The sequence below is a fragment of the Streptomyces sp. NPDC001450 genome (assembly GCF_053597295.1).
Map to the genome: position 1 here is coordinate 1 of NZ_JBSFHY010000059.1, position 45,251 is coordinate 45,251.

At 72.5% G+C, this 45,251-nt stretch carries 42 protein-coding genes, 6 pseudogenes and 1 riboswitch; of the genes and pseudogenes, 20 read left to right on the forward strand and 28 right to left on the reverse strand.

All coding sequences use genetic code 11. From position 1 onward, the window contains the following. Positions 1-99, reverse strand: a pseudogene (locus ACWC5O_RS40915) (rhomboid family intramembrane serine protease); the annotation flags it as partial. Positions 100-147: 48 nt separating this feature from the next. Here ACWC5O_RS40915 and ACWC5O_RS40920 point away from each other — a divergent pair. The 3 genes from ACWC5O_RS40920 to ACWC5O_RS40930 all read left to right on the forward strand — a co-directional run bounded on the left by ACWC5O_RS40920 (position 148) and on the right by ACWC5O_RS40930 (position 3,689). Beyond that, positions 148-1,854, forward strand: a complete 1,707-nt coding sequence (locus ACWC5O_RS40920; RefSeq protein WP_450582146.1) for a phospholipid carrier-dependent glycosyltransferase — start codon at positions 148-150, stop codon at positions 1,852-1,854. A gap of 82 nt (positions 1,855-1,936) precedes the next feature. Further along, the gene (locus tag ACWC5O_RS40925) at positions 1,937-2,854 is read left to right on the forward strand and encodes a MurR/RpiR family transcriptional regulator (protein WP_450582244.1); all 918 of its coding nucleotides are present in this window, start codon (positions 1,937-1,939) and stop codon (positions 2,852-2,854) included. 457 nt (positions 2,855-3,311) lie between these two features. Then, positions 3,312-3,689 carry a hypothetical protein gene (locus ACWC5O_RS40930; protein WP_450582148.1) on the forward strand — a complete coding sequence of 126 codons (378 nt, stop codon included), beginning with the start codon at positions 3,312-3,314 and terminating at the stop codon, positions 3,687-3,689. Between the two features lie 271 nt (positions 3,690-3,960). Here ACWC5O_RS40930 and ACWC5O_RS40935 read toward each other — a convergent pair whose 3' ends face one another. Next, on the reverse strand, positions 3,961-4,653 hold the full coding sequence (locus ACWC5O_RS40935; RefSeq protein ID WP_450582149.1) for a peptidoglycan-binding domain-containing protein: 693 nt from the start codon (positions 4,651-4,653) through the stop codon (positions 3,961-3,963). Between the two features lie 83 nt (positions 4,654-4,736). Here ACWC5O_RS40935 and ACWC5O_RS40940 point away from each other — a divergent pair. Both ACWC5O_RS40940 and ACWC5O_RS40945 read left to right on the forward strand, forming a co-directional pair. Continuing rightward, a pseudogene (locus ACWC5O_RS40940) lies at positions 4,737-4,862 on the forward strand (hypothetical protein); the annotation flags it as partial. A gap of 164 nt (positions 4,863-5,026) precedes the next feature. Next, positions 5,027-5,682: pseudogene (locus tag ACWC5O_RS40945) on the forward strand (polysaccharide lyase family 8 super-sandwich domain-containing protein); the annotation flags it as partial. Here ACWC5O_RS40945 and ACWC5O_RS40950 read toward each other — a convergent pair. Further along, complete coding sequence (locus ACWC5O_RS40950) at positions 5,669-6,511, reverse strand: hypothetical protein (protein ID WP_450582150.1); 843 nt, start codon at positions 6,509-6,511, stop codon at positions 5,669-5,671. The pseudogene ACWC5O_RS40945 and the gene ACWC5O_RS40950 sit on opposite strands and share 14 nt — an antisense overlap. Positions 6,512-6,666: 155 nt before the next feature. On the opposite strand from ACWC5O_RS40950, the gene ACWC5O_RS40955 reads away from it, so the two are divergent. Next, positions 6,667-7,239 (forward strand): MarR family winged helix-turn-helix transcriptional regulator, encoded by a 573-nt coding sequence (locus tag ACWC5O_RS40955; RefSeq protein WP_450582152.1) that lies wholly within the window; start codon positions 6,667-6,669, stop codon positions 7,237-7,239. Between the two features lie 7 nt (positions 7,240-7,246). Here ACWC5O_RS40955 and ACWC5O_RS40960 read toward each other — a convergent pair whose 3' ends face one another. The 10 genes from ACWC5O_RS40960 to ACWC5O_RS41005 all read right to left on the reverse strand — a co-directional run bounded on the left by ACWC5O_RS40960 (position 7,247) and on the right by ACWC5O_RS41005 (position 17,415). Beyond that, complete coding sequence (locus ACWC5O_RS40960; protein ID WP_450582153.1) at positions 7,247-7,951, reverse strand: gamma-glutamyl-gamma-aminobutyrate hydrolase family protein; 705 nt, start codon at positions 7,949-7,951, stop codon at positions 7,247-7,249. Then, positions 7,948-9,438: an aldehyde dehydrogenase gene (locus tag ACWC5O_RS40965; RefSeq protein ID WP_450582155.1), complete on the reverse strand. Its 1,491-nt coding sequence runs from the start codon at positions 9,436-9,438 to the stop codon at positions 7,948-7,950. Before ACWC5O_RS40965 ends, ACWC5O_RS40960 begins: the two co-directional genes overlap by 4 nt. 60 nt (positions 9,439-9,498) lie before the next feature. Further along, on the reverse strand, positions 9,499-10,959 hold the full coding sequence (locus ACWC5O_RS40970; RefSeq protein ID WP_450582157.1) for an APC family permease: 1,461 nt from the start codon (positions 10,957-10,959) through the stop codon (positions 9,499-9,501). Between the two features lie 186 nt (positions 10,960-11,145). After that, positions 11,146-11,769, reverse strand: coding sequence for a TetR/AcrR family transcriptional regulator (locus ACWC5O_RS40975; protein WP_450582159.1), 624 nt, complete (start codon positions 11,767-11,769; stop codon positions 11,146-11,148). A 44-nt stretch (positions 11,770-11,813) separates the two neighbouring features. After that, positions 11,814-12,659 (reverse strand): fumarylacetoacetate hydrolase family protein, encoded by an 846-nt coding sequence (locus tag ACWC5O_RS40980; protein WP_450582161.1) that lies wholly within the window; start codon positions 12,657-12,659, stop codon positions 11,814-11,816. A 10-nt stretch (positions 12,660-12,669) separates the two neighbouring features. Then, positions 12,670-13,614: a 3,4-dihydroxyphenylacetate 2,3-dioxygenase gene (locus tag ACWC5O_RS40985; protein ID WP_450582162.1), complete on the reverse strand. Its 945-nt coding sequence runs from the start codon at positions 13,612-13,614 to the stop codon at positions 12,670-12,672. Then, complete coding sequence (locus ACWC5O_RS40990) at positions 13,607-15,067, reverse strand: aldehyde dehydrogenase (RefSeq protein WP_450582164.1); 1,461 nt, start codon at positions 15,065-15,067, stop codon at positions 13,607-13,609. Before ACWC5O_RS40990 ends, ACWC5O_RS40985 begins: the two co-directional genes overlap by 8 nt. Positions 15,068-15,188: 121 nt before the next feature. Beyond that, positions 15,189-16,001: an acetoacetate decarboxylase family protein gene (locus tag ACWC5O_RS40995; RefSeq protein ID WP_450582165.1), complete on the reverse strand. Its 813-nt coding sequence runs from the start codon at positions 15,999-16,001 to the stop codon at positions 15,189-15,191. Between the two features lie 10 nt (positions 16,002-16,011). After that, entirely contained in the window at positions 16,012-17,223 is a 1,212-nt protein-coding gene (locus tag ACWC5O_RS41000) for an NAD(P)/FAD-dependent oxidoreductase (protein WP_450582167.1), read from the reverse strand. 3 nt (positions 17,224-17,226) lie between these two features. Then, complete coding sequence (locus ACWC5O_RS41005) at positions 17,227-17,415, reverse strand: ferredoxin (RefSeq protein ID WP_450582169.1); 189 nt, start codon at positions 17,413-17,415, stop codon at positions 17,227-17,229. 369 nt (positions 17,416-17,784) lie between these two features. Here ACWC5O_RS41005 and ACWC5O_RS41010 point away from each other — a divergent pair, with 369 nt between their 5' ends. Continuing rightward, the gene (locus ACWC5O_RS41010) at positions 17,785-19,134 is read left to right on the forward strand and encodes a glutamine synthetase family protein (protein ID WP_450582171.1); all 1,350 of its coding nucleotides are present in this window, start codon (positions 17,785-17,787) and stop codon (positions 19,132-19,134) included. Between the two features lie 16 nt (positions 19,135-19,150). Continuing rightward, on the forward strand, positions 19,151-20,437 hold the full coding sequence (locus ACWC5O_RS41015) for a cytochrome P450 (RefSeq protein ID WP_450582173.1): 1,287 nt from the start codon (positions 19,151-19,153) through the stop codon (positions 20,435-20,437). A gap of 12 nt (positions 20,438-20,449) precedes the next feature. On the opposite strand, the gene ACWC5O_RS41020 is transcribed toward ACWC5O_RS41015, so the two are convergent. From ACWC5O_RS41020 to ACWC5O_RS41030, 3 genes and pseudogenes are all read right to left on the reverse strand, one after another. Then, positions 20,450-21,913 carry an HAD-IA family hydrolase gene (locus ACWC5O_RS41020; protein WP_450582175.1) on the reverse strand — a complete coding sequence of 488 codons (1,464 nt, stop codon included), beginning with the start codon at positions 21,911-21,913 and terminating at the stop codon, positions 20,450-20,452. An 18-nt stretch (positions 21,914-21,931) separates the two neighbouring features. Beyond that, a pseudogene (locus ACWC5O_RS41025) lies at positions 21,932-22,597 on the reverse strand (NAD(P)-dependent oxidoreductase); the annotation flags it as partial. Positions 22,598-23,046: 449 nt separating this feature from the next. Next, complete coding sequence (locus ACWC5O_RS41030) at positions 23,047-24,147, reverse strand: substrate-binding domain-containing protein (protein WP_450582177.1); 1,101 nt, start codon at positions 24,145-24,147, stop codon at positions 23,047-23,049. Between the two features lie 185 nt (positions 24,148-24,332). On the opposite strand from ACWC5O_RS41030, the gene ACWC5O_RS41035 reads away from it, so the two are divergent. The 4 genes from ACWC5O_RS41035 to ACWC5O_RS41050 all read left to right on the forward strand — a co-directional run bounded on the left by ACWC5O_RS41035 (position 24,333) and on the right by ACWC5O_RS41050 (position 29,165). Then, on the forward strand, positions 24,333-25,124 hold the full coding sequence (locus ACWC5O_RS41035) for a TetR family transcriptional regulator (protein WP_450582179.1): 792 nt from the start codon (positions 24,333-24,335) through the stop codon (positions 25,122-25,124). A gap of 183 nt (positions 25,125-25,307) precedes the next feature. Next, entirely contained in the window at positions 25,308-25,727 is a 420-nt protein-coding gene (locus ACWC5O_RS41040) for a Zn-ribbon domain-containing OB-fold protein (RefSeq protein WP_450582181.1), read from the forward strand. A 50-nt stretch (positions 25,728-25,777) separates the two neighbouring features. Further along, positions 25,778-26,188 (forward strand): nuclear transport factor 2 family protein, encoded by a 411-nt coding sequence (locus tag ACWC5O_RS41045; protein ID WP_450582245.1) that lies wholly within the window; start codon positions 25,778-25,780, stop codon positions 26,186-26,188. 211 nt (positions 26,189-26,399) lie between these two features. After that, on the forward strand, positions 26,400-29,165 hold the full coding sequence (locus tag ACWC5O_RS41050; protein ID WP_450582182.1) for an alpha/beta hydrolase family protein: 2,766 nt from the start codon (positions 26,400-26,402) through the stop codon (positions 29,163-29,165). A 51-nt stretch (positions 29,166-29,216) separates the two neighbouring features. On the opposite strand, the gene ACWC5O_RS41055 is transcribed toward ACWC5O_RS41050, so the two are convergent. Both ACWC5O_RS41055 and ACWC5O_RS41060 read right to left on the reverse strand, forming a co-directional pair. Further along, positions 29,217-29,603: a PPOX class F420-dependent oxidoreductase gene (locus tag ACWC5O_RS41055; protein WP_450582184.1), complete on the reverse strand. Its 387-nt coding sequence runs from the start codon at positions 29,601-29,603 to the stop codon at positions 29,217-29,219. A 32-nt stretch (positions 29,604-29,635) separates the two neighbouring features. Next, on the reverse strand, positions 29,636-30,814 hold the full coding sequence (locus ACWC5O_RS41060; protein ID WP_450582185.1) for a MalY/PatB family protein: 1,179 nt from the start codon (positions 30,812-30,814) through the stop codon (positions 29,636-29,638). A 316-nt stretch (positions 30,815-31,130) separates the two neighbouring features. Between ACWC5O_RS41060 and ACWC5O_RS41065 the strand changes: the two genes are divergently transcribed. Further along, positions 31,131-31,961 carry an SAM-dependent methyltransferase gene (locus ACWC5O_RS41065; protein WP_450582186.1) on the forward strand — a complete coding sequence of 277 codons (831 nt, stop codon included), beginning with the start codon at positions 31,131-31,133 and terminating at the stop codon, positions 31,959-31,961. Positions 31,962-32,121: 160 nt separating this feature from the next. Continuing rightward, entirely contained in the window at positions 32,122-33,507 is a 1,386-nt protein-coding gene (locus tag ACWC5O_RS41070) for a S1 family peptidase (protein ID WP_450582188.1), read from the forward strand. Positions 33,508-33,517: 10 nt separating this feature from the next. On the opposite strand, the gene ACWC5O_RS41075 is transcribed toward ACWC5O_RS41070, so the two are convergent. Continuing rightward, positions 33,518-33,703, reverse strand: a complete 186-nt coding sequence (locus tag ACWC5O_RS41075; protein WP_450582189.1) for a hypothetical protein — start codon at positions 33,701-33,703, stop codon at positions 33,518-33,520. 107 nt (positions 33,704-33,810) lie between these two features. Between ACWC5O_RS41075 and ACWC5O_RS41080 the strand changes: the two are divergent. Continuing rightward, a pseudogene (locus ACWC5O_RS41080) lies at positions 33,811-33,951 on the forward strand (gfo/Idh/MocA family oxidoreductase); the annotation flags it as partial. A gap of 33 nt (positions 33,952-33,984) precedes the next feature. On the opposite strand, the gene ACWC5O_RS41085 reads toward ACWC5O_RS41080, so the two are convergent. Together ACWC5O_RS41085 and ACWC5O_RS41090 are read right to left on the reverse strand one after the other, a co-directional pair. Further along, a complete protein-coding gene (locus ACWC5O_RS41085) occupies positions 33,985-34,680 on the reverse strand; it encodes a L,D-transpeptidase family protein (protein ID WP_450582190.1) in 696 nt (231 codons plus the stop codon). A gap of 165 nt (positions 34,681-34,845) precedes the next feature. Next, complete coding sequence (locus ACWC5O_RS41090; RefSeq protein ID WP_450582191.1) at positions 34,846-36,243, reverse strand: aminotransferase-like domain-containing protein; 1,398 nt, start codon at positions 36,241-36,243, stop codon at positions 34,846-34,848. 61 nt (positions 36,244-36,304) lie between these two features. Between ACWC5O_RS41090 and ACWC5O_RS41095 the strand changes: the two genes are divergently transcribed. Beyond that, positions 36,305-37,696 (forward strand): pyridoxal phosphate-dependent decarboxylase family protein, encoded by a 1,392-nt coding sequence (locus tag ACWC5O_RS41095; RefSeq protein WP_450582193.1) that lies wholly within the window; start codon positions 36,305-36,307, stop codon positions 37,694-37,696. Between the two features lie 4 nt (positions 37,697-37,700). Here the strand turns inward: ACWC5O_RS41095 and ACWC5O_RS41100 are convergent. The 4 genes and pseudogenes from ACWC5O_RS41100 to ACWC5O_RS41115 form a co-directional block, all read right to left on the reverse strand. Further along, positions 37,701-38,133 (reverse strand): annotated as a pseudogene (locus tag ACWC5O_RS41100) (SDR family NAD(P)-dependent oxidoreductase); the annotation flags it as partial. A 42-nt stretch (positions 38,134-38,175) separates the two neighbouring features. Further along, complete coding sequence (locus ACWC5O_RS41105) at positions 38,176-38,805, reverse strand: MBL fold metallo-hydrolase (RefSeq protein WP_450582194.1); 630 nt, start codon at positions 38,803-38,805, stop codon at positions 38,176-38,178. Then, positions 38,805-39,893, reverse strand: coding sequence for an S-(hydroxymethyl)mycothiol dehydrogenase (locus ACWC5O_RS41110; protein ID WP_450582196.1), 1,089 nt, complete (start codon positions 39,891-39,893; stop codon positions 38,805-38,807). Before ACWC5O_RS41110 ends, ACWC5O_RS41105 begins: the two co-directional genes overlap by 1 nt. A 170-nt stretch (positions 39,894-40,063) precedes the next feature. Continuing rightward, positions 40,064-40,369 carry a hypothetical protein gene (locus tag ACWC5O_RS41115; protein WP_450582198.1) on the reverse strand — a complete coding sequence of 102 codons (306 nt, stop codon included), beginning with the start codon at positions 40,367-40,369 and terminating at the stop codon, positions 40,064-40,066. 170 nt (positions 40,370-40,539) lie between these two features. On the opposite strand from ACWC5O_RS41115, the gene ACWC5O_RS41120 reads away from it, so the two are divergent. After that, positions 40,540-40,905, forward strand: a complete 366-nt coding sequence (locus tag ACWC5O_RS41120) for a nuclear transport factor 2 family protein (protein WP_450582200.1) — start codon at positions 40,540-40,542, stop codon at positions 40,903-40,905. A gap of 24 nt (positions 40,906-40,929) precedes the next feature. Here the strand turns inward: ACWC5O_RS41120 and ACWC5O_RS41125 are convergent, their stop codons facing one another. Beyond that, positions 40,930-41,478 carry a MarR family winged helix-turn-helix transcriptional regulator gene (locus tag ACWC5O_RS41125; protein ID WP_450582202.1) on the reverse strand — a complete coding sequence of 183 codons (549 nt, stop codon included), beginning with the start codon at positions 41,476-41,478 and terminating at the stop codon, positions 40,930-40,932. A gap of 60 nt (positions 41,479-41,538) precedes the next feature. On the opposite strand from ACWC5O_RS41125, the gene ACWC5O_RS41130 reads away from it, so the two are divergent. Both ACWC5O_RS41130 and ACWC5O_RS41135 read left to right on the forward strand, forming a co-directional pair. Beyond that, positions 41,539-42,378, forward strand: a complete 840-nt coding sequence (locus tag ACWC5O_RS41130) for a hypothetical protein (RefSeq protein ID WP_450582204.1) — start codon at positions 41,539-41,541, stop codon at positions 42,376-42,378. A 27-nt stretch (positions 42,379-42,405) separates the two neighbouring features. Further along, a riboswitch (ZMP/ZTP riboswitch) is annotated at positions 42,406-42,486 on the forward strand. A gap of 22 nt (positions 42,487-42,508) precedes the next feature. Next, positions 42,509-43,357 carry a bifunctional 5,10-methylenetetrahydrofolate dehydrogenase/5,10-methenyltetrahydrofolate cyclohydrolase gene (locus ACWC5O_RS41135; RefSeq protein WP_450582206.1) on the forward strand — a complete coding sequence of 283 codons (849 nt, stop codon included), beginning with the start codon at positions 42,509-42,511 and terminating at the stop codon, positions 43,355-43,357. Here the strand turns inward: ACWC5O_RS41135 and ACWC5O_RS41140 are convergent, their stop codons facing one another. Both ACWC5O_RS41140 and ACWC5O_RS41145 read right to left on the reverse strand, forming a co-directional pair. Further along, entirely contained in the window at positions 43,358-44,380 is a 1,023-nt protein-coding gene (locus tag ACWC5O_RS41140) for a CU044_5270 family protein (protein WP_450582208.1), read from the reverse strand. After that, complete coding sequence (locus ACWC5O_RS41145; protein ID WP_450582210.1) at positions 44,373-44,936, reverse strand: RNA polymerase sigma factor; 564 nt, start codon at positions 44,934-44,936, stop codon at positions 44,373-44,375. The genes ACWC5O_RS41140 and ACWC5O_RS41145 overlap by 8 nt, the downstream gene beginning before the upstream one ends. A gap of 106 nt (positions 44,937-45,042) precedes the next feature. On the opposite strand from ACWC5O_RS41145, the gene ACWC5O_RS41150 reads away from it, so the two are divergent. Continuing rightward, positions 45,043-45,251 (forward strand): cbb3-type cytochrome c oxidase subunit I (locus tag ACWC5O_RS41150; protein ID WP_450781214.1); only part of this gene is annotated, 209 nt, incomplete at its 3' end.

Genomic DNA, 45,251 nt, shown 5'->3' on the forward strand with positions numbered 1-45,251 from the left:
CATCATCCCGAAGACGAAGAGGAAGAGCATGTTGCCGAGCAGATGCACCCAGCTGCCGTGCACGAACAGCGCGGTGACCGGGGTCAGGGCCGCCCTGGCGACAGGACCTGACTCCCGCCACCGCACGGCCGGTACACCGTGGGGCACATGATGGCGCGCGCACAGCACACGGCCCAGGTCCTCGAACCCGAGGCCCCCAAGGACGACGGCCCCCAGCGGAGTACGGCCCGGGACCGTCTGCACGCCGGGCTGCGCCGCCGACGGCGGTGGCTGGTGCCGCTCCTGGTGGCACTGCTGCTGGCCCAGATGGCCGCCGCGATGGTCACCACGGCCGTCCAGCAGACGCCCACCATCGACGAACCCGTGTACGTGGCCACGGCCACCGACTATGTGCGTGAGCACCGGCTGCGCTACAACCCCGAGCATCCGCCGCTCGGCAAGCTGCTGATCGCGGCCGGGGTGGCGGTGGCCGACCCGCACTACGACCCGTCGTACCAGGGCACCCAGGGCGAGGTGGGCCGGCATCTGCTGTACGAGTCGGGCAATGACCCGTGGCGGCTGATGCTGTGGGCACGGCTGCCGGTGATCGCGCTGACCCTCGTGTTCGGGCTGGTGGTGTTCGCGTTCGCGCGTGAGCTGGTGGGTACGGCGGGCGGTCTGGCGGCGCTCGCACTGTACGCCTTCTCGCCGGACGTGATCGCGCACGGCTCGCTGGCCACATTGGACGTGCCGGCGGCCGGGTTCGTGCTGACGTCCGCCTGGCTGGTGTGGCGGGCGCGGGACCGGCCTCGGTTGTATCTTCCTCTCGCGGGGGCGGCCCTGGGGGCGGCGGTGGCGACGAAGATGAGCGCACTGCCCGCGATCCCCGTGGTGATGCTGCTCGCGGTGGTGTCGGTGTGGGCCGCCCGGCGTTGTGCCGAGCGGCGCCGGAAGGTGCTCCTGGGGCTCGCGGGGTCGGCGGTCGTGGCGCTGGTGGCGGTCGCCGTCGTGTGGGCCGCCTATCTGGCGGTCGATCCCCGGCTGCGGTTCGCGCCCGCCGAACCGGTCCCGGCCGTGCACGGGCTGCGCGGGCGCGTGACGGACCTGCTGCCGCTGCCGGAGGCGTACCGGGCCGGAATGCGGGTGCAGTTCGGCCTGGAGGACTACCCCTGGCAGGGCTACCTGTTCGGGCACCTGTACACGGGCTCGCTCTGGTACTACCTGCCGGCCGCGCTGCTGGTGAAGACACCACTCGGGCTGCTCGCGCTGGGTGCGGCCGGTGCCGTGGCCGTGCCGGTGGTACGGCGGTTGCGGCCCGCGGCGCCGTATCTGCTGCTGCCGCCCGTGGCGCTGCTGGCGGCGGCGATGACGGGCTCGCGGGACTTCGGGACCCGGTACGCGCTGTTCGTGCCGGTGTTCCTCGCTGTGGCGGGAGCCTGTGTACTCACGCTGCGGTGGCGCTGGTCGGGTGTGCTGACGGGGCTGCTGGTGGTGTGGGTGGCGGTAAGTTCGCTGCGCACGTTCCCGTACTACCTGCCGTACGCCAACGAGGCGTTCGGCGGGCCGGCGCACACGCACCGGCTGCTGCACGACTCCAACGTGGACTGGGGCCAGGACCTCGGCCGGCTCGCCGACCGACTGCGGCAGCGGTACCCGGGCGAGCGGGTGTGGCTGGTCTACAAGGGCAGCGGTGTGCCGTCGTACTACGGCATCCGCGCCTCCGATCCGCGCACGGTGCCGCCCGGCCGAGTGCACGGACTGCTCGTCGTGTCGGACTCCGCGGCGGCCAAGGCACGTGGTCGACTGGCCGAATTGATCGACTCAAGCCGCCCGATCGATCAAGTGGGTCATTCGATCACCCTGTTCCGGCGATGAGCCCGCCTGCTCGTCACAGCCCCTGGTCATGACGGTCGGTGAGCTATGTTGAGTGGTCGTGGGAGACAATGGAGGCGAGTCGGTGCCCTCGCCGCAGCAGGCACGCGCCCAGGCATCAGCGATCACCTCGGGCAAGACCGCGTCGGAGGCCGGGGCCGCACCGACCTCCCAGCTCAGAGAACTCTTCGACGGCCCCCGGCTGTCCCCGGGCCAGCGCCGCGTCGCCCAGTACCTGATCGAGCACATCACCGAGGCGGCGTTCCTGTCGATCACCGAGCTGGCGGACCGCGTGGGCGTCAGCCAGCCCTCCGTCACCCGCTTCGCCGCCGCCGTCGGCTTCAGCGGCTACCCGGCGCTGCGGGAGAAGCTCCAGTCGATCGCGCTGAGCACGCTGGCCGGCGGGCCCGGTGAGGTGGACCGCGCCAACGAGCTCCAGGCGGCCGTCGACGCCGAGATCCAGAACCTGGAGAACATGCGCCGCGACTTCGCCGACCCCGACCGGGTGATCCAGGTCGGCCGCGCGCTGTCCCGCTCCACCCCGCTGACCGTGCTGGGGCTGCGCATCTCCGTGTCGCTGGCCGAGTACTTCGGCTATGCGGCCCGCCGCATCCATCCCGACGTACGGCTGGTGACGCGCGGCGGCAGCGTGGCCTACGACGCGCTGCTGCAGTCGCGCGAGGCCGGCGGCACCTGGGTGCTGGCGTTCGCCATGCCCCGGCACGCGCAGGAGACGCTCACCGCGCTCCGGGTCGCGCGCGAGGCGGGCCTGAAGGTTGCCCTGATCACCGACCTGGCGCTCGGTCCGCTGGCCGACGAGGCCGACGTCACCTTCGCCACCGGCACCGGCTCCCGCCTGGTCTTCGACTCCTACGCGGCGCCCGGAGTGATGGCCGCGGCCCTGCTGCAGGCCATGACCGACGCCGATCCGGAGCGCACGCAGGCGCGTCTGGAGAAGTACGAACAGGTCGCCGACCAGCAGCAGTTCTTTCTGAAGGACTGAACCTTCCGCCCGCGGGGGCCCCTCCCGCAGTTCTTCCTGTCCCACGCTCCCCGCACGGGGATCTTTCGCCGTCAGGGGATCATTCAACGCATATCCCGCATGAATGTTTTCATACGTCTTGCAAACCCGACGGTATATATAAATACTGCTCACGGATCGCGCCCGGTCGACTCCGGGCACCTTCCGCACCCGCGGGACTCACCGCTCGCACACCGCCCCGAGAAAGCCGACGGACCGCCCATGCGCACGCAAGCACTCCAGCCGCGCAGGTCCTCCGCCCCCGGGGCCCCCGCACGGACACCCTCAGCCGCCGTCCCCTACCCACGTCGGCGATCAGGGTGTTCGGTGGCGCACCGCCCAGGCGATGCGCCCGTGGCGGCTCCGGCCATCCCCTAGGCCGGGGCCGCCCCAAACGTCGGACCACCCTGACGACGCCGCACACCGGAAGCGATTGATCATGTCCTTGACCACCACCACGCGCCTCAGCCCCGACTGGCCCTGCCAGGTCAAGATGCCCGGCAGCTACGACTGGGAACGCTCGGCGGCCAAGTGGCTGCGCGAGCTGGTACCGGCGCGCTACGCCAGCTACCCGGCGCTGATCCGGCATCCCGTCCTGCTCGCCCGGCACGCGCAGATCCAGGTCCAGCAGGAGATCCGGGTGGCCCGGACCGCACTGCAGACCGCACGGGCCGAGCTGCCCGTCCTCGGCCTGCCCGAGTCGGTCATCGAGCACACGATCAAGCTGTACGCGGCCGAGGTGCTCCAGCTGCAGCACATCGCGCGCAGTGTCCGCGCGGTCAGCGAGGCGCTGGCGGCCCGCGGCATGACCCGCTGAACCTCGTCGCCGGCCGTCGTCGGTCAGCGCCGTCGTCGTCAGTCGTCGTTGCGGTGTCGCCAGTACCAGAAGACGCCGACGGCCAGGGCCAGCAGGAAGACGGCGGGCAGCAGCAGGCCCGGGATGCGGGAGCCGGTCATCGGCGTGGCCTTCGGTCGTGGTACCAGGTGCGCCCGGCGGCGGGCCGCGGGGTGAGCCCATGGTGGGGCCTGCCGGCCGGTCGTCCACGATGTTTTTTCCGAGACCTTGCCCGGCGTTCGAGCCTGGCTGTTCAGCCGCCTTCGAGGCTCGTCCGGGATTCCAGTGCGCGGCGCGTGTCGTTGCCGTAGACGCCGGTCTCGTCGCCGCTGATGCCGTACCAGAGCTGGAAGCGGGCCACGGCCGCCGTGAGGACGGCGTCGTAGGTGCCGTCGGTCGAGCCGTCCCGGTAGACGTCGGGGACGCGCAGCAGGCGCTGCTGCAGCTCGGCGACCTCGGGGCCGGTGTCGCCCTGCCGGAGGGTGCCCGTGCCGTCGGGGTCGGCGGCCGGGGTGGTGGCGGGCGCGGCCGGGGCGGTGGCCGTCGGTGTGGTCGTGGTGGTGTGGGACGGCTGTGGACTCGCGTCCGCCTCCTGCCGCGTGGGGAGCAGGAGGGCGCAGCCGAAGCCGACCACCGCGGCCGCTCCGACCGCCACGGCGACGGCGGCACGGCGGAGCCCCGGGGCCGAGTGGCCGGTGCCGTTCCGTGGGGTCTGCCGGGTGGCCGGGAAAGGTGGCAGCTCCTGGGTGTCGTCCTCGGTGGCGGCTGTCCGGGGCGCGCCGGCACCGGGTCGGGGCGCCGTGCCGAAGGACTCGAACGTCTCCCGCTCCGGGAGCATCTCGCGCATCAGCTCCGCGAGGGCGTCGAAGCGGCGCAGTCGCACGACGCGGACGGGTTCGAGGACCGGTCCGGGGTGCGGCTGTTCAGGGTCGGGCGGTGTCGGCACCCTGCTCTCCTTCCGTCCCGTGCGTACGGGATGCGCGGTCCCCGTGCTGAGATACGGCGTGCACGTCGTACCCGTTCAGCAACATGAACGCCAGTTGCACCCGCCTGAACACGCTCGCCCAGGCCTACTGCCGGCCGGGCACCGGCCTGACCGGCGACACCGGTCTGCGGGACGCGGTCCGCAGCGGCCTCGGCCATCTCCACGACGACGTCTACGACGCCGGCCAGGTCCGGTACGACAACTGGTACAGCTGGCAGATCGGCGCCGCAGGCGCTGCTCGACGTGTGTGTGCTGATGTACCACGCGCTGTCGGCGGCGCAGCTCGCGAACCACCTCGCCCTGGCGGACGCGGCGGCGGGGACTGGGGTGCCTCACGGTCGTCCGTCTGGGCGCGGGCATCAAGTGCGCCGACGGCACGGCCGTGGAGACGACGGTCGACAACCGCAACCTCGGCCCCGCCGGCGGCGCCCCGTTCACGGTGGACGGCACGCTCAGGCCCACGGCCTACCCGTGGTCCGAGACGCTCACCCCTGCGCGAGGCCCGGGACGGCAGCTGGAGCACGATCGACAAGGGCGGCTCGACGTCCGGCCTGAACCGCAGGTACCTGACCTTGTACGTCGACCACGGCACCGACCCGGCGAACGCGTCGTACGCCTACCTCCTGCTGCCGGGCGCGACCGCCGCCCGTACGCAGGCGCGCGGCCGGCACCGGATGGCTGACCGTCCTCGCCGGCACGGACGACCAGCAGGGCATGGCCGTGCCTTCGCTCGGCTTCACCGGAGTGAACTTCTGGTTCGACGGAACGGTCGGAACGCTCACCGCGAGCGATCCGTGCTGCGTGATGATCACCGAGAAGGCCGACGACACCGCGGTGATCGCGGTGAGCGATCCGATGCGCATGCGCATGCGCATGCGTACGAGTCTGACCCTGACCTGGCGGCGGCCGGTCGCGGCGGTGGCGACCGCGCCGGCCACGGTCACCTCGACGGCGGGCGCGACGCAGCGGATCGCCGTCAGGCTGGGGTGAGCGCCCCCTGGACGAACCGGCTCAGGGACGCCGTCAGCGCGGTGACGAAGGCGTCCCGGGCCTCCTCCGGGAGGGCGTCCAGGGACAGGTAGGGGTTGAGGTCCTCCAGCTCGACCAGCAGCAGCTCGCCGTCCGGCGCGCGGCAGGCGTCGACCCGCTGGATGCCGTGGCCGAGGCCGTTCCAGTCGATGAAGTGGCGGGCGAACTCCAGGTCGGCGGCGGTGGCGGCGTACGGCCGCAGCTCCCAGCGGCGCCCCGGGTCGGGTGCGTAGAGGGCGTACTGGAAGTCGTCGTCGACGAAGTAGAAGGACACCTCGTAGGCGAAGTCGACGCACGGCTGGACGAGGACGGTGCCGTCGGCGAGGCCGGCGAGGCGGTCGGCGGGCAGGATCCGCAGGCCGAGGGAGTCGGCGCCGGTCTTGGGCTTCACCACGTAGCTCTCGGCCGCCGGCAGCTTGTGCAGGTCCTCGGCGCGGTCGACGGTGGGGATGACCGGGAAGCCGGCGGCGCTCAGGTCGAGCAGGTACTGCTTGCCGGCCATGTCCGCCTTGCCGCTGAGCGGGTTGTACACCCGGGCCCCGCTGTCGAGCGCACGCGCGCGGAAGGCTTCGTACTCCTTCTGGTAGCCGAGGACGGGCCCGCTGTTGCGGACGACGACCGCGTCGTAGGTGTCCATCAGCGCGGCCGCGTCCAGCGGATGACACAGGGCGAGGTCGAAGTGCTCACGCAGCCGCGAGGTCAGGAAGACGTCCTCGTCGCCGTAGCGGCGCCCGCGGGCCGGGTACGCCAGGTCGGTGACGTAGAGGACGCGGGGACGTGCGGCGGACATGCGGATCTCCTCGGACAGCTGGGGTGCAGAAAGGTTACGTCGAGGGGTGGCCGCTCCCGTCCCCGGCCCGGTTCTCCGTACAATTTGAGGCCGAACGATCTCCCGTGGCCGGGACCCGGCCGCGGGTGTCCCGCTCAGCGACCCGAGGAGCGCCCGTGCCCGGCCAGCGATCCATCACCGAAGCCGAACGGCTCGCGTCCGCGAAGCTCGGCGGCGTCCCGATCCGCCGGGCGCAGATGGCGGCCGTGGCCAACATCTACCGGGCCGCCTCCGCGGTGCGGCAGCACCTGGAGAACTCGGTGCTGCGCGGCTCGGACCTGACCTGGACGGCGTTCGTCGTGCTGTGGGTGGTGTGGGTGTGGGGTGAGTCGGAGACCCGGCACGTGGCGGAGGAGGCCGGGATCTCCAAGGGGACGCTCACCGGCGTGGCCCGCACCCTGGAGTCGCGCGGGCTGATCGCCCGGGCCGGGCATCCGGACGACGGGCGGCTGGTACTGCTGAGCCTCACCGACAAGGGCGAGGACCTGATGCGGCGGGTGTTCCCGGAGTTCAACGAGGAGGAGGCGTTCGTCACCGCGGGCCTGAGCGACGCCGAGTGCCGTAGCCTCGCGGAGGGGCTGCGGCGGGTCGTCCTGCAGGTCGAGGAGCACGGCGAGGAACGCCGCCGGGATCTGCTCGGCGGAGCCGAGCCGGCGCCCCGCCGCAGTGGGCGGCGCGCCAGGAACTGACCGGCGGTCAGCGGCGGGTACGTGCGGCGCTCACCAGGGCGTCGAACAGGTTCTGCTGAGCGGGGTCTTCGTGTGCCGTGTCCTCCGGGTGCCACTGCACGGCGGTGAACCAGCCCTGTGCGCCCGGGAGTTCGAGCCCTTCGACGGTGCCGTCGGCGGCGGTGGCCGTCACGGTCAGGCCCTGGCCCAGGTGGTCCACTCGCTGGTGGTGGTAGCAGGAGGCGTCCGCCTTCTCGGCGCCGGTGGCCTGTTCGAGCAGGGTGCCGCGCCTGATCCGTACCGGGTGCACGAGGTGCCGGTGTTCGTGTTCCGGGCCGCCCATGTCCTGCTCCAGGCTGCCGCCGAGGGCCACGTTGACGACCTGCAGTCCCCGGCAGACGGCCAGCAGGGGCAGGCCCGAGTCGAGGGCGTGGCGGGCCACTTGGAGGTCGAAGGTGTCCTGGAGTTCGTCGACGTCGTAGACGCTGCCGTGGGTGGTGGCGGCGCCGTAGCACTGCGGGGCGAGGTCGCCGCCGCCGGGGAGCAGGACGCCGTCGAAGCGGGCGAGCCGGGCGGCGACGTCGCTCTCGGCGGGGTGGATGCCCGCGGGTTCTCCGCCGGCCCGCCAGACGGCCTCGATCAGGGCGCGGGCGTTGACCTCGGCGGCGTACCGCAGGGCGGAGGTGGTGGCGGAGAAGCGGGCGGGTAGGGCGATCAGCGGGCGGTGGGTCACAGCTGGATCCAGGTCGTCTTGAGCTCGGTGTACTTCTCCAGGGCGTGCGCGGACTTGTCGCGGCCGTTGCCGGACTGCTTCGTCCCGCCGAAGGGGACGGTCAGGTCGCCCTCCTCGTAGCAGTTGACCCACACCGTTCCCGCCTTCAGTGCCCGGGAGACCCGGTGGGCGGTGGACAGGTCGGAGGTCCACAGGCCGGCGGCGAGGCCGTACTCGGTGGCGTTGGCGAGCCGTACCGCCTCGTCGAGGCCGTCGAAGGCGAGGACGGAGAGCACGGGGCCGAAGATCTCCTCGCGGGCCAGCCGCGTCCCGGGGCCGACGCGGTCGAAGACGGTGGGGCTGAGGTAGCTGCCGCCGCTCTCGGCGAGGGTGCGGGCGCCGCCGGTGCGCAGGCGGGCGCCCTCGGCGCCGGCGGTGGTGATGTGGTCCAGGACGCGGTCCAGGTGGGCCTCGCCGACGAGGGCGCCCATCTCGGTGGCGGGGTCGAGCGGGTCGCCGACGCGGAGTTCCCGGGCCCTTTGGACGACGGCCTCGGTGACGCGCTCGGCGATCGAGGAGTGCACGAGGAGCCGGGAGGGCGCGGTGCACATCTCGCCCTGGTTGAAGAAGATGCCCCAGGCCGCGGTGGCGGCCGCGCGGTCGAGGTCCGGTGCGTCGGGCAGGACGATGTTGGGTGATTTGCCGCCGAGTTCGAGCCAGACCCGCTTGAGGTTGGAGTCGGCGGAGTAGCGCAGGAAGTGGCGGCCGACGGCGGTGGAGCCGGTGAAGGCGAGGACGTCGACGTCCGGGTGCAGGCCGATCGCGCGGCCCGCGGTGGGGCCGAAGCCGGTGACGACGTTGAGTACGCCCGGGGGCAGTCCGGCCTCCGTGCCGATCCGGCCGAGCAGCAGCGCCGAGAGCGGGGACGACTCGGACGGCTTCAGGACGACCGTGCAGCCGGCCGCGAGTGCCGGGGCGAGCTTCCAGCTCGCCAGCGTCAGCGGGAAGTTCCAGGGGACGACCGCGCCGACCACGCCGGCCGGTTCGCGGGTGACGAGGGCGAGGGCGTCGGGGGCGGTGTGCGGGGACTCGTCGGTGAGCTTGTCGGCCAGCTGGCCGTACCAGCGGAAGGTGTTGATCGCGGCGCGCAGTTCGATGGCGTACGCGTCGGTGATCGGCTTGCCCATCTCCAGGGTGACGGTGAGGGCGAGCTTCTCCCGCTGTTCTTCGAGGAGTTCGGCGATGCGGAGCAGCACGCGGCCGCGTTCGGCGGGGGCCAGGCGCGGCCAGGGGCCGGAGTCGAAGGCGCGGCGGGCGGCGGCGACGGCGTGGTCGACCTCGGCCTGCCGGGCGTCGGCGACCTCGGTGAGGGTCTGTCCGTCGCGGGGCGAGACGACGGCGAAGGTCGTCCCTGACCCGGGTTCGTCGGTCCCGTCGATGTGGTGCAGCGCGGGCAGGTCGAGGGTCTTGGCCCGGCGCAGCAGTTCGTCATGGGTGACGTCCAGCATGGTGTTCCTGTCGAGGGTAGGGGGCCCGGCCCCCGACGGAGCCGGGCCCGGCGGGGTGCGTCAGCGGGCCTCGGCGGTCCGGGAGCGGACCACGCGCGCGGTCCCGGCGCCCAGGAGCAGCACCGCGGGGACGGCTGCGACGAGCCAGCCGGCGGTGGTGGCGTCGCCGCCGATGAGGGTGGTGAAGTTGGCGAGGACCACCCAGATCACGGCGGCGATGCCGAGGGCGCCGAGGGAGGGGGCGATCAGGGTGTTCCAGCGCCGGGTGTCGAGGCGCTCGCGGCGGAAGAAGACGATCACGGAGATCGAGGTCAGGAAGTACAGCAGCATGCAGGCGAGGACGCCGACGCCGCTGAGCCAGGAGAAGAGGGTGAGGACCGGGTCCTTGCCCGCGAGTGCGAACGGGATCACCAGCAGCACCGCGATCGCCGTCTGCACGAAGCCCGCCGCCCACGGCGAATGGCGCTTGTTGAGCGAGCGCAGCCCGCGGGGCAGCAGGCCCTCGCGGCTGAGGGAGAACAGGTAGCGGTTGGCGGAGTTGTGGAAGGCGAGGATGCCGGCGAACAGGGAGGTGCCCAGCAGGACGGGCAGCACGTCGTCGGCCCAGCCGCCGAAGAGCTGCGCGATGGGCGCGAAGACGAACACGGTGGCGTCGCCGCCCGCCAGGGCCTTGCCCGCCGCCCCGGTGACCTTCGTCGCGCCGTACGAGGAGACGAGCATCCACGAGGTGAAGGCGAAGAAGCCGGTCACCACGGCGACCGACAGGTAGGTCGCCCGGGGCACCGTCCGGTGCGGCCGGCGGGCCTCCTCGCCGTAGATCGCGGTGGCCTCGAAGCCGAACATGGACGCGACGGCGAACATCAGGGCCACGCCCGGGGCACCCTGCAGCACGGCGCTCGGGGAGAAGGTGTCGGCGACGCCGAGGCCCTCGGGGCCGCCGCCCTTGAAGAGGGTGACGAGGGCGAAGGCGAGCAGGATGCTGAACTCGGCCAGCACGAACACGGCGAGCACCTTGGCGCCGAGCTCGATGCCGGCGGCGCCGAGCGCCTGGACGACGGCCATGGTCACCAGGGACCACACCCACCAGGCGATGTGCACGCCGGCGTAGTGCTCGACGAGTCCGGCGACCGTGAAGCCGTACAGGCCGTACATGGCGGCCTGGACCGTGCAGTACGCGAAGAGTGCCACGGCGGCGCTGCCGCTGCCGGTGGTCCGGCCGAGGCCCTTGCCGATGTACGTGTAGAAGGCGCCCGCGTTCACCACGTGCCGGCCCATGGCCACGAACCCCACCGAGAACAGCAGGATCACCGCGCCGGCGACGGCGTAGGCGGCCGGGGCCCCGGGGCCGTTGCCGACGGCGACGGCGATCGGGACGGCGCCGGCGATGCCGGTGAGCGGCGCCTGGGCGGAGAGGACGAAGAAGAGGATGCCCAGGACTCCCAGGGCGTTGCGCTTGAGGGTTCCTGCGGGCTGCGGGGCCTCTCCGGCCCGGGGCGCTGCGTCGACCGTCTGACTGTCCACTCGGATCACCTGCTGAGGAGGGGAGGGAGGTTTTGTTTTGAGCCAAACGAGTTGCCTCATGGTGGGCCGGAACTATCCATCTGACAAGGGGTACGGATGGGGAATTTACTGTCTGGAAACCGCCTGTGGGATCGCACGAGAAACCCCCCGCCGCAACCGCGACGGGGGGTTCCCTACCGGGCACGTTCAGTCGCCGTCCGGGGGCCGCTCGCCCAGGTCGCGCAGGAGGGAGCGCAGCTCGGCGAGGCAGGCCTCGGTGTCCGCGCGGCCGGCGATGCCGGTCAGCTGGTGCAGGACGAGCCCGTCCAGGGCAGCGAAGACCAGCCGGTTGAAGGCCGGGCTCACCCCGGGCGGCAGGATGCGGTCCAGCTCGCGCTGCGAGGCACCGAAGTACTCGGCGTACAGCTCACGCACCTGCGGCAGCAGCTCGGGGCGGCGGCGGGCCTCCAGCAGCAGCTCGTACTGGTACGCCTGCCCGTCCGCGTCCTCCTCCACCATGTCCGTGAGACCGGCGACGAAGTCCTCGGGGCGGCCGGTGCCGGGTTCCAGGAGGCTGCTGCTGAGGCTGGTGCGGATCGCGTAGGCCAGGGACTCCTCGATCAGCGCGTCCCGGGAGCCGAAGTGGTGCACGACCAGACCGTGGGTGACGCCCGCCTCCTCGGCGACGGCGCGGTAGGTGAGGTGGCGCAGCCCCCGGCGCCCGACGACCCGCACGGCGGCCCTGAGCAGCGCCTCACGACCCTCGCCGTAACCGAGCCGCTTGCGGGAGGGCGGGCGGCGTTCCTGCGAGGTCTCGGCGGATTCGGTCATGGCCGTGACCCTACCCGCCGCCCGCGCCGCGCAGGGTCCGCGGTTCACCGCCGCGGTGGCCGGATGCCGCGGAACTCCCAGTCGCCGCCCAGCGCGGTGGACAGCACCTCCTCGGACTCGGTGGGCTGCGCGCCGACGTCCGTCCGGATCGGGGTGGGTCCGGTGACGACGTGGTTGGTGAGCCGGCCGAGGCCCTCGACCTCCACCTCCACGACGTCGCCGGGCCGCACGGGCCGCGAGTTGGCGGGGGTGCCGGACAGCAGCACGTCACCGGGGTACAGGGTGATCGTGCGGGCGATGTCCGCGACGAGGTAGTGCATGTCCCACTTCATCTCGTCGGTCGAACCGTCCTGGACGACCTCGCCGTTGACGTACGTCCGCAGCCGCCTGCCGTGGAAGTCCCAGTCGGTGACCAGGCCCGGGCCGAGCGGGCACAGGGTGTCCGAGCCCTTGACCCGGAGCATGGAGCCCGCGTCGGTGTCGCGGAAGTCGTGCAGGCCGTAGTCGTTGGCGACCGTGTAGCCCGCTATGTACTCCTCTGCCTCGGCGGGCGAGATGTTGCGGGCCGTCCTCCCGATCACGATGGCCACCTCGCCCTCGTAGTTGAGCCACTTGCAGCCCTCGGGGCGGACGATCGCGCCCCGGTGGGAGTTGAGGGAGGAGGTCGGCTTGTGGAAGTAGGTCGGCGTGTCCGGGAGGTCGATCCGGAACTCCTCCACGCGGCTGCGGTGGTTGAGGTGGACGGCGATGACCTTGGAGGGGACCACCGGGGGCAGGTGCGTGGCGTCCTCGATCCCGACGCGGCGGCCGTCACCGGCGACGAGCTCGTCTCCGTCGACGGTGACCTGGACGGCGGCGCCGTCGAGGAGGATGCGGCGGTGTTCGGGCATGACGGTTCTCCTAGACGCGGCTGTGCGGGGTACGCGGGGACGGTGCGGCGGGCAGGCCGTTGCCGGTCCAGCCGCCGGCCGGGCGGTCGAACCAGAGGTGCACCTGGCCGGTGCCGACGGAGTTCTCGTACTCGCCGTACTGGCGGGCCCTGGCGACGCAGGCCTGCTCGCCGAGGGCGCCGGCCATCATCAGGTAGTGGAAGAACTTCGCCTCGGGCTTGAACCTCCAGAACTCGTCCATGGTGTCGAGGACCTTGTCGTGGCGGCCCTCCTTGAACCAGGCGATGCGCTCCTCGTCGGCCGCGCGGGCCTCGGGCGTGAAGATGTGCGCCGGGTCGCCGGCCTCGTGGTCGCGCAGCTCGCGCAGCGGCCAGAAGGTGTGCGAGAGCGCGCCGGAGGCGATGAGCAGCACCCGGCGCCCGGGAGTGGCGGCGATGCCGTCCGCGAGGGCACGCCCGAGCCGCAGGTGGTCCTCCATGTCTCCGGTCTGGCAGACGCCGATGGTCATCCACCGCTTGTCCGGCAGCCCCTCGCCGAGGAACTTCCAGAGGTTGATGGTGGCGTAGTAGATCGGCAGGTAGTCGTCGTCGATCGGAGTGATCCACGTGCCGTGCTTGTCGGCGAACTGTGCGATGTTGTTGGCGAGTTCGGGGTCGCCTGGAAAGTCGTACGGCATCCGGCACATGCCGCGCGGCAGTTCCTCGGAGGTGAACAGGCCGGCCCGCCGCTGCTGGGCGGTGACGACGAACTCGACGGTGGTCGCCCAGTGGGAGTCGAGGACGACGACGGTGTCGTATTCGTTGGCGGTGTCCCGTTCGAAGACGTCCCTGCGGAGCTGTTCGAGGCCGGTGACGAGGGTGATCTCCTTGCCCTCGTTCAGCTTCAGCCGTTCGGCCCGCGGCAGCACGATGGTGGGGACGTGGGCGAGCAGCCCCGCCCCGACGATCTCACCCATGGTCCTTCCATCCCTTCGGGGCGGTGACGGTGTTCTTCAGGTCGCAGTAGAAGTCGAAGCTCCAGGTCCCGCCCTCGCGTCCGACACCGGAGAGGCGGGAGCCGCCGAAGGGCGCCCGGAGGTCGCGTACGAAGAAGCAGTTGACCCAGACGGTGCCGGCGACGAGCTGCGCGGTGACGCGCTCGGAGCGAGCGTGGTCGCCGGTGGCGACGGTGGCGGCGAGGCCGAAGCGGGTGTCGTTGGCGAGCCGGACGGCCTCTTCCTCGGTGGCGAAGGTCTGCAGGGTCAGGACGGGCCCGAAGACCTCCTCCTGCACGATCTCCGAGTCCTGGGCGACGTCCGTGAGGAGCGTCGGCGCGTAGTACTGGCCGTCGCCCGGGTGCCCGCCGATGACCGCGCGGGCGCCCGCCCCGATCGCCCGCCGCACGAACCCGTCGATCTTCTCCAGCTGGCGGGGGTGGATGCTGGGCCCGATGTCGGTGCCCTCGTCACGCGGATCCCCCTGCGTGAGCCGACCGGCCTTCTTGACGAAGCGCCGGGTGAACTCCTCGGCGATCGACTCCTCGACGAGGATCCGCGTGGCGGCGAGGCACACCTGGCCGGCGTTGTCGTACTGCTCCACCGCGAGGTCGACGGCGAGGTCGAGGTCGGCGTCCGCGAACACCAACAGGGGTGACTTGCCGCCGAGTTCAAGGCTGAGCGGGGTGAGGTTGGCGGCGGCCGAGGCGGCGATACGGCGAGCGGTCGGCACGGAACCGGTGAAGCTGATCCGGCGCACGTCCGGGTGCGAGGTGAGCGCGTCACCGACCTCGGCACCGTACCCCTGCACGACGTTCAGCACCCCGGCCGGCAGCCCCGCCTCGGCGGCGATGTCGGCGAGCAGCGAGGCGGTCAACGGAGACCACTCGGCGGGCTTGAGAACCACGGTGTCACCGGCGGCGAGAGCCGGGGCGACCTTCCAGGTGGCCAGCATCAACGGGGCGTTCCACGGCGTGATCAGCACGCAGGGGCCGGCCGGGTCCCAGCTGACGTGGTTGCCGTGCCCGCGCGTCTCGAAGTCCTCGTGGTCGAGCTGGAGCAGCCGGTCCGCGAAGAACCGGAAGTTGTGGGCGACGCGGGGCATGACGCCCCGGAGGTGGGACCGGAGCAGAGCACCGTTGTCGGTGGTCTCCACGACGGCCAGCTCTTCGATCCGCTTCTCGACACCGTCGGCGATGGCGTGCAGGATCCGGGCACGCTCGCCGCGGGATGTGGCGGCCCAGGCGGGGAAGGCGGCCTTGGCGGCGGCGACGGCGGCTTCGGCTTCGGCGGGACCGCCGCGGGCGATCTCGCCGAGAGCGGCTCCGTCGATGGGCGAGTGGTCGGTGAAGGTGTCGCGGGAGGCGACGCGCCGGCCGCCGATCCAGTGCCGGGTGTCGACGGTGACTCCGGCGACGGTGATCTTGTCAGACATGAGAAGGGCTCCTTGGGGACAAGGGAGGGACGACGTACCTAGGGGCGCGCGGCTGTATCGGCTTGCGGCTGCGCCGTGTGGGCGTGACCAGCCGCCGACGGCCCGCAGCCGGCCACGGACCTCACTCGGCGGACGCTCCCGACGTTGCGGACTCCAACAGGCGCCCTCCGTCCCACACCACACCCACCTGCCGGTGGTACGCGGCGATCGGCTCCCGAACCTCCAGCCGTGCCAGCTCCTCACTCGGCGCCTCGAACAGCTCCAACTCGGCCTCACCGACCCACGGTTGCCCGCCCTCGAAGGAAGCGGCCCCCGATTCGATCAACTCGTCCAGCGCCAGCCCCTTGCCCTTCTCGATCGACGGCAGCCAGCGATGGTGGGCCATGGGGTGGGCATTGACGAACCCGTTGGCCGCCGAAGGCTCGCGCAAGGTCACGACCGCCTGCGCCAACCGCCGGTCCGCGGCAGCGAGCGTCGCCCCGAAGCGCGCCCCCGCCTCGATCCGGGGAGCGGGCCCGTACGGATGCGGCCGCGTCTGATGAATGGACCCGAGCTTCTTCGGATATCCCTGGTGCAGCCCGCGCGCGATCGCGAAGTCCTTGTCCACCCAGATGTACACGCACCGCGAGTACGTCTGCCCCCGGTACTTGCACCGGACGACCGCGAAGGCCTCCTTGTACTGCGACAGCACCGGATCGAGCAGCTCCGAGCCCGACCGGGAGCAGGACTGCCAGTCGGCCCAGATCAGGGCGACGGCACCGGGGTCCTCGTCGGCCAACTCCAGGGGCTCGGGCAGCAGTTCACGCACCCGCGAGGGATCCGTGCGGTATTCGACGGTGAGCAGGTCGCCGGAGTAGCGCCAGGGCGGCGAGGGGATCAGCGACGAGGCACCCGTCGCCGTCTTGGGGTGGAAGTAACCGCGAACACTGGTCACTTGAGGCTCCTTACGCGGTGAGGTCGGGCTGCTTCAGCAGTTCGGCGCGGTAGCGGGCGGCGACGGACGCGACGCGCGGGCCGCCCAGCGCGACGACGCCGACCAGGCGGCCGTCGCGGTGGTAGCCGGCGAGGAGGAGGTCGCCGTCGGCGTCGCCGTCGAGGACCCGGACGTCGGCGAGGCCGAGCGCGGGCGCGCCGAAGGACTGCAGCCGGAAGTCGTGCTGGTCGCTCCAGAAGGTGGGCAGCGGAGCGAACGGCGCCGGCTCCGGCCCACCGCCGACGAGATGGGCGACGAGGGCCTTCGCGGCCTGCTTCGCGGTGTCCGTGGGGATGGACCAGTGCTCGACCCGGCGGGGTACGCCGTCGTAGCGGGCGTTGGGGAAGCGGGCGACGTCTCCGACGGCCACGACCTCCGGGTGGCCGCCGACCCGCAGCAGCTCGTCCGTGAGGACACCGTCGGTCAGGTCGAGGCCGTTTCCGTCCAGCCACTCGGTGTTGGCGATCGAACCGACCGATTCGACCACCACGTCGGCCGGTACGACCGAGCCGTCGTCCAGCACCACACCGGTGACCGTTCGACCACCCTCGAAGCCCTGGACACCGGTGCCGAGCCGGAACCGCACGCCCCGCGCCTCGTGCCGCTTCAGCAGCGCCCGGGCGAGCAGCTCGCCGAGCGGGCCGACCATGGGCAGGGGCAACGGGTCGACGACGGTCACCTCGGCGACGCCGAGTCCGACGGCGGTGGCGGCGACCTCGCAGCCGATGAACCCGGCTCCGACCACGACCACCCGGGCGCCGGGCCCGGTCAGCGACTCGCGCAGGCCCTGGGCGTCGGCAAGGGTGCGGACCGTGTGGCGGCCGGTGAGCGGGCCGGGGCAGCGCAGCCGGCGGGGCCGCGTGCCGGTGGCGACGACCAGACCGTCGTACGGGAGCACCTCGCCGCCGTCGAGCTCCACGGTGCGTCCGTCGAGCCGGGCCGCGACGGCCTTGCGGCCGAGGCGCCACTCGGCGTCGGCGACGCCGGCCCGGGGGCGGAAGGCCAGCGATTCGAAGGGCGCCTTGCCCGCGAGGACCTCCTTGGAGAGCGGCGGGCGGTTGTACGGCATGTGGGGCTCGTCACCGACGAGGGTGATCGCCCCGGTCCAGCCCGCCGTACGCAGTTGTTCGGCGGCGCGCAGGCCGGCCATGGAGGCGCCGGCGACGACGATGCGACCGCTCATGGGTCAGTCCTCGATCCGGATGGCCTGGAGCGGGCAGACGTCGGCGGCTTCCTCGGCCTCGTCGCGCAGGGCGTCGTCGGGGTCGCTGACGTAGGCGAGGTGCCCGTCGGTGTCGAGCTGGAAGACGTCGGGTGCCGCGAAGACGCACTGGCCGTGGTCCTGGCACTTGTTCATGTCGACGACGACCTTCATGGCCGGTCCTCCTGAGGGTGAGGGCGTCGAAGCGGGGTGAAGGGGGAGATGTGGGGCCCTTCCGGCTCAGGAAGGGCCCCGGCCAACGGGGTGCGACGACCGCACCCCGAACTCGTTTGGCTTCAAACAAGGTAGGTGGGCGCCACCCCCTGGTCAATACCTATCCGGATGGATAAATTCTTGTCGCGGAAACCTTGCGGTCCGGCATGACGCTGCCTACCGTTTGGCTTCAAACAACACACCCGGGGCCGCCCGGGAGCCGCCCCGTACGGGCCCCTCCCCCGCCGCGCCCCGGCCTTCTCCGCCACGCCACCCGCCTCCCGGACAGCACGTCCCGGAGGTGCCCGACGTCCGCCCCAGGAGACAACGGTGAGCGCTCATGACATCCAGGAAGTCCGCCGCCACATGGACCGGCTCGCCGCCGACGGCATCGACGTCGTCCGGGTGACCTATCCCGATCTGATCGGCACCGAGCGGGCGCGCGACGTCCTGACGGAGGAGCTGCCCCGGGCCGTGGAGCACGGGCTGGCCTTCTGCCGGGCCGTCTACCACACCAGCCCGCAGGGCGACGTCGTCCCGGTGAGCGGCGGGCTGGACGCGGGGCTGCCCGACATCGCCGTACGAGCGGACCTCGACACCCTGACCGCGCTGCCGTGGGAACCCGGGGTCGCGACCTGTCTCGCGGAGACCGTCGACCCGGCCACCGGCTCTGCGGCACCCGAATCGCCACGCGACCTGCTGCGCACGGTCCTGGAACGGTGCCGGGAGCACGGGCTGCGCCCGGTCGTCGGACCGGAGCTGGAGTACTACCTGTGCGAACCGGACCCCGCCGGAGGCTGGCGCCGCTACGCCCGCGACCCCGGTGTCGTCTACACCGCCGGACTGCGCGCGGACCCCGACAACCACCTGCTGCGCACCCTGCGCCAGGTGCGCGATCTGAACATCGGGGTGATCAGCGGCAACCACGAGTTCGACGGCGGTCAGTTCGAGATCAACCTGATCCATTCGGACGCCCTGTCGGCGGCCGACCGCTCCTTCCGCTTCAAGGCCGCGATCAAGGAGCTGGCCCGCCGGGAGGGCAGGCTGGCCACCTTCATGGCCAAGCCGTTCAACGACTCCGGCGGTTCCGGTTTCCATCTGCACCTGTCCTGCGACGACGCCGACGGCCGCAACGCCTTCGACGACGCCTCGGGGTCGTACGGCCTGTCCGCCACCGCCCGCCACGCCGTGGCCGGAGTCCTCGCCCACGCCCCTGCGCTCGCCGCGCTGCTCAACCCGACGGTGAACTCGTACAAGCGCTTCGGCCCGGACACCCTCGCCCCCTGGCTGATCGACTGGGGGCTGGACAACCGCAGCGCCATGGTCCGCATCCCGCCGGAGCGCGGCAGCGGCGCCCGCCTGGAGCTGCGGCTGGGCGACGCGAGCGCCAACCCGTACCTCGCGATCGCCGGCACGGTCGCCGCCGCGCTGCTGGGCGTCCTGGCCGGCGAGGAGCCCCCCGCCCCGCTGGAGGGCTACGGCTACGACACCGCCAGGTCGGCGCTGCTGCCGGCGACCCTGGCCGCCGCCCTGGACGCGCTGGAGGCGGACACCGCCCTGGCCGAGATCCTCGGCAAGGACTTCACCACCTCCTTCCTCTCCTACAAGCGCAACGAGGTCGAGCGCTTCCAACGGTTCGTCACCGACTGGGAGTTCGCCGAGTACGCCTACCACCTGTGACACCGAGGAGCCACCGATGACCACCGAGACCCCGACCGCTGCCGCGAGCGAGCCGATGCCCCTGGCGGACGTCGACCTCGCCGACCTCGACAACTTCACCGACGGCATCACCCCGTGGCGGATGTTCCACACCCTGCGCCACGAGGACCCGGTGCACTGGCAGCCGGAGGAGGCGCCCAACTCCGGTTTCTGGGCGGTGACCCGGCATGCCGACATCGCCCGGGTCGACCGGGACGCTCAGACGTTCACCTCGACCCGGTTCGTCAACCTGGAGGAGCTGGACGACGACCAGATCAAGAAGCGGGCCTCCATCCTGGAGCTGGACGGCGTACGGCACCGTGCGCTGCGCAGCCTGATCCAGCGGCAGTTCGGCGCGAGCGTGATCAACAGCTACTCCGACTTCCTGCGCGGCCTGACGGCGCAGACCCTGGACGCTGCGCTCGCCAAGGGCAGCTTCGACTTCGTCGCGGACGTCTCCGCCGACTTCCCCATCAACGTGCTGGCCCGCCTGCTGGACGTACCGCCGCAGGACAACCAGCAGCTCATCGACTGGGGCAACCGCATCATCGGCAACACCGACCCCGACTACGCGGACGTCCTGCTGCACAGCGAGGAGAGCGAGAAGTACCGCGACCTGCCGTTCCGCTCCCCCGCCTCGCTCGAGGTCTTCGAGTACGGACGCGAGCTGGCCCGGCAGCGGCGCGGCAAGGACGGCACCGACCTGGTGTCCAAGCTGGTCAACACCACCCCGCGCGACGGCGTCCCGCTGTCCGCGCAGGACTTCGACAACTACTTCCTGCTCCTGGTGGTGGCCGGCAACGAGACGACCCGGCACACCATCACCCACTCCATGCTGGCCCTCCTCCAGCACCCCGAGCAGCTCGCCCGTCTCCGGGAGGATCCCTCCCTGATCCCCACGGCCGTCGAGGAGTTCCTGCGCTGGGCCTCCCCCGTCTACCACTTCCGCCGTACCGCGACCCGTGACGTCGAGCTCGGCGGCAAGCGGATCAGGGAGGGCGACAAGGTCGTCATGTGGTACGCCTCCGGCAACCGCGACGAGGAGGTCTTCGGCGACCCGTACGAGTTCGACGTCGCCCGGCAGGACAACGACCACGTCACCTTCGGCAAGGGCAGCCCGCACCTGTGTCTCGGCAACCTGCTCGCCCGCACCGAGATCCGGATCATGTTCGAGGAGCTGATCCCGCGCCTCGCGGACATCCGCCTGACCGGTGACGTCCCGCGGGTGCGCTCGAACTTCGTCAACGGCATCAAGAAGCTGCCGGTGGAGGTCACCCTGGCCTGACGGCGGGCGGCCTCACAGCCCCGCCGCCCACAACTCCTCCCGGTCGATCCCCGCAAGGCCCCGGCGCACCGTGCGCCGGGGTGCTTTCCCGATCGGTGTGTACGACGGGACGGCGAGCACCCTGCAGCCGGCCGCCTCGGCCGCCGTGACCCCGCTGGGCGAGTCCTCGACCGCGAGACAGGCGGCGGGGTCCACGCCGATGGCCCGGGCGGCGGCGAGGTAGGGGTCGGCAGCCGGTTTGGTGCGGGGCGTCTCGCCCTCGGCGAGGGTCGCACGGAACCTGTCGGCGCCCAGCACCTTGAGCGCGGCGTCCACGACGGGCCGTGCGGACGCCGAGACCAGTGCCATGGGAAGGTCCAACTCCGCGATCGTGTCGAGGAGTTCGAGGGCACCCGGGAGCGGGGTGGCCTCCCGCTGGACCGTCTCGAGGAACCGTGCGTCGAGGTGCTCCGCGAGGTCCCGCGGGTCGGCACCGGTCAGACGGTGCAGGTGCCGGGCGGTGTCCGCGGTGGAGCGGCCGAGGGCGTCGAAGAGGTCGTCCATGCCGATCCCGGGCACCCGCTCCCGGACCGTGCGCAGCCACAGCGACTCGGTGTCGACGAGCGTGCCGTCCATGTCGAGGAGTACGGCGTGCGGCTCGGCCGCGAAGGGACGGCCGTCCAGGGTCCAGTGCCGGTCGGGGTGCCGGCCCAGGGCGGCGAAGACCTGCGCGGCGACGTCGGCGTGCCGCACGCGCGGGGGCGCCTGGCCGATGCCGGGGCCCGCCGCCGCCAGCCAGGCCGTGCGCTCCTCGGCGGAGCGGCCGCCGTGGCCGCCCGCGTCGACGTGGCCGTGGTCGGTGACCACCAGGTACGTCCACTCTTCCTCGGCGTACGTGCGGCGGGCACGTACGGCCGCGAGCAGCCGGCCCACGCGGGCGTCGGCGCGGCGGACCGACGCCTCGTAGGCCTGCCCGCAGCCGAGGACGTGCGCGGTCTCGTCGGGCGCGCCGAGATAGACGAAGGACGCCTCGACGTCCTCCTCGGCGAGGATGCGGGCGGCGGCCTCGGTGATCCGCTCGTCGCACTCCTCCCAGGCCTCGGGGGTGTCTGCCTCCGGTGCGATGAACGCCGTCCGGGACGCCGCCCGGAACAGGGGCCCTCCGTCGCGCGGCTGCAGCAGGAGCCGCCGGCCTGCGGCGACGAAGGTGCGCCGGCCGTCGTGGTGGTCGAGGCGGGTGGCGAAGTCGGGGAAGGCGTCGAGTCGGTGGCCGCTGAGGTCGTTGCTCCACACCCCGTGTTTGGCGGGGCCGACTCCGGTGACGATCGTCGCCCAGCAGGGGCCGGACATGGTGGGTGTGTCGTCGCAGACCTCGACGGGCGTGAGGAATCCTTCGGCGGCGAGTACGTCGAGGTGCGGGGTGGGCTGGCGGTGCAGTACGTCGAGACGTACGCCGTCGATGCCGACGACGAGGACGCGGCGCGCGGCGACGGGCATGGCGCTCCTTACGGTCGATCAGGCGGACCGGGACAGCTCGTCCGGTCCTACTCCATAAGCGAACGGCAGGCCCTGGGCGTAACGGGTCACCTCGTCCGTGGCCCAGTCGGCCATGCGGCCCGAGACGAGGTGGCGGGTGAGGGCTTCCGTGTCTACGAGGGAACCGCGTGCGGTGTTGACGAGCGTGGCGCCGTCACGCAACAGGGCGAGCCGCGGGCGTCGAACATGTGCCGGGTCTCGGGAGTTGGGGAGCATGGATGGTGACCACGTCGCCGCGCCGGGCGTGTTCGTCGAGGCCGACCGGTTCCGCGCCGAGGGCCCGGGCCCCGGCCGGGTCGAGGTAGGGGTCGTGGAAGAGGACGTCCAGGTCGAGCGGGCTCAGCAGCTCGATGACCCGGCGGCCGATGCGGGAGGCGCCGACGACTCCCACGGCCGGGGATAGTTGCCGTAGCCGCTGAAGTCCGTGAGCAGACCGGGCTGTTCGCGGGTGCGGGCGTAGCGGTGGGCGGTGTCCAGGACCCGTTTGTTCGCGAACAGGATGGCGGCGAGGGTGAATTCGGCGACCGGGAGGGCGTTGGCGGCGGCCGCCGAGGACACGGTGATCCCACGCTTCCAGACGGCGTCGGTGACGTGGTGCTTGACGGAGCCGGCGGCGTGCCTGGCTTGCTGCGGGTGCGGGGCGCTGTGGGCGCCGGGCTGTTGCGGGTGCGGTGTGGTGCCGGCGCCGGGCCGTCGCGGGTGCGGTGTGTTGCAGGCACCAGAGCCGTGGCGGCCCGGCGTGCTGCGAGCGCCGGGTTGTCGCGAGTTCGATGCGCCGCGGGCGCCGGTCCTGCCGGGAGTGCAGTGCGCTGTGGGTGCCGGGCTGTCGTGGGCGCGGCGGCTGAACAGCTGCGGTGCCACGTCCCCTTCACGGCGTCGGCCGGCTTGCTGTAGCCCTCGGTGCCGCTCGGGTTCTCGGTGAATCTGACCTTGATGTCCTTGTGCGTGCGGTTGAACGCGTCGACGGTCGGCTTGGCGCCGAGCGTCCAGGTCCAGTAGTCGATGGTCACCGGCTTGCCGTCGGACACGGCGCCGGTCGAACCGCCCCTGCCGCCACAGGCGGTGGCGAGCAGGCCCAGGGTGGCGACGGTGTATCAGGAGCCGCTGCCGGCGGGCGCCCTGCCCCCGCACGAGGAGCGGATCCGCAGCTCCGGGAGTAGATCGAGGTGCTGCCGGGGGCTGGGCCGCTCACCCGCGGCCCGCTCGGTGAGGCGGCGCAGCAGAAGCTTCGCGGCGTGGTCGCCCACCGCGTGCTTGGGCGGGGCGACCGCGGTCAGGGGCACGTCGGCGAGGCCCGCGACCTCGTCGTCGTAGGCGATGAGCGCGAGGTCGTCGGGCACCCGCACACCGCGCGCCTGGAGTCGGGGCACGAGCACGATGGCGTCCTCGTCGCTGTGCACCAGGGCCGCGGTGACGCCGCGTTCGCGGACCGCCCTGACGAGGTAGTCGACGGAGGCGTCGTAGTCGCCGTGTTCCCGCACGCTCGGGGCGTGTTCGTCGACGTCGATGCCCCGCGAGCGTACGGCCGCCTGGAAGCCGGCGCCGATCTGGACGGCGTGCGGGCCCTCCTGGAGGACGGCGGCGATCCGGCGATGGCCCAGCGCGGCGAAGTGGCCGACGGCGAGGGCGGCGCCGTGGGCGCGGTCGGTGCGGACCCGGTCGAGGTCGGCCGCGGGGTTGCCGGGCAGTGCGGAGCGCTCCACCAGGACGGTGGGCACCTCGCACTCCATGAGCCACTTCTCCTGACCGTCCTCGGGGACGCAGCCGAACCAGCTGGGCGCCACCAGCAGCCCCTGCGCACCGCCCGCGACCAGGTGGTCCGCCTGTACGGAGTCCTCGGTGTCGACGTAGCCGGAGACCCCGAGGACCAGCCGTCCGCCCTGGGCGCCGACGGCCTCACGGGCGCCGCGCACGATGTCGGCGAAGATGTAGTTCGTGGTCGGCACGATCATTCCGATGACGGCGCCTTCGGCCGGCTCCGGCCGCGGCTCGGGGGTGGCGGCGGTGTCGCCCGGCCAGACCACCGCCCCGTGCAGCCGCTGCACCCGGCCCTGGGCCGCCAGGGTCTCCACGTCGCGCCGCAACGTGACCGCGGAGACGCCGAGTTCGGCCGCCAGTTCGGCGACGCGGAGGCTGCCCCGCTCCCGGACGAGTTCGAGCACCCGCTCGTGGCGCTGGTCGACGTGCAGTCGCATGGGGCTCCCCCTGGAACAGTGATCCCGAGTCGGTCACTCTACGCCCACAATCGTATCGATCGTTTCCAATCAATTCGATCGCTCCGGTGTTCGGAGAGCCAACCTCAGAGCACTCAGTTCCCCCATCGCTCCCCTTCTGCTGCACTGAGTGTCATGAAACCGGGCCGGGTGCTACGTTCCCGTCCATGAGCTCCAGCAGCGCGGCGCCGACCGCGAAGCCGCCGATGCGGGACGCCCTGGTCGCGGCGGCCTTCCAGCTCTTCCTGGAACGCGGATACGAACAGACCACCGTGGACGACATCGTGGCGCTGGCCGGGGTCGGCCGCCGCTCGTTCTTCCGCTACTTCCCCTCGAAGGAGGACGTGGTCTTCCCCGACCACGAGCGCTGCCTGGCCGACATGACCGCGTTCCTCGCCGCGAGCGACGAGGCGGACGAGCCGGTCCGGCGGGTGTGCGACGCGGCCCGGCTGGTGCTGCGGATGTACGCGGAGAACCCGACCTTCTCCGTGCAGCGCTACCGGCTCACCAAGAAGGTGCCAGGGCTGCGGGCCTACGAGCTGTCCGTGGTGTGGCGCTACGAGCGGGCGCTCGCCGAGTACCTGCGTGGGCGGTTCGCCGGCCGGCCCGACGGGACACTGCACGCCGACGTGATCGCGGCCGCGGTCGTCGCCGCACACAACAACGCCCTGCGCTCCTGGCTGCGTTCGGACGGCAAGGGCGACGCGGGCACGGCGGTGGACCACGCGCTGGGATACGTCCAGGCCGCCTTCGCTCCCGCTGCACACCCGCGCCCCACCCCGGCCGACGAGCACCCCCACGCCGCACGCCCCGGCATCACGCGCCCCGAAGGCGCGCACCCGGAAGCCGGGCACCTCGGCATCGAGCACCCCGACGACGTGATCGTCCTCGTCACCCGCCGGGACGCGCCGCTGTGGCGAGTGGTGCAGGAGTTCGAGACGGCCCTCGGGCGCGCCTGACCCGCCCGCCCCGGGACCGCTCACTCACGAAGCCTCCGCAGATTTGGGGTACGGAGTGCCTTTACGTGTGACACTGAGTGCCATACTCTGTCGGCGTGCACGGTGGCACGGCAACCGGGCACACACACGCGCGGTTCACTCCGGGCGCGTGGGATTCCGGCCGAGGGCAGGGAGTTGACCAGCGTGTACCACCACTCAGCGAGCGCCACGCATGCGGCGGCAGGCTCCGCGGCGGCGGGTGTCCTCGACCCCGCCGTCGCGGACTCCAAGGACGCCATCGTCTTCCAGCGCTGCACCTGGTGCGGCACCGCGATGTACCACCGGCTGCTGTGTCCGGTGTGCCAGGGCAGCGACCTGCGCACGGAGCGCAGCGAGGGCGCCGGGACGGTGCGCCACTCCACCGTGGTGCACCGCAACACGCCCGCGGCACGCAACGTGTCGCTGATCGAGATGGCCGAGGGGTTCGTCGTACGGGGCCGGGTCATGGGGCCGCCCGTCGGCATCCACAGCGGGGACCGGGTACGGCTGTCCACGGCCAAGGACCCGGTCCGGGGCGAGCCGGTCTTCCAGCTGATCGACGAGCCGTACCGCGCCTGGACCTGAGGCCGCCTCGACGGCGCTCCCGCGGCCTGCGCGAAGATGCCCCCATGAACATGGCATCGGCATCGGCATCGGCCTCCGAATCGGAACCGGAGCAGGTGAGCGCGGTGATCGCGGGTGAGCTCGCGCTCATGGACCCCCGCGTGCGCTCCTCACGGGACCTCACCCGGCAGTGGCTCGACCCGGAGTTCGTCGAGGTCGGAGCCTCGGGCAGGCGATGGACCCTGCAGGACATCCTGGCCGCGCTGCCGGACATGGCGGGCAGCACGGACGAGGGTCCCCGTTACGAGCCCTCGGAGATGAACGGGGTCCTGCTGGCTCCGGGTCTGGTGCATCTGACGTACGAGACCGTCCTCGACGGGCGTCACGCGCGCCGCAGTTCGCTGTGGCGCCGGCGGGACGAGCGGTCGGGCTGGCGGATGTACTACCACCAGGCCACCCCGGTGCCGCCCGCGGCCGAGTAGCCCCGCCATCCCCAAGTCACGTGCGGCGGGCGGAAGTTGCCGTACGCCATGACCGCTGACCCACCGTTGCCGTGCGCCGGACCGCCGGCCGCACGATGTGATCCAACACTTGCCCTTCACAGGCAACCCACAGTGTCTCCTTCCCGTCCTCCGGGGACGAGGGGCGCCCGGGACCGCCGGGACGCCCGAGGACGGGGTCAGAGGAGGAACTGTGGTCCGTGCCCGGCGCATATGGGTCACCGCCGCCGCGTTGCTCGCGGTGGCGGGCGCATCCCCAGGGGCGGCAGTCGCACAGGGTCAACCATCATCGGAGTCGGCGGTGTTGACCGCAGCTGCCGACGGGAAGCTGCCGCCAGGGTGGGGGATCACCGGCGGCCGGTCGGCGTCGCAGCAGCTGGTGTGGCGGTCGGACCGGCCGGTGCCCATGGGGAACGCGCGCGTCGAATTCCGTTCGGACGGGCGCCTGTTGGGGATTCCGCAGCCGGCCAAGGACGGACGCACCTTCCGGCTGCGGCTCGACGGGCAGCACGCCGGCGAGCTGCGCGGGCTGCAGGTCTGGTCCGGCGGACGGCGACTGGACGGCAAGGGCGCCGTCCCGGCCGGATCCGCGGTCCAGCCGCCGGCACCGCTGCCGGCCAACTCCGTGGACCCGGGCAAGCCCGGTTCGTACCGCACCAAGACCGGTGAGTACAACCTGAAGTCGGTCCGGCTGCCGGGCTTCTCCGCCCCGGTGGAGATGCGCGCGGTGGTCGTCGCCCCCACCGGCGCCCGTGGCCCGCGCCCGCTCGCGCTGTTCCTGCACGGCCGCCACTTCACGTGCTACAAGGGTCAGGACATCACCGGCGACTGGCCCTGCCCGGCCGGGACGAAGGCGGTACCGAGCCACCGCGGCTACCTGCGCGACCAGAAGCTGCTGGCCTCCCAGGGCTATGTGACCGTGTCGATCTCCGCGAACGGCATCAACGGCCAGGACGGGAACGCCGAGGACGGCGGCGCGCAGGCGCGTTCGTCCCTGGTGCGGCTGCACCTGGCCCAGTGGGCCGACTGGGCAGCGCACCCCGAGACCGCCCCGCGGGTCGTGAAGGACGCGCCCCGCGCCGACCTGTCCCGCGTCCTGCTGGTCGGGCACTCACGCGGCGGCGAGGGCGTCGACCGGGCCGCGATGGACAGCCTGTACCCGCCGCCCGCCGCCCAGGACGGCTACCACGGGCCGGTGCGCTGGACGATTCGCGGTCTGGTCCTCATCGGCCCCACCGTGTTCGGCCAGAACCCGGTGCCCGACGTGCCGTCCGTGTCGATCCTGCCGGGCTGCGACGGTGACGTCTCCGACCTCCAGGGCGAGATGTACGTCGACGGCACGCGCGGGGTGAGCCGCGGTGCCGCACTGCACAGCGCGGTGTACGTCATCGGCGCCAACCACAACTTCTTCAACTCCGAGTGGACGCCCGGGCAGGCCACCGCGCCCGCCCAGGACGACTTCTCGGACGACCCGCAGCACCCCGACCCGGTGTGCTCCAAGCGTGCCGCCACCCGGCTGACCGCCGATCAGCAGCACCGGGCCGGTTCGACCTACATCGCGGCCGCCGCGCGGCTGTTCCTCGCCGGTGACGACAAGGTGCGGCCGCTGCTGGACGGCTCCGGCGAGCGGGCGCCGTCGGCGGACCCGGCGCGCGTCCTCACCCATGCGGTGGGCGGGCGCCGTAATGCCGCATTCCTGCCTGACGGCGGGGTGTCCGTGACGGGCGCCAAGCTGTGCGCGGCGGTGGACCCCGCCCCGGCCAAGGCCTGCCTGGGCCAGGGTGCCAAGGGGGTCTCGCCGCACTTCGCGCAGTGGGAGACCGACCGCGAGGCCGGCCGGCACGCGATCGCGCTGCACTGGACCCACGCGGGCACCCCGGCGCGGGTGCGGGTGAAGGACCCGGTCTCGATGGCCGGTGACAAGGCGCTGGCGCTGCGGCTGTTCGTGCCGCCGAACTCCCGGGGCACGCGCCTGGACGTGTCCGTCACCGACGCCTCCGGCCGCAAGGCGGTCCTCGGCAGGGTGAAGGCCGACGGGCTGCCCGGCAGCGCGAGCACCGCCTCCTACTGGGCGCGGGAGATCCGGGTGCCGCTGACGGCGGCCACCCGCGCCGGGCTCGACCTGCACCAGGTCAAGTCCCTTGAGCTGACCCCGCGTTCGGGCTCCGGTCGGGCCTGGCTGATGGACGCGTGGGGCTGGCGGCCCGGTCTGCCGGCGGTGCAGGCGGCCGGTCTGCCGCGCGTGGACGTCGGCCGCATGACCGTGGACGAGGGCGACTCCGGCACCCGCACCTACCAGGTTCCGGTCGAGGTGTCGGGGCAGGGCAGCGGACAGGTCCGGGTGTACGTCTTCGACCCGGCCACCGGCAAGGTCAAGGACCGGCTGGTCACCGTGCGTCCCGGCGGTCACGACATCGACGTCCCGGTCGAGGTGAAGGGCAACACGCGCTACGGCCAGGACGTGTCGTACGACATCCTCGTCAAGGCGGTCCGTGGCGCGGTCGTCGGCTCGTACCGGGGCGGGATCACGGTGCACGACGACGACCCGGCGCCCAAGATGACCGTCACCCCCGTCGCCGACAAGGTGACCGAGGGGCAGGCCCTGAAGTGGCGGGTGGCGCTGTCCGAGGCCGTCGACGTGGACATGAACGCGTTCTTCCTCGCGGTGGCGCCCACCGGGACCGAGCTGTCCACCAAGGACGTGTCCGCGCGCTGGCTGCGGGACACGACCGGTGCCTCGCCGGACCCGGAGCGGCCGCTGTCCAAGCTGTCGGGCGGTCTCTACCTGTGGGTGGACATCCCGGCGGGCAAGACCAGTGCGGACATCACCGTTCCCACGGTCAAGGACCGGGTGCGGGAGTCCGCGGAGTCGGTGCGGTTCCAGCAGATCGACGAGCAGACGGGCAAACCGAAGCCCGGCGGCCTGGAGTTGAACGGCACGGTGCTCGACGCGTCGTAGCCGCCTGAAGCCCTCGTCGTAGCCGCCTGAAGCCCTGGGGAAGCAGCCTCCTCAGGGCTTCAGCGTCACCCGGATCCCGACCGTGCCCTCCAGCCCGCGGCGCAGCCGGCTGCCCAGCAGGGTGAGCCGGCCGACGATGCCGTACTTGCGGGCGATGAGGGTGCGGTAGCGGGCGGTGGTGGCCGGGTCGGCGATCTCGGCGGTGGCCGGGAGCTGGTCGCCGGTGGGATTGCCGCGCAGGTCGCAGGGGCCGACGAGGACGTCGGCGCGCCGGCGGATGCGCTTGACCTTCCAGCTGTCGGCGGCCGTCCACGCGCCGAGGGCGTCCCCGTCCCGGACCACCCACACCGGTGTCGCGACGGGGGTGCCGTCCTTGCGGTAGCTGGTGACCAGCAGGTACTTGCCGGAGCCGAGCCGGTCCAGCTGCGTGTCGTCCATTCCGGCAGTCTAGGAGGCCGCGTACCCCTGGCTCAGTCCAGGGCCGCCGCCATACGCCGTACCCCCTCCGTGAGGATCTCCGGAGAGGTCGCCAGGTTCAGGCGCACGTGCCCGGCGCCGCCGGTGCCGAAGAGCACGCCGGGGCTGAGGGCGACCCGGCCGCGTTCGAGGAACACCTCGGCGGGGTCGTCGCCGAGGCCGAGGGCTCGGCAGTCGAGCCAGGCCAGGTAGGTGGCCTCGGCGGGACAGGGGCGGACGGCGGGCAGGTGCTCGGCGAGCAGGGCGGTGAGCAGGCGCCGGTTGGCGTCGAGACCGGCCAGCAGGGCGTCCAGCCATTCGGTGCCGTCGTTCAGGGCGGCGGTGTGGGCGATGACGCCGAGGTGGCTGGGTCCGTGGCTCACCTCCTCGGGCAGCCGGGCGAGGTCGGCGGCGGCTCCGGGTCCGGCGACGGCCAGCGCGGCCTTGAGCCCGGCCAGGTTCCAGCCCTTGGAGGCGGACATCAGCGACAGGCCGCGCTCGGCGCCGGGCACGCTCAGGTACGGCACGAAGGTGACACCGGGGGCGACCAGCGGGGCGTGGATCTCGTCCGCGACGACACGGACGCCGTACCGCTCGGCGAGGCCGGCCACGGCGGCCAGTTCGGCGGCGGTGTGCACGGTGCCGGTGGGGTTGTGCGGGCTGCACAGCAGGAACGCGGCCCGGCCGCCGCCCGCGGTCGCCTCCCGGAACGTCTCCGCCAGCCGATCGAGGTCGATGCGCAGGTCGGCGCCGAGCCGGGCCTCGACCACGCGGCGGTCCATGTGGGTCACGAACTGGTAGAACGGCGGATACACCGGCGCGTTCACGATCACCGGGTCCCCGGGACCGGTGACCAGTTTGAGCATTTCGACCACGCCGAGCATCACGTCCGGAACGATCGCGGTGTGCTGCACGGAGATCCCGTGCCAGTTCCAGCGTTTGGCGGCGAAGCCGGCCAGCGCTTCGGCGTAGGCGGTGCCCGCGGGGTAGCCGGTGTCCCCGAGGGCGAGCGCGTCGGTGACGGCGCGGACGACCGGCTCGGCGAGGGGTACGTCCATCTCGGCCACCCACAGCGGCAGCACGTCCTCGGGGTAGGCGCGCCACTTCATGCTCGTACGACGTCGCAGCCGCTCCAGGCCGAGGACGCGCAGCGGGTCGGGTTCGCCGGGTGTGTCGTGCGGGATGCTGGTCATGGGGCTCAAGATAGGGGGCTGTGGCGTGACCGGAAACGGGGCGAGCCGGGCGGTGCTGGAGTGGCTGCTGGACGAGGTTCGAGGACGGGGGTGGCGGGAGTTCCTCGAGGTGTCGAACCGTCGAGGAGCAGGCAAGGCAGGAGGGGGTCGGCCGCGCCGGGGCGCGGCTGGTGCACGCGCGGCTGGTGCACGCGCGGCTGGTCCCGGCTCGGTCCGGACGCGGAAAGCCCGGGACGTGCGGCACAGTTCAACTCGGGCGTCTAGATTGCGTCTTGAATGGCGCACCTCTCTTCAGGCATCCAGGAGCTGAACCCACGTGACCGACAACCCGGCAGCCACCAACGACGTGGCCGTGTCGCTGCGCGCCCGTATCAACACCGGCCAGCCGCACACGGCCCGGATATGGAACTACTGGCTCGGCGGCAAGGACAACTACGAGGTCGACCGCGCGGCCGGCGACCAGATCCGCGGGCTCCACCCGGGTATCGGGGAGTACGCGCGCGCCGACCGGCTGTTCCTGGGCCGGGCGGTGCGCCACCTGGTCGGCGAGGTCGGCATCCGGCAGTTCCTGGACATCGGCACCGGGCTGCCCACCGCCGACAACACGCACGAGGTCGCCCAGCGCGTCGCGCCGGACGCGCGGATCGTGTACGTCGACAACGACCCGCTCGTCCTCGCGCACGCCCGCGCCCTGCTCACCAGCACGCCCGAGGGCCGTACCGACTACCTGGACGAGGACCTGCGCAACGTCGACGCGATCATCGAACACGCGGCGAAGACGCTGGACTTCAGCCGGCCGGTCGCGCTGATGCTGCTCGGCGTGGTCATCTTCATCGGCGACGACGAGGACCCGTACGGCCTGGTGCGGCAGTTGACGGACCGACTGCCGTCGGGCAGCCACCTGGTGCTGTCGCACACCATCACCAGCCCGTCGATGCCGGACGTGGACGAGGCGGTCAAGTTCTGGAACGAGCACGGCACTCCGAAGCTGACCCAGCGCACGCCCGAGGACGTCACCCGCTTCTTCGACGGTCTCGAGCTGCTGGAGCCGGGCGTGGTGTCCTGCTCGCGCTGGCGTCCGGAGGGCACCGACGGCGCCGAGCCGGAGGACGTCGCCATGTTCGGCGGGGTGGCCCGCAAGGCCTGACGGCGGCACGCGCGAGCCGGCGGCGGGTGCGGGTCGAGAAGATCACCGTCGTCGGTGAACGCCGCCGGGCCGGGCCACGTACTCAGGGTCGGGCGCTCGACGACCGGAGGGCCCCGCGGTGCCGGTAGGGGCATCGCGCGTTCGGGTTCGGGAGCCATGCATGAGGCACGCACGACGACGGGTCGTCCGGCGAGTGACACGCCTGGCGGCGGTCGGCGGACTCCTCCTGGGAGGTGCGATGGTCGCCCAGGCGGCCATGGCGAGCGAGACTCCCCCGGCGTCCGCCAGGCCGCTCAGTTCGGCCGGGACGGCCGGTGACACGGGCGCCACGCTGGTGGCGAAGCTCGGCACGGCGCGGACGGCGGGCAGCTGGATCGGTGGCGACGGGCGGCCCGTCGTCGCGGTGACCGACGCGCAGGCGGCGCAGACGGTGCGGCGGGCGGGGGCCGAGGCGAAGGTCGTGTCGCACAGCATGAACGAACTGAAGTCGGCGACGGCCACGCTGCGTTCGGCGCCCCGTGTGGCGGGCACCGCCTGGTCGATGGACTACCGGACCAACCGGGTCGTGGTGCTGGCCGACCGTACGGTGTCGGCCGCCGACTGGTCCCGGATGACCCAAGTCGCCGCGAGGGTCGGCACTTTCGTGCACATGGAGCGCACGAACGGCAGGTTCACCACGCGGCTGAACGGGGCGCAGCCGATCCTGTCGACGGGCGGCCGCTGCTCGGCGGGCTTCAACGTGAGCAACGGGCAGAGCGACTTCATCCTCACCGCAGGCCACTGCGGGCCCGCCGGATCGATCTGGTTCGCCGACAACCAGGGCAACCAGCAGCTGGGCAAGACGGTCAGCAGCAACTTCCCCGGCAACGACTTCTCGCTCGTGCAGTACAACTCCGGCAAGGCCGGGGACGGTGCCGACGTGGTCGCGATCGGTGGCGGCAAGGGCGTGCGGATCACCGGTGCGGCCGATCCGACGGTCGGGCAGCGGGTGTTCCGCAGCGGCAGCACCAGCGGGCTGCACGACGGTCAGGTGACCGGGCTGAACGCGACCGTGAACTATCCCGAGGGCACGGTCACCGGACTCGTCGAGACCAACGTGTGCGCCGAACCGGGCGACAGCGGCGGCCCGCTGTTCTCCGAGGGCGTCGCGCTGGGCGTCACCTCGGGCGGCAACGGGGACTGCACCAAGGGCGGGACGACGTTCTTCCAGCCGATCACCAAGGCGATGGCGGCGCTGAACGTCCGGCTCCTCGTGTCGGCACAGAACGCGGGCGGCGCTCAGGGCGCGGCGCCCTCCCCCGCGCAGTCCGCCGCGGCCGGCCAGGGCGCCGTCGCGCCGAGCGCGGCCTCGCCCGGTTCCGCGGCGCCGGTCACGGGCGCCGCACAGGGCGAGACGCTGCTGGCGCGGCTCACGGACACGCGGAACGTCGGTCCTGGGCTGCTGGTCATCGCGGGGAGTCTGATCGCGCTGGTCGCGACCCGTTACATCCGTGCCGAGCAGGACCGCAAGGCGTACCAGCGGTACTACTCGGCGACATGGGGTTGACGAGAGAGGTTCAGGCCGCCTGGTGCGACTGCGGGGCCGCCGCGGCCCACTCCATCACGAGGCGCTGGTACTCCGCGCGCTGCTCGGTGGTCAGTGTCCCGCCCGACCGGCGCCACAGGGCCCTGATCTCCTCGTTGACCTCGTCGGCCGATCGCTCGGAGACGGCTTCAACAGTGGTGGACATGTTGTGAAGCATATGCCGGGCGACGTGAAGGTGCTGTGAGTAAGTACCCGTGATACGGGCATTTCAGACCGTGTTACTCATCACGTCAATGTGTCAAGTAGGCCCACGTCTTCCCCGCCACCGCGGTCAGCACCCGCACACTGCCGACGGTGAACGCGTGGGTGGTCGCCCGCTACACCCTGCCGGGCATCGTCGCGCACGAGTCCGCGCGGCAGGGCGGGGTCCGGCTGGAGATCCCCGACTTCGGGGACGCGCCGGACAACCGAGGCCGGTGGCCGGGCGCCTGGGCCGGCTCAGGTGCCCGGCTTGCGGCCGTAGACGAAGACGTCGTCGCCCGTCTTCAGCAGCGACCAGTACTTCTTGGCGTCCTTCGTGGTCATGTTGACGCAGCCGTGGGAGCCCGGCGGGTTCCACATGCTGAGGTTGACGGAGTGGAAGGCCTGGCCGCCGTCGAAGAACTGGCTGTAGGGCATCGGCACGTTGTAGATGTCCGAGACGTGGTCGATGTCCCGCCAGTAGATCTTCTTCAGACCGGTGCGGGTCTCGTACCCGTCACGTCCGGTGCGCACCGGCACGGGCCCGTAGACGAGCTTGTCGCCGTCCTGGATCCAGCTCAGCTGGAGCGAGAGGTTCACGCAGGCGATACGGCCCTTGTTCACCGGGCACTTGCCGTCCTTGTTCGGGTTGTTCCCGACGGCCTTCTGCTTGTTCATCAGGTCCATCACGCCCCAGGTGACCGGCCCGGCGTAGCCGATGGCGGGCGTGATGCCGTGCTTGTTCTGGAAGGCCTGGATGGCCCTGCAGTCGGCGGAGGACTGCTTTCCGTCGACCGGGCGGCCGAGGAACTTCTCCACCTGCTTCTGGTACGGCCCCGCCTGCGTGGTGCAGCTCGCGGCCTGGGCCGGTGCCGCGGTGAAGGCGAGCGCGAGCGGCGCCACCAGCCCGGTGACACCCAGCGCGACGACACCTCGTCTGCGTATGTCCCCCATATCTGCTTCTACCCCTTCTCCCCTTTGTTCCCAGGGCTTCCCCCGGGCGGTTCCCTTCGCGATTCCCGCGCTCTCGGCCTACTAGACCTGCCGCCTGGCCCGACGGTTGTAGTTCCGGCCACGCTGTGACGGAACGGTGAACTTGGCCGCCGCGCGGAGGCCGGGTCAGGCTGATTCGGGGCTCCCCGAGCATGCGCGCAAGAGCCCCACCGCCCGCGTCAGCGTCTCCTGCGTCGCCGTGAACGGCAGGCGCAGGTGCCGGGTGAGGGTGGTGCGGTCGGCGGCGAAGTGCGGGCCGGGGGTCACCGCGAGCCCGCGTGCGGCGGCCCGGGCCGCGAGGTCGGTGGCGTTCGTGCCCGCGCCGAGGCGCAGCCACAGGGTGAGGCCGCCGTCCGGGACGGTGTACGTCCATCCGGTCGCGGTGAGCAGGCCGGCGAGGTGGTCGCGCTGGGCGCGCAGGCGGTCGCGGCGGTCGGCGAGGAGGTCCGGGAGCGGCGCGCCGAGGAGTTCGGCGGCGATGAGCTGTTCCAGCGGGGGCGGGGAGAGCTGGGCCTGGAGCGGGCCGAGCCGCAGCTGTCGAACGAGGTCCGCGCTCGCCCTGATCCAGCCGACTCTGAGGCCGCTCCACAGGGTCTTGCTCGCCGAGCCGATCTGGATCACCCGGGATCCTGCGAGGTGGGGTTCGGTGCCGGGCGGTGTCCTCAGGTCCAGGTCGCGCATCGTCTCGTCGGCGAGGACGGTCAGCCCGTACCGGTCGGCGAGGGAGGCGATCGTACGGCGCTGCGCCGCGTCCATGTGGGCGCCGGTCGGATTGTGGAAGTCGGGCATCAGGTAGGCGAGTCGGGGACCGTGGCGGCGTACGGTGTCCGTGAGGCGGGCGGCGTCCCAGCCGTCGGGTGCCGTGACGGGGACGGCCAGCAGGCGGGTGCGGCGGGCGCGCAGGACGGCGAGGGCGCCGGGGTAGGTGGGGTTCTCCACGACGACGGGCGTCCGGCGGTCGGTGTGGAGGTGGTCGAGGAGCAGGGTCAGGGCGGCCTGGGCGCCCGCGGTGACGAGGATCTGCTCGGGGCGGGTGGCGAGGCCGGCGCGGGTGTAGCGGTCGGCGAGCAGCTCGCGCAGGCGGGGCAGGCCCACTCCGGTGACGCCGGAGTCGACGAGCAGGGCGGCGCTGCGTTCGGCGGCGCGGGCGAGGGCGGTGCGGAAGGCCTCGTGGGGTGCGGCGGTGACGGCGAGGGTGAGGTCGAGGTCGGCGTCGGGAGCGCCGCCCCGGTCCTGGGACCAGGGCGTGGTGCGCTCGGTGAGCCGGGCCGGCAGGCAAACGACGCTGCCGCTGCCGTGCCGGGTGGCGAGCCAGCCGTCGTCGCGCAGCAGGGTCAGCGCGGCCACGACCGTGCCGCGGCTGAGGTGCAGGGTGCGGGCGAGTTCCCGCTCCGAGGGCAGCCGGGAGCCGGCCGGCAGCCGCCCGTCGACGACCGCCTCGCGCACCGCCGTGGCGAGGGAGCCGGCGCGGGGGCCGGGCAGGGCACGCCAGTCACCGAGCGCGGCGACGAAACCTGTGTCCATTGGTCCAGTTTCGCTCAAGTGGACCAGTCGAACGGCTCGCGTCGGGCCTACGCTGCGGCTCATGCACCCCACACTCGCCGACGATCTCTCCCGGCTCCCCGAACTCCTGCAGTCCGCCCGCGACTTCGCCGCCGGTGAGGTGGCGGGCCTGGCCGAGCGGCCGGTCGCCGCGGCCGGGCGGCCGCCCGGGCGTGCGCCCCTCCCGGACGAGGGCGCGGGCGGCGCGGGCGCCCTCGCGCGGTTCGCCGGGCGGTGGGCGCCGGGCTTCTCCGGCTCGGCCGGGCCCCGCTACCTGGGCTTCGTCACCGGCGGCGCGACCCCCGCGTCGGTCGCCGGGGACTGGCTGACCTCCGCGTTCGACCAGAACGTCTCCGGGGCGGTCGGCTCCTGGGCGGCGGAGCTGGAGCGGGAGACGGTGGCATGGCTGCGCGAGCTGTTCGGGCTGGGCGAGGCGCACAGCGGGGCGTTCGTGACCGGGGCGACGGTGTCCAACACGGTCGGGCTGGCGATCGCCCGCGAGTGGCTCGGCGAGCGGCTCGGGGTGGACGTCTCCCGGGCGGGGGTCGCCGCGCTCGGCCCGGTCGACGTGCTCTCCGGCAGTCCGCACTCCAGCGTGGTGAAGGCCCTGTCGGTGCTGGGGATCGGCCGGGACCGGCTGCGGCGGGTGCCGCTGCTGCCGGGCGACCGGGAGGCCGTGGACGTGGCCGCGCTGGAGACGGCGCTGGCGGGGCTGGGCGGGCGGCCCGCGATCGTCGTCGCGAACGCGGGGACCGTGGACACCGTCGACTTCGACGACCTGCGGACGATCGCCGCGCTGAAGGAGCGCCACGACTTCTGGCTGCACGTGGACGCCGCGTTCGGCGGTTTCGCCGCCCTCTCCCCCGAGTACGCCGCCCTGGTCGACGGGCTGGACGCGGCCGACTCGGTCTGCGTGGACCTGCACAAGTGGCTCAACGTGCCCTATGACGCGGCCGTCCAGTTCACCCGCCGCCGCGACCTCCAGGTGGCGGTGTTCCACAACGCCTCGCCGTACCTGGGCCTGCCCACCGGCGAGCCCGACTTCCTGCACCTCACCCCGGAGAACTCCCGGCGGCTGCGCGCCCTGCCTGCCTGGTTCTCGCTGGTGGCCTACGGCCGGGCCGGGCACCGCGAGATCGTCGAGCGGAACGTGGCCCTCGCCCGCCGGCTGGGCGAGGGCGTCGACGGCCTGCCGGGCCTGCGCCTGCTGGCCCCGGTCCGGCTCAACGTCGTCTGCTTCACGCTCGCCGAGGAGGAGCCCACGCAGGAGCGGGTGGCCGCGCTGGCGCGGGCGGTCGCCGAGTCCGGGGAGGCGTTCCTGACGCCGACCGTGTACGGCGGGGTGCCCGCGCTGCGGGCCGCGTTCAGCAACTGGCGCACCACCGAGGCCGACACCCGCCGGGTCCTGGACGTGCTCGCGGCGGCTTCCGGCTGACGGCTCAGGGCTGCTCGAGGGCCGTACGGAACCCGGTCTGTACGGCGGTCAGGCCGCCGTCGACCACCAGCGTGGTGCCGGTGATCCAGGCGGCGTCGCGGGAGGCGAGGAAGGCGACCGCGGCCGCGACGTCCTCCGGTTCGCCGACCCGGCCGAGCGGGTACAGGCCGCGGACGGCGTCGAGTTCGCTGTCGCGCGCTTCCCAGGCGGAGGTGCGGACCGTGCCCGGCCTTGGCGACGCTGTAGGCGTGGTTGCCGAAGTCCTGCGGGCCGTTGACGGAGCCGACGCCGACGATGGCGCAGCGCGCAAAGGCGGCGAGGTGGGGCAGGGCGGCGCAGTTGACCAGAACGTCGAGCGAGCCGAAGGCGGCAACGGCGTGGGCGACGGCCGCCTCGACGGAGTTCCGGTCCGCCACGTCGCACGCCCAACGCCTCGCCGATCAGACCCGGTTGGCGCAGCGGCCGCGGTCCGCTCCGGGTCAGTGCCCGCGTTTGATCCACTCCTCCAGGTGGGGTGCCTCGTCGCCGATGGTGGTGGAGTCGCCGTGTCCGGTGAGGACCTTGGTCTCCGGCGGGAGTGTGAGGAGCCGGTCGCGGATGGACTCGATGATCGTCGGGAAGTGGGAGAACGAGCGTCCGGTGGCACCCGGGCCGCCCTTGAAGAGGGTGTCGCCGGTGAAGACGACGCCGAGCCCGGGGTCGTACAGGCAGACCGCGCCGAGGGCGTGGCCGGGGGTGTGCAGGACCGTCAGGTCGGCGCCGGCGGCCTCGATGACCTGGCCGTCGGCGAGGTGGCGGTCGGGGTCGCGGCCGGGGTGGGTGAGCCTCCACAGCGGCAGGTCGTCCGGGTGGAGCCAGATGGTGGCGCCGGTGAGGTCCGCGAGGGCGGGGGCCGCGTCGATGTGGTCGTTGTGGGCGTGGGTGCACAGGATCGCGGTGAGCCGGCGGTCGCCGACGGCGCGGGCGATGGCCTCGGCGTCGTGGGCGGCGTCGATGACGACCACCTCGTGATCGTCGCCGACGAGCCACACGTTGTTGTCGACGTCCCAGGTGCCGCCGTCGAGCGTGAACTGGCCGGAGGTGACGAGGCGTTCGATGCGGGCGGTCATCACAGCACCACCACCGAGCGCAGCACGTCGCCGTGGTGCATCCGCTCGAACGCCTTCTCCACCTCGTCGAGTTGGATGGTCTCGGTGACGAACGCGTCCAGCGGCAGGCGCCCCTGGAGGTGGAGGTCGATCAGCATGGGGAAGTCCCGGGAGGGCAGGCAGTCGCCGTACCAGCTGGACTTGAGCGCGCCGCCGCGCCCGAAGACGTCCAGCAGCGGCAGTTCGAGCTTCATCTCGGGGGTGGGGACGCCGACGAGGACGACGGTGCCGGCCAGGTCACGGGCGTAGAAGGCCTGCTTGTACGTCTCGGGCCGGCCGACCGCCTCGATGACGACGTCGGCGCCGAAGCCGCCGGTCAGCTCGCGGATGGCCTCGACCGGGTCGGTCTCCTTGGAGTTGACCGTGTGGGTGGCGCCCAGCGTGCGGGCCTTCTCCAGCTTGCGGTCGTCGATGTCCACGGCGATGATCCGGGCCGCGCCGGCGAGGTTCGACCCGGCGATGGCCGCGTCGCCGACGCCACCGCAGCCGATGACGGCGACCGAGTCGCCGCGGCCGACGCCTCCGGTGTTGATGGCGGCGCCGATGCCGGCCATCACCCCGCAGCCGAGCAGCCCGGCCACGGCCGGGGAGACGGCCGGGTCGACCTTGGTGCACTGTCCGGCCGCGACCAGCGTCTTCTCGGCGAAGGCTCCGATGCCGAGCGCCGGGGAGAGTTCCTGCCCGGTGGCGGCGAGGGTCATCCTCTGCTTCGCGTTGTGGGTGTTGAAGCAGTACCAAGGGCGGCCGCGCAGGCAGGCCCGGCAATTGCCGCACACGGCACGCCAGTTGAGGACGACGAAGTCACCGGGCGCCAGGTCGGTGACGCCCTCGCCGACCGACTCCACGACGCCGGCGGCCTCGTGGCCGAGCAGGAAGGGGAACTCGTCCGAGATTCCGCCCTGTTTGTAGTGCAGATCGGTGTGACAGACACCGCAGGCCTGGACGCGTACGACGGCTTCGCCGGGCCCCGGGTCCGGGACCACGATCGTCTCGACCCGTACGGGCTCGTCCTTCCCCGGTGCGATCACGCCGCGTACTTCCTGCGCCATGGCCTGGCCCCTTTTCCTCGATGTGCCTTCGGGGCCGACCCTACGCGCGAGGGCCCGGTAGCGGGCTGGACCACGACGACGACCGTGGATCTTTCGGCCGTCGTCCGGTGGTCCGGACGCACGGCGAAGAGGGCCGTCCGGGCGGGACGGCCCTCGGGTCCGTGGGCGGCTCAGGCCTCGACGGCGGGCAGCAGACCGGTCACGGGGGCGGCAAGGTCGGTGAGCTGGTGCAGCTCGTTCAGCCGCTGCAGTTCGCTGACCTGGTTCAACGGGCGGAGCTGGTCCGAGACTCGCGGGAGCTCGGTCCTGTGCTCTGCGGGGATGTCGCTGACGGCGAGCGAGTCCAGCGTGGTCATCGGGTTGATCTGCCCGGTGTTCGGTGCGCTCGCGTCGGCAGCGTTGGCCAGCGGCGCGGCGAGGCCCGTGACGCCGACGGCCAGACCGACGGCGGCGACGATACGTCGTGTTGAGATCATGCCCTCAGCAACGGCGGCGGGCCCCGCTCGGACACGGCCCCCGGTCGCCGCTCACCCGTCAGGCGGACCGCCTCGGCTGCGCTTGCCGTCGCCGCCGGGGCGGAGGAGTCTCGGAGGTGGGGCCCGTGCGGCCTGTTCCCGCCGGGCCATGGCGCCTTAAGGAGGTCACCATGGGAGCTGCGACAGGCTCCGCCTTCGACACCGAGACACTGCGCCGGGGCATAGAGGGGAACACTGGGAACACCCTGCTCGCCCTCTACGCGGACGACGCCGAGATCCGCATCATCGACCGCAACACCCAGCCCAGCCATCCCAAGGTCCTGCACGGTCGGCGCGACATAGCCGAGATGCTCGACGACGTCTACAGCCGTGACATGACGCACAAGCTGGACCAGTGCGTCATCCAGGGCGACCACGCCGCCTTCTCCGAGTCCTGCGAGTACGCGGACGGCACGCGTGTCCTCGCCGAGTCCATGGTCACCCTGCGTGACGGGAAGATCGCCGAACAGATCCTGATCCAGGCATGGGACGAGTAGGGAGGAAGGTCGCGAGGGTCCAGGTCACCTCCCGGCTGACCTGGACCTTCTCGGCCCGTGCAGCGTTGGGCCGGGCGCGTCCGCCCCGCTCTCGGCTGCCAGGACCAGTTTCCGCAGCAGGTCTGCGAGCGTCCGCTGCTCTGCTTCGGTCAGTGTTGCGAGCAGCGCACCCTCACCCGCGTCCTCCGCTGCCGCATGCGCCTCGAACGCGGCGTGCCCGGCCTCGGTGAGCCGTACCCGCACCCGCCGGCGGTCGCCGGTCTCGTGGGTACGGGTGATCAGCCCGGCCTCCTCGACGGCCCCGAGCCGCGCCGACAGCGCACCCCGGGTCAGGCCGAGCCGGCCGGCGAGCTGTGAGGGACTGGACTCGTACGGCGGTCCGGACCTGCGCAGCATCAACAGCACCTTGTACTGCCAGTACTTGAGGCCGTCGGAGTCCAGCACGTCCCGGCGGGCCTGGGCGGTGTGCCGGCCGAGGATCGCCAGCCGGGCGACGATCGCCTCCTTGACCGGGTCCAGCCAGTCCAGCTCGCGCGCCCAGACGGCCACGTGCCGGTCCACCGAGTCCTGCACTGTCTGCCTCCCGCAGTGGTTTTCTTGTGGATCATTTTTCGCGTAACTACCTTGCCCGGCATGACCTCTGCAGCGCACGCTTTCGTTGACATCGATGAACTACTCGACGCGGCACGTGAGTTGAGCGTGGCCGGTCGCTGGGAGCGGGCGGCGCGGCTGCTCGACGCGGCCGCCGCCGACGAGCCCGCCGCCCGCGCGCGGCTCACCCGGGCCGCTGCCGAAGTCGCCCTGGACCGTGACTGGTTCGCGGGGACCGACACCGCGGCCGAGCGGCTCGAGGCGGCGGAGAAGGAGTTCCCGGACGGCGACTGGGAAACCGGCTTCCTCCGGCTCAGGCACACCTACGGCCGGCTGCTCCTGGTCGACGGCACCCTGCGCATCGGCCCGGACGGCAAGGACCCCGAGGCGCTCACCGCCGTCCTCGACCGGGCGCGGGAGCTGCACGACAGCGCTCCGGACGAGGTGCGGCGGGGCTGGGCGGCGATGTACCGGGGGCTGATCACGGAGAACCACTTCGCCCAGCGGGCGGCCGCCGCCGGGCACTACACCGCCGCGCTCCGCGCCGGGGAGGCCGGCGCGGACGGTCTGCTGGCCCGTGAGGCGCTGCGGCATCTCGGCGACCACGACCACGACGCCGGTGACCGCGTGCGGGCCGGGGAGCGCTGGCGGCGGGCCACCGCGCTGGGCGCCCGGGCCGGCACGGTGCCCGGCACCCTCTCCCAGCAGTTGCTGCTGGCCGTGCTGGCCCGGGACGCGGGCGACGAGGCGGGCGCCGTCGCCCTGGCGGCGGAGATCGTGCGCTGGGCCGGGGCGATCGGCGCGGACCGGCTGGCCGCCCAGGCGGACGCCTTCCTCGCCGGGGCGGATCCCACGGCGCCCGGGTCCACGGACGCGCACTGAGCGCCGTCCGCGCTCTCGGCTAGGCTGTGGGCGGGCCGTGACTGGCGCTGAGGTGGAGTACCACCGGGGAGCGGTCCGTGGAGAATGCCGCGCGCCTGGGCGATGAAGGCCAACCAGCTCAGGAGTGCAGATGACACAGGCCCGGCTCATGGACGGCACCGCCCTCGCCCGACGCATCGTCGAGGAGACCGCGAAGAAGGCCGCCGATCTGACCGAACGGACGGGCAGCGCGCCCTGTCTGGCCACGGTGCTGGTCGGCGAGGACCCGGCGTCCGTCACCTACGTCCGCATGAAGCAGAACCGCTGCCGCAAGGCCGGCATCGAGTCCCGTCACGTGGCGCTGCCCGCCGCCACGACCACCGCCGAACTCGTCGGCACCCTGCGGGAGTTGTCGGCCGACCCGGCGGTGCACGGCATCCTGCTGCAGCACCCGGTGGGTGACCACATCGACGAGCGGGCCGCGTTCGAGGCGATCGCGCCGGAGAAGGACGTCGACGGCGTCACCTTCGCCTCGTTCGCCACGATGAGTTTCGGCCTGCCGGGCTTCGTCTCCTGCACGCCCGGCGGCATCATCCGGCTGCTCGACGAGTACGACGTCGACCCGGCCGGGAAGCGGGCCGTGGTGGTGGGCCGCAGCGCGATCCTCGGCAAGCCGGTGGGCATGCTGCTCCTGGCCCGCGACGCGACCGTGACGTACTGCCACTCGCGCACCCGGGACCTGTCCGCCGCGGTCCGTGAGGCGGACATCGTGGTCGCCGCCGTGGGCCGGCCGCGTCTCATCCGGGGCCAGGACATCAAGCCGGGCGCGGTCGTCGTCGACGCGGGCTACAACGCCGGGAACGTCGGTGACGTCGACTTCGACTCCGCCGTGGAGCGGGCCTCGCTGATCACGCCGGTGCCGGGCGGTGTCGGCCCGATGACGATCGCCACGCTGCTGGAGCAGACCGTGGCCGCCGCCGCCCGGCAGCTCGGGGTGTGATCAGCGCATCCAGGCGCGGTACTCCATGACGTCCCCGGCCTTCACCCGGTACTCGTGCTCGGCCCGGGTGAAGGTGGTCTCCATGCCGAGGACGGCGCCGGTGCGCGGCTCCAGGATCAGCATGCGGCGAACGCCCCCGGTGTCGTACACGTACGCATGGCCGGGGCGGCCCAGGCGGTCGGTCACCTCACCGGCCGGCCGCAGCCCCTTGGCCTCGGCGAACAGCCGGACGAGGGCCGCCGACTCGCGGGCACCCAGGGTCCAGTGGTCGAGCAGTTCCCCGACGGCGTCGAACAGTTCGGCGGTCCTCAGCGGGGCCGTGCTGCGGTCGATCCCGGGCCGGACGATCTCGGTGAGGTAGTCCCGCAGACGCGCCGCGGTGTGCGGCGGGGTCCCCTCGGGCGGGACATCGCTCCACATCGGCGGGTACGTGGTCCGGCTGATCACGTGGCCGTCCGCCACCTCGTGCGGGTTGTCACCCTCGTCGGTGAGGACCGGGCGACCCGGCCTGCGTGGGTCGGTCGCCACGACCAGTTCGGTGTGGCCTGCGTCCGCCCGCCAGCGCACCACCCGCTCCTCGGGGAGGGTGACGGGGTGCTTGCCGTCGCTCATGCCGAGGCTCCACGACTGCACGTGCGTGCCCTTGCGCAGGCCCGGTGAGCCGCCCGCCGCGGCCGCGTCGGCCAGGGCGACCATCTCCTTCAGGGCCACGGGCGTGGAGTGGAGGCGGACGGTCAGCGGGCGCGGCGCGGCGACGGCCCGCGGTGCGCTCGGACCGCCGAGCACGGCGTCGACGGCGACCACCAGGACGACGGTGGTGGCGGCGAGGCCCCAGACCAGCCGGGCGCGCGGGGTGCGACCGGGGAGCGCCGGGAGCAGCCGGACCCGGCGCCGCGGGGGGGCCTCGTGCAGCAGCCGCTCCAACCATCGCTCGGCGCGCTGGTCCAGCGGCCCGTCGCCGAAGTGGGGGCCGTCGGTCGGCACCGGGTTGGCGCGGCGGAGGAGTTCGAGTTCGTCAGCCATGTCGGTGGTCCTCGCAGAGGGTCGCGTCGGCGGGGGCGGGCAGGGCTGCCGCAGCGGGCCCCATCCGGTCGATCTCGGCTCTCAGCCGACGCCGGGCCCGGTGCAGTCGCATGACCGCCGCCCGTCTGCCGCAGCCCAGGGCCACCGCGATCTCGTCGGCGCCGAGTTCCTCCCATGCCGCGAGGCGCAGTATCTCCTGGTCCGCCGGGGAGAGCCGGGCCAGCGCCTCGTGCACCCAGGCGCCGGGGGCCTCCGCGTCGGGGCTGTCCACGATGTGCCGGCCGTGCGCCGCCTCGTCGTTGCCCAGCCGGTCCACCAGCCGGCGCCGCCGTCCGTAGCCGCGTACCGCGTTGGCCAGGCAGTTGCGTGCCACGCCGTACAGCCAGGGCAGCGGTGTCACGGGCAGGTCGGCCCGGCGGCGCCAGGCCACCGTGAACACCTCCGCCACCACTTCCTCCACCTCGTCGGCCCGCCCCTGAAGTCGCCTGGCGACATAGCGGCTGACCGCCCAGTAGTGCTCGCGATAGGCAGCGGCGAAGATCTCGTCGTTGCTCATATTCGGTTCGTGTCCGGCACCCCCCGGATCGTCACACCCTTCTTCCGTGATGCTCGTCGCGCCGTCCGAGTGTGACCCACGGGCCGGGCGCGGACACAGGCGGGGCGTGAAGAGGATCAGAGACTTCAGGGCCGTGCGGTGGCTGACGACCACCGATCACAAGACGATCGGAACGCTCTACTTGGTCACAGCGTTCGCGTTCTTCCTGATCGGTGGCGTCATGGCGCTGCTCATGCGCGCCGAGCTGGCCCGTCCGGGCCTGCAGATCATGTCGAACGAACAGTTCAACCAGGCGTTCACGATGCACGGCACCGT

Excerpts from the sequence above, each read along its gene's own strand:
- ACWC5O_RS40920 (WP_450582146.1), top strand. The coding sequence starts at position 148 with ATGATGGCGCGCGCACAGCACACGGCCCAGGTCCTCGAACCCGAGGCC.
- ACWC5O_RS40930 (WP_450582148.1), top strand. The coding sequence starts at position 3,312 with ATGTCCTTGACCACCACCACGCGCCTCAGCCCCGACTGGCCCTGCCAG.
- ACWC5O_RS40950 (WP_450582150.1), bottom strand. The coding sequence starts at position 6,511 with ATGTCCGCCGCACGTCCCCGCGTCCTCTACGTCACCGACCTGGCGTAC.
- ACWC5O_RS40965 (WP_450582155.1), bottom strand. The coding sequence starts at position 9,438 with ATGCTGGACGTCACCCATGACGAACTGCTGCGCCGGGCCAAGACCCTC.
- ACWC5O_RS40975 (WP_450582159.1), bottom strand. The coding sequence starts at position 11,769 with ATGACCGAATCCGCCGAGACCTCGCAGGAACGCCGCCCGCCCTCCCGC.
- ACWC5O_RS40980 (WP_450582161.1), bottom strand. The coding sequence starts at position 12,659 with ATGCCCGAACACCGCCGCATCCTCCTCGACGGCGCCGCCGTCCAGGTC.
- ACWC5O_RS40985 (WP_450582162.1), bottom strand. The coding sequence starts at position 13,614 with ATGGGTGAGATCGTCGGGGCGGGGCTGCTCGCCCACGTCCCCACCATC.
- ACWC5O_RS40990 (WP_450582164.1), bottom strand. The coding sequence starts at position 15,067 with ATGTCTGACAAGATCACCGTCGCCGGAGTCACCGTCGACACCCGGCAC.
- ACWC5O_RS41000 (WP_450582167.1), bottom strand. The coding sequence starts at position 17,223 with ATGAGCGGTCGCATCGTCGTCGCCGGCGCCTCCATGGCCGGCCTGCGC.
- ACWC5O_RS41005 (WP_450582169.1), bottom strand. The coding sequence starts at position 17,415 with ATGAAGGTCGTCGTCGACATGAACAAGTGCCAGGACCACGGCCAGTGC.
- ACWC5O_RS41015 (WP_450582173.1), top strand. The coding sequence starts at position 19,151 with ATGACCACCGAGACCCCGACCGCTGCCGCGAGCGAGCCGATGCCCCTG.
- ACWC5O_RS41020 (WP_450582175.1), bottom strand. The coding sequence starts at position 21,913 with ATGCCCGTCGCCGCGCGCCGCGTCCTCGTCGTCGGCATCGACGGCGTA.
- ACWC5O_RS41030 (WP_450582177.1), bottom strand. The coding sequence starts at position 24,147 with ATGCGACTGCACGTCGACCAGCGCCACGAGCGGGTGCTCGAACTCGTC.
- ACWC5O_RS41035 (WP_450582179.1), top strand. The coding sequence starts at position 24,333 with ATGAGCTCCAGCAGCGCGGCGCCGACCGCGAAGCCGCCGATGCGGGAC.
- ACWC5O_RS41045 (WP_450582245.1), top strand. The coding sequence starts at position 25,778 with ATGGCATCGGCATCGGCATCGGCCTCCGAATCGGAACCGGAGCAGGTG.
- ACWC5O_RS41055 (WP_450582184.1), bottom strand. The coding sequence starts at position 29,603 with ATGGACGACACGCAGCTGGACCGGCTCGGCTCCGGCAAGTACCTGCTG.
- ACWC5O_RS41060 (WP_450582185.1), bottom strand. The coding sequence starts at position 30,814 with ATGACCAGCATCCCGCACGACACACCCGGCGAACCCGACCCGCTGCGC.
- ACWC5O_RS41070 (WP_450582188.1), top strand. The coding sequence starts at position 32,122 with ATGAGGCACGCACGACGACGGGTCGTCCGGCGAGTGACACGCCTGGCG.
- ACWC5O_RS41075 (WP_450582189.1), bottom strand. The coding sequence starts at position 33,703 with ATGCTTCACAACATGTCCACCACTGTTGAAGCCGTCTCCGAGCGATCG.
- ACWC5O_RS41085 (WP_450582190.1), bottom strand. The coding sequence starts at position 34,680 with ATGGGGGACATACGCAGACGAGGTGTCGTCGCGCTGGGTGTCACCGGG.
- ACWC5O_RS41090 (WP_450582191.1), bottom strand. The coding sequence starts at position 36,243 with ATGGACACAGGTTTCGTCGCCGCGCTCGGTGACTGGCGTGCCCTGCCC.
- ACWC5O_RS41095 (WP_450582193.1), top strand. The coding sequence starts at position 36,305 with ATGCACCCCACACTCGCCGACGATCTCTCCCGGCTCCCCGAACTCCTG.
- ACWC5O_RS41105 (WP_450582194.1), bottom strand. The coding sequence starts at position 38,805 with ATGACCGCCCGCATCGAACGCCTCGTCACCTCCGGCCAGTTCACGCTC.
- ACWC5O_RS41110 (WP_450582196.1), bottom strand. The coding sequence starts at position 39,893 with ATGGCGCAGGAAGTACGCGGCGTGATCGCACCGGGGAAGGACGAGCCC.
- ACWC5O_RS41115 (WP_450582198.1), bottom strand. The coding sequence starts at position 40,369 with ATGATCTCAACACGACGTATCGTCGCCGCCGTCGGTCTGGCCGTCGGC.
- ACWC5O_RS41120 (WP_450582200.1), top strand. The coding sequence starts at position 40,540 with ATGGGAGCTGCGACAGGCTCCGCCTTCGACACCGAGACACTGCGCCGG.
- ACWC5O_RS41130 (WP_450582204.1), top strand. The coding sequence starts at position 41,539 with ATGACCTCTGCAGCGCACGCTTTCGTTGACATCGATGAACTACTCGAC.
- ACWC5O_RS41135 (WP_450582206.1), top strand. The coding sequence starts at position 42,509 with ATGACACAGGCCCGGCTCATGGACGGCACCGCCCTCGCCCGACGCATC.
- ACWC5O_RS41140 (WP_450582208.1), bottom strand. The coding sequence starts at position 44,380 with ATGGCTGACGAACTCGAACTCCTCCGCCGCGCCAACCCGGTGCCGACC.
- ACWC5O_RS41145 (WP_450582210.1), bottom strand. The coding sequence starts at position 44,936 with ATGAGCAACGACGAGATCTTCGCCGCTGCCTATCGCGAGCACTACTGG.